Genomic DNA, 56,059 nt, shown 5'->3' with positions numbered 1-56,059 from the left:
CCCTCGACGGCGACGGCCGGGCCGCCAACGCGCTGGGCGCGCTGCACGCCCAGGAGGGCGAGACGCAGACCGCCGAGCGCTGGTACCGCGTCGCGCTCGAAGCGGGCGATGACAACGGTGCCTACAACCTCGGCCTGCTGTGCGCCGCCCGCGGCCGCACCGCCCAGGCCGAGCAGTGGTACCGCCGCGCCGCCTACGCCGGTCACCGCGAGGCCGCCAACGCGCTCGCCGTCCAGCTGCTCCAGCAGGGCGACGCGGCGGGCGCCGAGCCGTGGTTCTCCAAGGCCGCCGAGGCCGGCAGCGTGGACGCCGCGTTCAACCTCGGCATCCTGTGCGCGGGCCGCGACGAGCACGAGGCGGCGCTCGGCTGGTACCGGCGGGCCGCCGCCGAGGGCCACACCGAGGCCGCACTCCAGGTCGGCATCGCCCTGCAACGCGACGGCGACGCGCCGGCCGCCGAGCAGCACCTGCGCCGGGCGGCCGGCGGCGGCAGCGCGGAGGCCGCGTTCCGCCTCGGCACCGTCCTGGACCAGGACGGCGAGGAGTGCGAGGAGTGGTACGAGCGAGCCGCACGGCACGGCCACCGCAGGGCGCAGGTGCGGCTGGGCATGCGCTCCGCCCGCCGCGGCGACACCGTGGACGCCGCCCGCTGGTACCGGCTGGCCGCCGAGGCGGGCAGCCGGGACGGCGCGTTCAACCTCGGGCTGCTGCTGGCCCGCGAGGGCAGCGAGCCGGAGGCCGCGCTGTGGTGGCGGCGCGCCGCCGAACGCGGTCACGGCCGGGCCGCGCTGCGCCTGGCCCTGCTGGCCGCCCGGCGCGGCGCGCTGGACGACGCCAGGACGTGGTGCGCGCGGGCCGTCGAGTGCGGCCCCGCCGAGGTCGCCGAACGCGCGGCCCGGCTGGCGGACGCCCTGCGCCAGGAGCTGACCGCCTGACCGCCTGTCGGCCGGACGGTCTGACCTGGACAACGGATTTGCACTGCTCAGAACGCGTCGTCTACAGTGGAGCCACAACGACGCGGGGTGGAGCAGCTCGGTAGCTCGCTGGGCTCATAACCCAGAGGTCGCAGGTTCAAATCCTGTCCCCGCTACTGAACGGTGAGGCCCGGAACCGCAAGGTTCCGGGCCTCACCGCTTTTCGTTCCACGGGTATCGCCGCCGCTGTCAGCGCTGTCAGCGCTGTCAGTGGCCCGCCTGGCCGCCCTGGCCCGCGACCGCCTCCGCCAGCAGCGACTTCGTCGCCGCCGTGAAGTAGGGGCTGTAGGAGATCGCGTTCGTGTGCGGGTCGTCGTCGGAGGGCCCGCCGCCGTTGAAGCCGCCGACGATGCCCACCAGCTCACCGGTCCTGGCCCCCGGCTTCAGCAGCACCCACGGGCCGCCGGAGACGCCGGTGGTGTAGCCGTCGCAGTGCATCTCGCGGTAGTTCGGCTGCGCCGGGGAGCGGTAGACGTCCATGGCGCAGGTCAGCTGCGCGTCGCCCGGGTTGTCGTCGTCCGGGTAGCCGGTCGTGGTCACCGACGTCAGGTGGTACGGCAGGTTCGTCACCAGCGTGTTGGCGCCGACCGCGTCCTCTATGCGGGCCCCGTCGGACCGCGTCACGCGCAGGAACGCGTAGTCGTAGTCCTCGTCGTGGTTGTCGGTGTAATGCGGGTCCACCCAGATCCGGTCGACCTGCCAGGTGCCGTGCGGGTTGCTGCCGCCGGTCGTGCCCGGCGCCACCGACAGACCGGTGTTGTACGAGCCGTCGGCGAACACGCAGTGGGCCGCGGTGATCACGATGTCGCCGCCGGGGCTGTGCACCACGGTGCCGCTGCACGTCGGGGTGGAGTCACTGGCCAGCAGCCGCACCACCGACGGATACGCCTGCCCGGCGCCCAGGTACGTCCCCTTGCGGTTCCAGTCGTCCGGCGGCGTGGGGTCGGCCGTCGCCGGGGCGGCGCGGTGCTTGGGCTGCTGGGCCAGCGCCACCACGTGCGGGGCGTACTCCACGAGTCCGGCGGCGACGGCGAGGACAGCCGCCGCCGTCAGGAACGCGATCCGCGTCCGCCTGCGCCGGCCCACCCCGCACCTCCCTCAGCTCGCTGTGCTGTCGCTGTGGGGACAACGCCGTCCAGAATACGGCGCACCCCGCCGACTCGAACCAGTCTTCGGTAGAGGACCGGTATGGCCTGGGCAAAGGCGAGCAAACTCCCTTGGAAGGCGGCCCGAGCTGGGCGATTCTGGAACTCCGGGAGCGGCGTGGGAGCGGCGGAGGCGGAAGTGCTGCGCAGAGGGCAGGCGCGAACGGCGCTGCGCCGCCGGGCCTCCGGACCCGGCGCGGCGGACAGCGGCCGCTGGCGGGCGCTGCGCGGATCGGCGGCGACCGGCCGTCCTGCGTCCGTCGCCACCCTGCTGACCGCCCTGCGCGCGAGTGCGGCCACCGGCGGTGACGAGGACCGCGCCGCCGCGCTGGCCGAACTGCTGCACGCGCCCCCGGAACTGTGGCTCGATCTCGACCGCGCGGCCCGCGACCCGTCAACCCGCCCCGGCCCGGGCCCGGCCGGTCCCGCCGCCACCCTCGTCACGCCCCGCGCGGGTGCCCGCGGTCATCCGTCGCCGACCGCCCGCGACGGAGAACCGCTGCGGCTGCTCCTGGACTCCTTCGACCGCGACGGCCGCCGCCGGCAGGACGCCGTCGAACGCCTGGCCCGGGCGGGCGGCCCGATCGCCGCGGTGGCGCTGGCCCTGCGCGCCGACGACTGGGTGCCCGCGGTACGCGACCGCGCGGTGGCCGCGCTGCTGGCCCACGTGGCGCCCGACGAGGCGGCCGCCGCGGTACGGGTGCTGGCCCGGCTGGAGCGGCGCGGCCGGGCGGGCGAGGCGCTGGCCGCCTACCGGGCGGTGCTCGCGGAGCCCGAACGCCGCCGCACCGTGCGCCGCCTGGCCGCGGAACCCGACCCGTACGCCCGGCGGTTCGGCATGGCGCTCGCGCTCGAACTCGGCGAGTACGTCCGCGGCGACCTGGCCCGCGCCGCGCTGCACGACCACGACCAGGTCTGCCGCGAGCTGTGCGCGCAGGCACTGCTCGACCTCGACCCGGACCAGGCCGGACGGCTGATGTGGGCGCGGTCGGCGGGGGTGCGGGAGCTGGCGGTGGCCGCGCTGCCCGACGACGTGCCCGCCGCCCGGCTGGTGGCGCCGCTCGCCGACCGCTCCCGCACGGTGCGCGCCCAGGCCCGCTGGAAGCTCTACCGGCGCGGCGAGCCCCCGGTCGAGGTCTACCGCAGGCAGTTGCGCCGCTGCGGCCGCACCACGCACCCCCGGCTGGTCGCCGGACTCGCCGCGGGCCTGGGGGAGTGCGGGGACGCGGCCGACCTGCCCATGCTGGCCGTGCTCGCCGAGGACCCCTCGTGGGCGCCGGTGATCCGCCGCGCGGCGGTCCGCGCCCTCGGCAGGCTGGCCGCCGGGCCCCCGCCGCGCCCCCGGCGGCCGCGCGAGGCGCCCGACGCGCGCGGGCAGGGCCCGGGCCCCGACGTGGCCGGGGTGCTGCGGGCGGCGGCCGGTGATCCGGCGGCGGGCGTGGCACGTGAGGCACTGGACGCGCTGGCCGCCACCGGGACGGCCGACCCCGCGACGCTGCGGACGGCGCTGGAGCGGCCCGAGTCGCCGGTGTGGCGGGCGGCGCTGCGCGCGACGGAGGCACTGGACCGCCTCGACCGGCTGGAGCTGCTGCTGCGGGCGGCGTGCGACGCCCGGCCGCAGGTCGCGACAAGCGCCAGGGCACGCGTCCACACCTGGCTGCGCGAGCCGAACGGGGACGACGCGCCGCCGCAGGAGCGCGTACGGACGGCACACGTACGGACGCGAGAGGTGGAACGGCTGCTGCGGCGGGCGCCGCTCGCCCAGGCCGACCGCGACGCGGTCACGCGGGCGCTGCGCGGGCGGCGATGAGCTGCCGGGCGCGGGGGTGCCCGGGGCGTCAGGCTTTGACGGTCGTCAGGCCGTGACGCAGTCCGGGCACAGGCCGCGGTAGGTGACCTCGACGTCGGAGACCGTGAAGCCGAAGCGTTCGCTGGAGGGCAGGTCGGCCAGCGGGTCGCCCGCGGGATGCACGTCGCGGATGGCGCCGCAGCGCGAACAGACCAGGTGCTGGTGCGGGCGGTGCGCGTTCGGGTCGTAGCGCTTGGCCCGCCCGTCGGTCGCGACCTCGATGACCTCGCCGATGGTCACCAGCTCGCCCAGCGTGTTGTACACCGTCGCCCGGGAGATCTCGGGAAGGCGCGAGGCGGCTCGCGCGTGCACCTCGTCCGCGGTCAGGTGGACGTGGTCCCCGTCGAGCACCTCGGCGACCACCCGGCGCTGTGCGGTCAGCCGCCAGCCGCGTCCGCGAAGTCGTTCCAGCAGGTCACTCATGGACACCAGCCTAACAGTGCGATATCCGGACTCCGAATCCGTATGGGACGCGATTTGGTACGAGTCGCGATCCAGTCCGGAGATGGGTCTCATCTTGACTTGGACTCTGTCTATCGTAGGATCGGTTCTGGCGACAGCCGAGGGACAGGACGCACAGCAGGGAGACTTCACGTGACGGTTCACCAGGACGGTCCGCTGACCACCGAGGCGGGAGCCCCGGTCGCGGACAACCAGAACAGCCAGACGGCCGGTCCCGGCGGTCCGGTGCTGGTCCAGGACCAGTCACTGCTGGAGAAGCTGGCGCACTTCAACCGCGAGCGCATCCCCGAGCGCGTCGTGCACGCCCGGGGCGCGGGCGCGTACGGCACGTTCACCGTCACCCGTGACGTGAGCCGGTGGACGCGGGCGCGCTTCCTGTCCGAGGTCGGCAAGGAGACCGAGGTCTTCGCGCGCTTCTCGACGGTGGCCGGCAACCTCGGCTCGGCCGACGCGGTGCGCGACCCGCGCGGCTTCGCGCTGAAGTTCTACACCGAGGACGGCAACTACGACCTCGTCGGCAACAACACGCCGGTGTTCTTCGTCAAGGACGCCATCAAGTTCCCCGACTTCATCCACACCCAGAAGCGCGACCCGTACACCGGCTCCCAGGAGGCGGACAACGTCTGGGACTTCTGGGGGCTGAGCCCGGAATCCACCCACCAGGTCACCTGGCTCTTCGGCGACCGCGGCATCCCGGCGTCCTACCGCCACATGAACGGCTACGGCTCGCACACCTACCAGTGGAGCAACGAGGCGGGCGAGGCCTTCTGGGTCAAGTACCACTTCAAGACCGACCAGGGCGTCCGGAACCTCACCACCTCCGAGGCGGCCGAGACCTCCGGGCTCGACCCCGACAGCCACCAGCGCGACCTGCGCGAGGCCATCGAACGCGGCGCGTTCCCGAGCTGGACCGTGCAGGTGCAGATCATGCCCGTCGCGGACGCGCCCGGCTACCGCTTCAACCCGTTCGACCTGACGAAGGTCTGGCCGCACGAGGACTACCCGCCGATCGAGATCGGCCGGCTGGAGCTCAACCGCAACCCGCGCAACGTCTTCGCCGAGGTCGAGCAGTCGGTCTTCTCCCCGGCGCACTTCGTGCCCGGCATCGGCCCGTCGCCCGACAAGATGCTCCAGGGGCGGCTGTTCGCCTACGGCGACGCGCACCGCTACCGCGTCGGGATTAACGCCGACCACCTGCCGGTCAACCAGCCGCACGCGACGCGGGCCCGCACCCACGCGCGCGACGGCTTCCTGTACGACGGACGGCACGGCGGGGAGAAGAACTACGAGCCCAACAGCTTCGGCGGTCCGGCCGAGACCGGCCGCGCGCTGTGGGAGCCGGTCGCGGTCACCGGCGTCACGGGCGACACCGAGGCGCCCTCGCACGCCGAGGACGACGACTTCGGCCAGGCGGGCACCCTGTACCGGCTGATGTCGGAGGACGAGAAGGGGCGCCTGGTCGACAACCTCGCGCAGTTCATCGCCAAGGTCTCGCGCGAGGACATCGCGCGGCGCGCGATCGACAACTTCCGCGAGGCGGACGAGGACTACGGCAAGCGACTGGAGGCGGCGGTCCAGGCCCTCCGCGGCTGACGTCGTTTGCCGTATGAGGGGACCGGAGCCCGCGGCTCCGGTCCCCTCAGAGGTGTGCGCTTTCGGGTGGGGGACGGTGTTCGTGGGGGCTGCGCCCCCACGCCCCTGCCCGGGGGCTGCGCCCCCTGGACCCCTGCGACGCGGCGCGTGCGCGGGGGTGGCCGGGCCGGGGGCTGCGCCCCCTGGGCCCCTGCGACGCGGCGCGTGCATGGGAGTCGCCTGCCCAGGGGCTGCGCCCCCTGGGCCCCTGCTCGGGGATTGTGGCCCCTGGGGCCCCGCCCTCGTTACACCAACGCCGCCTGCTCCGGGGTCGCCGTGTGCCTGGCCTTGGTCCAGCAGCGGATGATGTCGCGGACCGAGACCATGCCCACCGGGGACTCGTCCTTGACCACGATCAGGTGGCGGAAGCCGCCTCGGACCATGGCGGTCGCCGCCTCCTCCAGGGTCCAGCCCGGGGCCGCGAAGACCACCGACGTCGTGGTGTGGGCGTGCGCCGGTTCGCGGTCGGGGTCTAGGCCCAGGCCGATCGCGTTGAGGATGTCGCGTTCGGTCAGTATGCCCAGGCCGCAGGTGTCGGGGTCGAGCACGACCGCCGCGCCGACCCGGCGGGCCGACATCAGGGCCGCCGCCTGACGCAGCGTGTGGGTGGGGCCGATGGTGAGGACTACCGTGGTCATCGCGTCGCGGACCAGCATGGGCTACCCCTGAGGAAGAGCCGTCACGGCTTCACATGTTCACAAGCCGCTCGGCTTTCATTTTCACATGGGCACAAGGGGTGCGGCAAGGGGCGCTCGGGAGCGCGATCGCCCCGGGTCCGCCACGACCTTCCTCAGCGCGCCGCGGGCCCCCTGCTCAGGCGGGCCAGCAGGTCCTCGTGGAGCAGGCCGTTCGACGCCGCCGCGTTCTCCCCGTACGGGCCGGGGACGCCGTCCAGCGACGTGAAGCGGCCGCCCGCCTCGCGGACCACGACCGACGGCGCGGCCATGTCCCAGACGCTCAGTTCCGGCTCGGCGCACAGGTCCACCGCGCCCTCGGCGACCATCATGTACGACCAGAAGTCGCCGTACGCCCGGGTGCGCCAGCAGGCCCGGGTCAGGCCGAGGAACGCGTCGAGGCGGCCGCGTTCCTCCCAGCCGGTCAGCGACGAGTACGAGAACGACGCGTCCGCCAGCCGGTCCACCCCGGACACCTTCAGCCGGGTCGCCGACGACAGGCTGCGGCCGGTGTACGCGCCGCCGCCCTTCGACGCCCACCAGCGGCGGCCCAGCGCGGGCGCCGAGACCAGCCCGACCACCCCGTCGTCGCCCTCCGGGCCGCCCTCGCCGCGTACCGACAGCGCGATCAGCGTCGCCCACACCGGCACGCCGCGCACGTAGTTCTTGGTGCCGTCGATCGGGTCGACGATCCAGCGGCGCGCGCCGCCGCCCTCGGTGCCGAACTCCTCGCCCAGCACCGCGTCCCGGGGCCGGGCACGCTGCAACTGGCTGCGGATCAGCTCCTCGGCGGCCTTGTCCGCCTCGCTGACCGGCGTCATGTCCGGTTTGGTCTCGACCTTCAGGTCCAGCGCCTTGAACCGCGCCATCGTCACGGAGTCGGCGGCGTCGGCCAGGATGTGGGCGAGGCGCAGGTCGTCGTAGAAGTCCGGCATGCGGTGAACAGTAGCGATCCGGCCCGCCCCGCGGCTACGCGCGCCGCCGCCGGGCGGGCCCCGGACGCCGCGGCTACTTCACCCAGCCGACCTTCGCGTAGTCGGTGAAGTTGACCAGACCGGACGCGCCGTAGTTGGCCAGGCCCTTGCGGACCGCGTCGACCTGCGGGCGCTGGAACAGCTCGACCGAGTTGCCGGCCTGCCAGATCAGCTTGTCCGCCTGGTTGTAGAGCGCTTCCGCCTTCGTCTTGTCCGTCGTACCCGCGGCCTGCTTCAGCAGCGCGTCGATCTGCGGGGAGCCGACCGAGCCGAAGTTCTGGAAGAGGTTCTTGCCCTGCGGCTGCTGGTAGGTGGACACCAGCGTCGAGGGGTACATCGAGTCGGTGTTGCGGAAGCTCACCAGGTCGAAGTTGCCGAGGTTGACGTACTTGTCGAAGAAGTCGTTGTCCGGCACCTTCTGGATGTCCACCTTGATGCCGACCTGGCCGAGCATCTGCTGGATCAACTGCGCGGTGTCCACCGTGGTCTGCGGTGAGCCCGCGCTCAGCAGGTAGCCCACCTCCAGCTTCTGGCCGCCCTTGGTCCGCGGCTTGCCCGCGCCGTTGTCCTTCCAGCCCGCCTCGTCCAGCAGCTTGCCCGCCGCCGTCGGGTCGAACTTGCCGTAGACGCCCGCGTTGTCCTGGTAGCCCTGCTGGTTGGGCATGAAGAAGTGGTTGCCCAACAGGTTGACCTTGTACGGCAGTCCGGAGCCGAAGGCGTCCGCGGTGGCCTGCCGGTTGATCGCCTCGCCGATCGCCTGGCGCACCCGCACGTCCTTGAGCGGCCCGTGCGCGCCGTTGATCGTGACGTGCACCTCGTCCCAGCGCGAACCGGTGTCGATCTGCGCGTCCTTGTCCTTCACCAGCCGCCGGTAGTCGTCCGGGTCCTCGGCCTGCGCCTCGTCGATCTCCCCGTTGAGGAACGCGTCGGTGATCGCGGTCTGCGCCATCGCCCGGTACACGAGGGAGTTGAGCTTGGGCTTGGTCCCCCACCACTTCGGGTCGGGGGTGAGCGTCAGCGTCTGGTCGGTCTTGTCGTACTGCGAGATGCGGAACGCGCCCGCGGTGATCGGGATCTTCTGCGTCCAGCCGTTGTTGAACTCCTGCGGTGTGGAGTACGCGGCGGCCGGGAAGAGCGGGGTGAACAGCCGCTGCCAGTCCGCGTAGGGGGAGCTGAAAGTGACCTTGACCTGCTGGGCGTTCGCGCCCTGCGCCACGCCGGAGATCTGGTCGTAGCCGGAGGTGTCGGCGGCCTGGTAGGCGGAGTTGCTGCCGTTGAGCGCCTTCCACTGGGCCTGGAAGTCGCGCCAGCTCAGCTGCGTGCCGTCGGACCAGCGGGCCTTGGGGTTCAGCTGGTACGTGACGACCTGCGGCGAGGTCGAGGTCACCTGGGCGGACACCAGGTAGTCGGGATCGAGTTGCGGCACGCCGTGCTCGTCGGTGCGGAACAGCACCGGCTCGACGTCCGCCGTGATCTCGGAGGCGTCGCCCTGCGCGCCGTCGGCGGTGTTGGAGTTGTACTGCTCGATCCACTGCTCGATGGCGATCCGCAGCGTGCCGCCCTGCTTGATGTCGCTGAGCGGACGGGAGTTGACGTCGGCCACGGCCACCTGCTGCTTGCCGTCCGACGAGCCGCCCGAGGACCCACCGCACCCCGACAGCACGAGGGAGGCGGTCGCGGTGGCCGCGAGGGCGAGGATGGTGGATCTGCGCATGACGGGTGCGTCCTTCGTCGGTTCGTGGGCCGGTGGGCATGGCTCGGCAGACCGTAGAACGCGCTCCGCCGCTGAGGCAGGTACCGCGGAACATTGTCATGGGCTCTTCACACTGTCGCAATAGGGAGCGATCATGCTGAACGGCGCGCCACGCGTGCCCGCAGCACGGACACCGCGCACCGCGCACCGGACGCGACACATCGGGGCCGAGGCCCCAACGCACAGGAAGGCGGCCACCGTTGGGGGTCTATCTGGCCAAGCGGCTCGGCTACTACGTCGTGTTGCTGGTGGTCGCCATCTGCCTGTCGTACCTGCTGGCGTCCGTCGCGCTCGACCCGCGCGCCTACTACGCGGGCCGCCAGCCGCCCATCTCGCCGGCCGCCGTCGACGCCCACCTCACCGCGATCGGTGTCAACGACCACACGCCGCTGATGGACCGCTTCGGCCACTGGGCCGTGCGCGCCCTGCACGGCGACCTCGGCAAGACCATCGACGGCACCTCCGTCAACGCCGAGTTCGGACGGCGGCTCGGGGTGAGCCTGAGGCTGCTGCTCGCGGGGACGATCATCGGCACCGTGCTCGGCGTGCTGGTCGGCGCCTGGACGGCGGTACGGCAGTACCGGCTGTCGGACCGCGTGGTGACGCTGGCCTCGTTCGCGCTGCTGTCCACGCCGGTCTTCCTGCTGGCGGTGCTGCTGAAGACCGGGGCGATCTGGTTCAACAACACCACCGGCACGCACGTCATCCAGTTCACCGGCGAGTCCACCCCGGGACTCGGCGGCGGGTTCTGGACGGTGCTGAAGGACCGCTCGGTGCACCTGCTGCTGCCGACCATCTCCGTGGCGCTGTTCGCCATCGCCTCCTACAGCCGCTACCAGCGCAGCACCATGCTCGACGTGCTCGGCTCCGACTACCTGCGCACCGCCCGCGCCAAGGGACTGCGCCGGCGCACCGCGCTGCTGCGGCACGGGCTGCGCACCGCGCTCATCCCGATGTCCACCTTCTTCTCCTACGGCTTCCTCGCCCTGTTCACCGGTGCCACCTTCACCGAGACCATCTTCGGCTGGCACGGCATGGGGGAGTGGTTCATCAGCTCCATCAACGACAACGACGTCAACTCCGTCGTCGCCGTCAACGTCTTCGCCGCCGTCGTGGTGCTGCTGTCCGGCTTCCTCGCCGACCTGCTGCACGCCGCGCTCGACCCGCGCGTCCGGCACGCCTGAGGAGTCCAGACACCCCCATGACCACGACCACCACCCCCGCCGTCCTCGTCGACGCCGAGGCCGTCGCCGAGCGGCCCGCCGCCTCGCGCGCCCGCGTCGTCGCCCGGCGCTTCGTCCGCAACAAGGGCGCGCTGACCGGAGCCGTCGTCCTGGTGGCGCTCTTCCTGATGGCGTTCGCCGGACCGTACGTCACCCACTGGTCGTACGACGCCATCGACTACACCGCGCTGCGCCAACCACCGTCCGCACGCCACTGGTTCGGCACCAACGGGATCGGACAGGACGTCTTCGCCCAGACCGTGCGCGGGCTCCAGAAGTCGCTGCTGATCGGGCTGCTGGTCGCGTTGTTCTCCACCGTGCTGGCCTCCCTGGTGGGCGCCTGCGCCGGGTACTTCGGCGGCTGGACCGACCGGCTGCTGATGTTCGCCGTCGACCTGCTGCTGGTCTTCCCCAGCTTCCTGATCATCGCCATCATCTCGCCCCGGCTGCGCAGCGGCGGATGGCTGGCGTTCGTCGGACTGCTCGCCGTCTTCGGCTGGATGATCACCGCCCGGGTGGTGCGATCGATGACCATCTCACTGCGCGAGCGGGAGTTCGTACGGGCCGCGCGCTACATGGGCGTCGGGCCGTTCCGCGTCATCCTGCGGCACGTCCTGCCCAACGTGGCGTCCTTCCTCATCATCGACGCGACCATCGCGGTGGGCGGCGCGGTGATGAGCGAGACCGCGCTGTCGTACTTCGGCTTCGGCGTGCAGCCGCCGGACGTCTCACTGGGCACCCTCATCGCGGACGGCACGCCCTCGGCCGTGACCTACCCGTGGATGTTCTTCTTCGCCGCCGGACTGCTGGTGCTGTTCGTGCTGGCGGTCAACCTCGTCGGCGACGGACTGCGCGACGCGATCGACCCCACGGCCGGTGGCGGCCGCGGGCGCAAGGGAGGGCGGCGATGACCGCGCTGGACCACCACCGGATCGCGGCGCGGGACGAGTCGGCCGCGCCCGTGCTGGACGTGAGCGGCCTGCGCGTCGCGTTCGACGGCGTCGAGGCGGTACGCGGCGTCGACCTGACGCTGCGCCGCGGCGAGGTGCTCGGCCTGGTCGGCGAGTCCGGCTCGGGCAAGTCCACGGTCGCGCTGGCGATCCTCGGCCTGCTCCCGCCCACCGCGACCGCGACCGGCTCCGTGCGGCTCGACGGCGAACAGCTCGTCGGCGCGGGCGACGCCACCCTGTCCCGCCTGCGGGGCAGCCGCATCGCCATGGTCTTCCAGGACCCGCTGTCCGCGTTCACCCCGGTCTACCGCATCGGCGACCAGATCGCGGAGGCGATCCGCGCGCACCGCGACGTCACCCGGGCCGCGGCCCGTGAACAGGCCGTGGAACTACTGGACTTGGTGGGCATCCCGGAGCCGAAGGCGCGCGCCGACGCGTTCCCCCACGAGTTCTCCGGCGGCATGCGGCAACGCGCGATGATCGCGATGGCGGTCGCCAACGACCCCGACGTCATCCTCGCCGACGAGCCGACCACCGCGCTGGACGTGACGATCCAGGCCCAGGTGCTGGACGTGCTGCGCACCGCGCAACGCGAGACGGGCGCGGCGATGCTCCTGGTCAGCCACGACCTGGGGGTCATCGCCGGGCAGGCCGACCGGGTCGCGGTGATGTACGCGGGGCGGGTGGTGGAGACCGCGCCGGTCCAGGCGCTGTTCGCCACCCCGAGGATGCCGTACACGCTGGCGCTGATCGGCGCCGTGCCCCGGCTCGACGGGCTGGAGGTGGTGACCGGGGAGGAGGCGGAAGCCCTCGCGGAGACGGCGACCGAGGCTGTCGCGGAGACGCGGGCTGTCGCTGAGACGGAGGCCGTCGTGGGAACGGAGGCCATCGTGGAGGCGGGGCCCTCTGACGACGGGCCCGCGTCCGAGGACGGTGACGCCCTCGTTCCCGTGGCGCGCACGACCCGCCGGGCGCTCGTGCCGATCCCCGGCGCTCCGCCCAGCCCGGGCGCGTTGCCCTCCGGGTGCGCCTTCGCGCCCCGGTGCCCGCTCGCCGAGGACGCCTGCCGTCAGGCCGAGCCCGCGCTCGCCCCGGCCGGGGACGGCGACCACCTCGCCGCCTGCCTGCGCTCCGACGCCCTCGTCGGCGCCGCGCCCGCCGATGTCTTCCCGGTGCCCGAACTGCCCGAGCCCGCCCGCGTCGAGCGTGCCGAACGCGATCAGGTGCTGCGCGTCGAGGGGCTGACCAAGACCTTCCCGCTGCTCAAGGGCGTCGCGTTCAAGCGCAGGGTCGGCAGCGTCTACGCGGTCGACGGCGTGGACCTCGACATCCGGCGCGGTGAGACCCTCGCGCTGGTCGGCGAGTCCGGCTCGGGGAAGTCCACCACGCTGTTCGAGATCCTCGGCATGACCGCCCCCGAGAGCGGCACCGTGGAACTGCTCGGCAGCCCCGTCGATCAATTGACGAAGCGTCAGGTCGCCGCGTTGCGTTCCCGGGTGCAGATCGTCTTCCAGGACCCGATGGCCAGCCTCGACCCGCGCATGACGGTCGGCGACATCGTCACCGAACCGCTGCGCGCGCAAGGCGCCTCCCGGGCCGAAGCCGCCCTCGCCGTACCGGAGTTGCTGCGCCAGGTCGGCCTCGATGCGGCACACGCCGAGCGCTTCCCGCACGAGTTCTCCGGCGGGCAGCGCCAGCGCGTCGGCATCGCGCGCGCCCTGTCCGTCAAGCCCGACCTGCTCGTGCTGGACGAACCGGTCTCCGCGCTGGACGTCTCGGTGCAGGCGGGCGTGCTCAACCTGCTGCACCGCCTCAAGGCCGAACTCGGCCTGTCCTACCTCTTCGTCTCCCACGACCTGTCCGTCGTGCGCAACATCGCCGACCGGGTCAGCGTCGTCTACCTCGGCCGCACCGTCGAGGCCGGCGACGTCGAGCGGGTCTTCGGCCACGCCCGGCACCCGTACACCCAGGCGCTGCTGTCCGCCGTGCCGCTGCCCGACCCGGTCGCGGAACGCCGCAGGGCCCGCGTCCTGCTGGCCGGTGACCCCCCGTCGCCGACCACGCGGCAGACCGGCTGCCGCTTCCGTTCCCGCTGCCCGGTGTACGCCGCCCTGCCCGAGGCCGACCGGGCCCGCTGCCAGGACGAGGTCCCGGCGGCGCTCCCGCAGGCCGCCGACCACGTGACGGCCTGCCACTTCCCCCGGGAACGCGAGGTCATCGCCGCCCCCGCCTGACGGCGTGGTGCCTCAGCGCAGCGTGAGCTTGAACCCGATGTGGGTCGCCTCGAACCCCAGCTTCTCGTAGAAGCGGTGGGCGTCGAGGCGGGTCACGTCGGACGTCAACTGCACCAGCGTGCAGCCGTGTTCGCGCGAGCGCGCCACGCACCACTCGATGAGCCGCGAGCCCAGTCCGGTGCCGCGCGCCGCCTCGCCGATCCGCACCGCCTCGATCTGCGCCCGGGTGGCGCCGCGCCGCGACAGGCCGGGGATGTAGGTCAGTTGCGCGGTGCCGATCACGTCGCCGTCGCGCTCGGCCACCAGCAGCGTCTGCGCCGGGTCCGCGTCCAGCGCGGTGAACGCGGTCAGGTACGGGGCGGGGTCGTCCGGGGTCTCGCGGCTCGCGCCGAGCGTGTCGTCGGCCAGCAGCGCCACGATGGCGGTGACGTCGTCGGCGGTCGCGCGCCGGATGGTGATCTCGTCCATGCGGCGCATCCCATCATCTTCGCGCCCGCCCGCGCCACGTCCGCCGCGACAGCCGTCAGTGCGCCGGGGACTCGCGTTCCGCGTCCGCGAAGGCGCCGATCGCCTCCAGGACCACCTCCGGCTGCTCGATGTGCGGGAAGTGCCCGGCCTCGGCCACCGGCCGGAACGTCGCCCGTGGGAACGCGGAGGCCAGCGTGCGCTGGTAGGCGAACGGTGCGATGCCGTCCTGCTCGCCCGCGAGCACCAGCACGGGCACGGTGCCCCGGTGCAGCCTGCCGCGCAGCTTCGGGTCGTGGCAGAACGGGTCGCCCGCGTAGACCGCCAGGGCGCGCTGGTTGGCGGCCATCACGGCCTTCTGGTCCTCGCCGAGCGTGGCCGGGTCGGGGCGGAACGCGGGGTCGTGGAAGGCGAGTTCACCGGTCCTGACCGGTCCGATCGCGGCCGGGTCGGCGAACTCCAGCGGGGGCTCGGGCGCGATGCCCGTCGCACCCAGCAGCACCAGGCGGCCGATCCGGCGGCCGGTGTCGCGCAGTGCCATCTCCGCCGCGATCCACCCGCCGACCGAGCTGCCGGCCACCAGCACGTCGCGCAGGCCGAGTTCGTCGAGCAGGTCGAGGTAGGCGACGGCGAGATCGGCGACGGAGTCGGCCCACTCCGGCCGGGGCGTGCCGTCGAACCCGGGGTGGGTGGGGACGACGACGCGGGCGTGCCGGGAGACCGCCGCGGCGAAGCCGCCCATCGAACGCGGCCCGGCGCCGCCGTGCAGCATCAGCACGCCGGTGGTGGCAGCGGGGTCGCCGAGGTCCTGGAGGGTGATGCTCAGGCCGTCGCGCAGGTCGATCACGCGGGTGGTGGAGGCGGGGGCCGAAGTCGTCATGGCGGGGCGTTCCTTGTCGTCGTGCGTACGGGAAGGGGATTGCCGCTCTCGCGTCATCCGGCCTCCCCGCCCGCGGAAGTGGTGGCGTAGCGGCTCATCACCTCGGTGACCGCCCGCGGGGTCATCGCGCCGCCGCCGGCGATCATGGCGCGCAGGTCGCGGAAGTACTGGACGTACAGGTCCGGTGTGAAGGTGTTGATCATCACCAGCGGCTGGTCGCCCGGGTTGGCGAAGGTGTGCGGGGCGCCGGGCGGGACCATGACCAGCGTTCCGGCGGGCGCCTCGTGCACGGTGTCGCCGACGGTGAAGACGGCGGCGCCGGAGACCACGTAGAAGCCCTCGTCGTGCTGGGCGTGGCGGTGCTGCGGCGGTCCCTCGGTGTGCGGGGGGACGGTGATCTCGGCGATGCCGAGGCGGTGCGCGGTGGTGGCGCCGTCCTCCAGGACCCTGATGCGGGCCGTTCCCAGGTCGATGACCTCGCCGCCGTCCCGGGTCACGAGAGAGACCTCCGTGTCGGGGGAGGCGAGGGGTGCGTCGGCGTCCATGCCCTGCTCCTGCCATTCGTGAGAGCTGACTCTCACGAATGTAGGCATCCGGACGCGTTCATGCAAGTGCTCTCTCATTACTGGGGTCGACTTGCTAGAGTGAGGGCATGCAGCAACGAAGCGACCAGGCGTCGCAGCCGGGTACGGGCGGCCGCGCCAACCAGAGACTGCGGACGCGCACCGCGATCCTGCGGGCCGCCTCCGAGCTGATGCGCGACGGGCGGGACGTCACGATGCCCGAGGTCGCCAGGGCCGCCCTGGTCTCCGAGGCCACGGCCTACCGCTACTTCCCCAACCTGGCCAGCCTGTTGCGGGAAGCGATGGCGGGGCAGTGGCCGACCCCGGCCGAGGCGCTGGCCCGCGTCGCCGACGTCACCGACCCGGTCGAACGCGTCGCCGCCGCGGCCGAGCACCTGGCCCGCACGGTGCTGGTCAACCAGGGCGCCGCCCGCGCCATGATCGCCGCCACCGTCACCCGGCCCGAGGACGTCCCGGCCCGCCCCGCCCTGCGCCTCGGCCTGATCGACCACGCGCTCGCGCCGGTCGCGGACACCCTCGACGCCGCCGCGCTGGAGCAGCTGAAGCGGAGCCTGTCGGTGGTCATCAGCGCCGAAGCCGTCTTCACCCTGACCGATCTGCTCCGGCTCGACGCGCAGGAGGCGGTGGCCGGCGTCGTGCGCGCCGCGACCGCCCTGACCCGCGAGGCCCTGCGGCCGACGTCGTAGCCCCCGGCGAATCAGCCTTCACGGCGCGCCCTCCCGCGTACGCCCTAGTGGGTGGCGCCCGACAGCGGCAGGCCGATGATGCCCGCGATGACCAGCGTGATCGAGACGATCTTCAGCACGTTGACGGTGTCGCCCAGGAAGATCATCCCGTAGATCGCCGTGCCACTCGCGCCGATGCCCGTCCACACCGCGTACGCCGGGCCCACGTCCAGCTTGCGCAGCGACAGCGTCAGCAGCCCGAAGCTGCCGAGCGCGAAGCACGCGAAGGCGATGGTCGGCCACAGCCGGGTGAAGCCGTGGGAGAGCTTGAGGCAGACCGCGAACCCGGTCTCCAGCAGTCCGGCCACCACGACCAGCAGCCATGCCATGAGCGCGCCTCCGATCCCCGTCCACCGGACCGGTAGATCATCACACAGACGCCACCCAGGTGAGCGGCAACCGCGCCGACCGGCGCCCCGAGCGCCCCGCGCACACCCCGCGCGCACGCCCGGCGCCCCGCCTCAGTCGCCCTCGCGGCGCTCCCGGGTCGCCAGCAGCCGCCGCAGCGAGTACAGCCGGGCGGGCTCGGCGTGCCCCGCCTCGACCCAGGCGTCCAGCGCGCAGTCCGGCTCGTCGTGGCTGCACGCCCTCGGGCACTCGGCGGTGCCCGGCTCCAGGTCGGGGAAGGCGTGGATGACGCGGGACGGATCGACGTGGTGCAGGCCGAACGAGCGCACGCCCGGGGTGTCGATGACCCAGCCCTCGCCGTCCGGCAGCGGCAGCGCGAGCGCCGACGTCGTGGTGTGCCGGCCGCGTCCGGTGACCGCGTTGACGTGCCCGGTGGCCCGCGCGTGCTCCGGGACCAGCGCGTTGACCAGGGTCGTCTTGCCCACGCCGCTGTGGCCGACGCAGGCGGTCACCCGGCCTGCCAGCCGCTCGCGGACCGCGGCCAGCGCGTCCCCGGTCAGCTCCTCACGACTGGTGACGACATACGGCACGCCCAGCGGCGCGTACGTCTCCAACAGCGGTTCCGCGGGCGCCAGATCGGCCTTCGTCAGCACCAGCAGCGGCTCCAGCCCGGCGTCGTAGGCGGCCACCAGGCAGCGGTCGATCAGGCGCGGGCGCGGCTCCGGATCGGCCAGCGCGGTCACGATCGCCAGCTGGTCGGCGTTGGCCACCACCACCCGCTCGTACGGATCGTCGTCGTCGGCGGTGCGGCGCAGCACCGAACTGCGCTCCTTGACCCGCACGATCCGCGCCAGCGTGTCCTTGTCGCCCGACAGGTCGCCGACGATGTCCACCCGGTCGCCGACCGCGATGCCCTTGCGGCCCAGCTCGCGGGCCTTCATCGCGGTGATGTGGCGGTCCTCGACCAGGCAGGTGATCCGGCCCCGGTCCACGGTGAGCACGAGGCCCTCGGCGGCGTCCTCGTGCTTGGGGCGGATACGGGTGCGCGGGCGGGTGCCCTTGCGGCCCGGGCGCACCCGCACGTCGTCCTCGTCGGCGTCCTTGCCGTAGCGCCGCATGGCGGGGGGTCAGGCTTCCCGGCCGGCGAGCGCGTCACCGCGCGCCGCGAGCATCCCGGTCCACAGCTCGGGGAAGTCCGGCAGCGTCTTGGCGGTGGTCGCCACGTTCTCCACCTCGACGCCGTCCACGATCAGGCCCAGCACCGCGGCGGCGGTCGCCAGCCGGTGGTCCTCGTAGGTGTGGAAGACGCCGCCGTGCAGCGGGCGGGGGCGGATGCGCAGGCCGTCGGCGGTCTCGGTGACGTCGCCGCCCAGCTCGCCCAGTTCCTTGGCCAGCGCCGCGAGCCGGTCGGTCTCGTGCAGCCGCAGGTGCGCGATGCCGCGCAGTTCGGACTCCGAGTCGGCCAGCGCCGCGACCGCCGCGATCACCGGGGTCAGCTCGCCCACCTCGTGCAGGTCGGCGTCGATGCCGTGGACGCGGCCGGTGCCGGTGAAGGTCAGTCCGCGTTCGTCCAACGCGTACGTGCCACCCATCCGGGTGAAGATCTCGCGCAGCGCGTCGCCCGGCTGCGTGGTGCGCTCCGGCCAGTCGGGAACGGTGACCCGGCCGCCGGTGACCAGCGCGGCGGCCAGGAACGGCGCCGCGTTGGACAGGTCCGGCTCCACGGTCAGGTCGCGGCCGAGCAGCGCGCTGGGCGCCACCCGCCACACGTTCGGCTCGCCGCCGCCCTCGGGGGAGTCCACCTTGGCCCCGGCCATCCGCAGCATGTCCACCGTCATCCGGATGTGCGGCAGCGACGGCAGGGTGGCGCCGGTGTGCCGCAGCTCCACGCCCTGGTTGAAGCGCGGCGAGGACAGCAGCAGCGCGCTGACGAACTGCGACGAGGAGGAGGCGTCCACCTCCACCCGGCCACCGGTGAGCGAACCGCCGCCGTGCACCGTCAGCGGCAGCGCGCCGCGGCCCTCGTCGTCGATCCGGGCGCCCAGCGCGCGCAGCGCGTCGATGACGCCGTGCAGCGGGCGTTCGTGGCTGCGCGGGTCGCCGTCGAAGCGCACCGGCCCGTCCGCCAGCGCCGCCACCGGGGGCAGGAAGCGCATCACGGTGCCCGCGTTGCCCACGTCGACCCGGGCGGGCCCGTACAGCCCGGCCGGGATGACCCGCCAGGCCTCGCCGCCGGTGCTCGCGGCCGCGCCGGAGGCACTGTTGGGCAGCGCCTCGATGCCGACGCCCATGGCGCGCAGCGCGTCCGCCATCAGCAGGGTGTCGCGGCTGCGCAGCGGGCGGCGCAGCCAGCCCGGCTCGGAGGCCAGGGCGGCGAGCACCAGGCCCCGGTTGGTGACCGACTTGGACCCGGGCACGGTGACGACCGCGTCGACAGCGCCGGATGCGGTCGGTGCGGGCCAAAGGTCGGTGTGCGCGGGGTTCTCGGTCATGGGAAGCAACTCTAGTGGCTTCGCGTGGCGGCGAATCGTGACCGGATCGGTCGAAATCCGCCGGAAACAACGACTTGGTATGAGCCTACGGTCACCCGTCCGCGTACGCGGCTCCGAACGCGCCCGCGTTCACGCCCCGGCGGCCATGCAGTGGTTGCGCCCCGGCGGTCACGCCGCGTGCACGCTCCGGCAGCGCGCCCCGCCCACCGGTTCACACCCCCAGCAGCCACCGGCCGCCGCCCAGCAGCGCGCACAGCGCGACCGCGTAGAACAGCACCAGCCACATCGCCGCCGGCACGTTGGTCAGCCGGGCGAGCTGGTCGGCATCGGAGTCCGGCGCCTGCCCGTAACGCCGCTTGCCCTGGAGCTCGACCACCGGCCGCACCCCGCCCAGCAGCAGGAACCACACCGCCAGATACCCGAACGCGGCCTGCGTCGTCGCCCCCGTCAGCCAGGAGACCAGGAAGAACGCGCCGCCCGCGACCACCACCGTCAGCACCCCGTAGGCGTTGCGGATCATCACCAGCATCGCGGCCAGCAGCGCCACCGCCCCCCACAGCAGCGCGGTGATGTGCCCCGCGGCCAGCAGCCAGGCGCCGAGCAGGCCTATCAGGGACGGCGCGGTGTAGCCCGCGGCGGCGGTCAGCACCATGCCGATGCCGTGCGGCTTGCCCCGCGAGACGGTCAGCCCCGAGGTGTCGGAGTGCAGCCGGATGCCCTCCAGGCTGCGCCCGCTCAGCAGCGCCACCAGCCCGTGGCCGCCCTCGTGCGCGATGGTGACCGCGTTGCGGGTGACGTGCCAGACGCCGCGCGGCAGCACGGCGGCGAGCGCGACCACACCGGTCACCCCGACCAGCCAGGCCGCCGGGTGCGGCTGCGTTCCCACGACCCGGTCCCACACGTCGCTGATGTTCTTGATGTCCATGGCTCCCCTGAGAAGAACGACGCCCTTGCAACGTGTGGAGCCGGGGCATGGTGCCGCCGCCCGCAACGCCGTGGCAGTGTTGCACCCATGTGCGGGCGATACGCGGCGAGCCGAGAACCGGGGGAACTGGCCGAGCGGTTCGGGGTGGAACACCTCGATCCCGCCGAGGAGTTGGCGCCGGACTGGAACGTCGCGCCGACCAAACGCGTGTACGCGGTCCTGGACCGCCCCGAGAAGGGCTCCGGGTCGCCGCGTCCGGTACGGCAGTTGAGGGTGCTGCGCTGGGGGCTCGTGCCGCCGTTCGCCACCTCGCCCGAGGGCGCCGCCCGCATGATCAACGCGCGGGCCGAGACCGTCCACGAGAAGCCGTCCTACCGGCGGGCGTTCGCCGCCCGCCGCTGCCTGCTGCCCGCCGACGGCTACTACGAGTGGATGACCGGCGCCGAGGAACGGCAGCTGGAGGAGCAGGGCAGGCGCAAACGCCCGCGCAAGCAGCCCTACTTCGTCACCCCGGCCGACGGCGGGGTCATGGCGTTCGCCGGGCTCTACGAGTTCTGGCGCGACCCCGCGCTCCCGCCGGACCACCCGGACGCCTGGCGGGTGACGTGCGCGGTGATCACCACCGAGGCGGACACCGAACCGCTCGCCGGCCAGACCCACGAGGGCGGCCCGGCGGCGCTCGCCGACATACACCCCCGCATGCCGCTGATCGTCACCCCCGACCGCTGGGACGCCTGGCTCGACCCCTCCCGCACCGGCGAGGAGGAGACGCGCGCCCTGCTCGTCCCGCCGCCCGCCGGGACCGTGCGCGCCTACCCTGTGACCACCGGGGTCAGTGACGTGCGCAACAACGGCCCCGAACTGCTCCAGCCGCTGCCCGCGCCCGAGGAGGCGACGCTGTTTTGACCGAGGGCGAGGACCGCGAGGACGCCGTCCCGGGCGAGCGCGAGCACGCTCCTTCGCCGACCGGGCGCGAGACGGTCGTCACACCGCCGGGCGAGGCCCGGATCACCTGGCACCGGGCGGCCGCACCGTACGCGGTGCTGGCAGCCGGGCACGGTGCCGGGGGCGGGATCGAGGCGCGCGACCTGGTGGCGCTGGCCGCCGCGCTGCCGCCGCTGGGGATCACCGTGGCCCTGGTCGAGCAGCCGTGGCGGGTCGCAGGCAAGAAGCTCGCGCCGGCGCCGAGGACGCTGGACGCGGCATGGACCGCGTTGTGGCCCGCGCTGGCCCGCGAGGGGCTCCCGGTGGCCGCCTCGGGCCGCAGCGCCGGGGCCAGGGTCGCCTGCCGCACCGCGAAGGACCTGGGCGCGGCGGCCGTGGTCGCGTTGTCCTTCCCGCTGCATCCGCCCGCCCGTCGCCCGCCACCACCCTCAACCGAGGCGCTGCGCGCCGCCTCCCCTGTTGGCAAGCCGGAGAAGTCCCGGGCCGACGAGCTGCTGGGTGCCGGGGTGCCGACGCTGGTGGTGCAGGGCGGACGTGACCCGTTCGGACGTCCCGAGGAGTTCCCGCCCGGGGTGGCCCCCGTCGAGGTGCCGTACGGCGACCACGGCTTCGCGGTGCCCAAGCGGGCCCCGCTCACCCAGGAGGCGGCCCTGACGCTGCTGACGGACACGGTCGGGGACTGGCTGGCGGCCACGCTCAAGGGGTAGCGGCTTACGCGTACGGGGGGCGCGCGCCGGCGCGGGAATGACTGGGCGGGCCGTCGTGTTGTGCGAGGCGACAGTACGCGGCGGCGGTGCGCCGGACCGCGTAGGTACCCGCTCGTTCGAGGAAGGCAGCGCATGGGTTCACTCGCGTGCCAGGCCCGCTCCCAGGCCCCCTACCTGTCGTGGCCGCAGTGGGGGACCACTTCGGGCACGTCCGGCAGCGCCGAGTCGTCCGGGATATTCTCCCAATCGGGCGTCGTCGCACGAGGCGGCCTCGCCACGGTGGTGGAGGAGGTGGGTCCGGTCACAGGGACCGACAACGGAACGACGGGCGGGCAGCCGCAGCCCCGCCCCGAATCCGAGAGCCCGCAGGAGCGCAGCGCGCGCTTCGAGCGGGACGCGCTGTCCTACCTCGACCAGATGTACTCGGCCGCCCTGCGCATGACGCGCAACCCGGCCGACGCCGAGGACCTGGTGCAGGAGATGTACGCCAAGGCGTACGCGTCCTTCCACCAGTTCCGTGAGGGCACCAACCTCAAGGCGTGGCTCTACCGCATCCTCACCAACACCTTCATCAACTCCTACCGCAAGAAGCAGCGTGAACCGCAGCGCAGCGGCACGGAGGAGATCGAGGACTGGCAGCTGGCGCGGGCCGAGTCGCACATGTCGACGGGACTGCGCTCCGCCGAGTCGCAGGCCCTGGACCACCTGCCGGACTCCGACGTGAAGACGGCGCTCCAGTCGATCCCCGAGGAGTTCCGCATCGCGGTCTACCTCGCCGACGTCGAGGGCTTTGCCTACAAGGAGATCGCCGACATCATGGGGACACCCATCGGCACGGTGATGTCCCGCCTGCACCGTGGACGGCGGCAGTTGCGCGGTCTGCTGGAGGACTACGCGCGTGAGCGCGGGCTCGTTCCCGCGGGGGCCGGGGCCCCGGGCGCGGGCGAGTCGCACGAAGCGAAAGGCTCGGACACATGAGCTGCGGCGATCCGCACGAGACGGACTGCTCCGAGGTCCTCGACCACCTCTACGAGTACCTCGACCACGAGATGTCCGAGGGTGAGACCACCAAGTTCGAGGAGCACTTCGGCGAGTGCAACCCGTGCCTGGAGAAGTACGGCCTGGAGCAGGCCGTGAAGAAGCTGGTCAAGCGCTGCTGCGGGCATGACGACGTGCCCGGCGACCTGCGCTCGAAGGTGCTGGGCCGGATCGAGATGATCCGCGCCGGGGAGATCCGGCCGGAGGCCGAGGCGTCCCGGGACCGGGACCGGGACGAGGCGTCCGGGGGCCCCGCGAAGCCCTCGGAGCCCGCGGCGAAGGCGGCGAAGGGCTCGGAGCCCGCGAAGGCCTCGAAGGCCGGGAGCGAACCGGCCTGAGGCGTCCGGTGAGCGCCCCACGCACGCACACCGTGAGCGCCGCACGCACACCCCACGCACACCGCCCCTCACGTGGGCAGCCTCCCTCACATGGGCACCGCTCATCACACCGGCGACGCCGGTCACACGATCACCCTTTCCGACGGGCGTGGCCCGCCATACGACGCCGCATACGCGTTCGGTGGCGTGCCACGCCCGTAGACGTACCTGAACGGGCGAGAAAACTCCCCGTAAGGGGCGAACCGGTCGGTAATGAGCGAGGTTCCGTGCCGTCGTGGTTGGATGCGCACCAGGGGAGGGGTTGACGCCCCCGCCGGCTGGCAAGGAGGAGTGGTGAGCACCGAAATCCAGGCGGAAATGGTGGCCAATGTATGGAAGGTTGTCGCTCATGAGGGCGATGCCCTGACGGAAGGCGACACCTTGGTGATTCTGGAGTCGATGAAGATGGAGATCCCGGTGCTCGCCGAGTCGACGGGCGTCGTCGCGGAACTCAAGGTGGCGGAGGGCGACGTGGTGCAGGAAGGCGACGTCCTGGCCGTCATCGGCTGAGCCCGCCGGGCCCGGGCCGGCCGAGACCACCAGGCTCGGGGCCCCGCGCACCAGGCGTGCAACAGACCCAGACCAGCAACCGGCAGCAGGCGGGAATCGTGAGGATCTTCGGCAGAGTGCGGCACCGGCCCTCCACCACGTGGCGGCAGGCCACCGACCGTGCCTTCACGCTGATCGACGACGGGCGTTACGAGGACGCCGGCGCGCTGCTCACCCGCGCCGCCGACCTGGAGCCCTGGCTGCCCGAGTCCTGGTACAACCTGGCCCTGCTGCACAAGTTCCGGCACGACTGGGAGCAGGCCCGCTCCGCCGGGCTGCGCGCCGTCGCCCTGCTGGACCGCGACTCCGGCGCCCCCGACTGGTGGAACATCGGCATCGCCGCCACCGCCCTGCAGGACTGGCCGCTGGCCCGCCGTGCCTGGCAGGCGTACGGGCTGCGGATGCCGGCCGGCGAGGCCGGGGCGCCCCCGGACGCCCCGGTGACCATGGCGCTGGGCAGCGCGGCGGTGCGGCTGTCGCCGGAGGGCGAGGCCGAGGTGGTCTGGGGCCGCAGGCTGGACCCGGCCCGCCTGGAGGTCCTGAGCATCCCGCTGCCGTCCTCGGGGCGCCGCTGGGGCGAGGTGGTGCTGCACGACGGCGTTCCGCACGGCGAGCGCGTCGCGCCGGACGGCGGCACCTTCCCGGTCTTCGACGAGATCGAGCTGTGGGCGCCCTCGCCGGTGCCGACCTGGCTGGTGCTGCTGGAGGCGGCCACCGAGGCCGACCGGGACGCGCTGGAGCGCCTCGCGGCCGACGCCGGGTACGCGGCGGAGGACTGGTCGTCGTCCGTGCGGCTGCTGTGCCGTACCTGTTCGGAGTCCCGGATGCCCACCGACGACGGCTCGGCCGCCACCCGCGACCCGCATGACCACGGTGAACCCGGTCACCCCGGCCACCTCTCCCACCTGTCGCACCGCAGCGAGGGCGCCCTGTGGGTGCCGGAGCGCGAGTGCGGGATCGCCGCCCCGGCCGGTCTGGTGCGCGGGCTGCTGGACGGCTGGGTCGCCGACAGCCCGGACAGCCGGGACTGGCGTGATCTCGAAGAGGTCTGCTAGCCCCTGGTCCGAGGCCGTACCCTTGGCAGGCGGATCCACGGATCGGCCTCGATCACCACGATGTTCAGGGAAGGCGTACGGCAGACCATGACCCAGCAGGAGCAGACCGCTCAGGTGTCGGAGTTCACCGACGACACGGTGGACGCCGAGCAGCGGGAGGCGGCGCACCGGGAGCGCGGCACGGTGCGCCCGATCACCGTCGTCGGCAACCCCGTGCTGCACAAGCCGTGCGCCACGGTCACCGAGTTCGACGACAAGCTCGCCGCCCTCGTCGACGACATGTTCGCCAGCCAGCGCGCCGCCAGCGGCGTCGGCCTGGCCGCCAACCAGATCGGTGTGGACGCCCGGGTCTTCGTCTACGACTGCCCCGACGAGGAGGAGGGCGTGCGGCACGTCGGCCACGTCGTCAACCCGGTGCTCGACGAACTCCCCGCCGACCAGCGGGTGCTGGACGTCGCCAACGAGGGCTGCCTGTCGGTGCCCGGCCCCTACATGGAACTGGCCCGCCCGGACTACGCGATCGTGCGCGGCCAGGACCTGCACGGCGAGCCGATCGCCGTCCACGGCCGCGGCTACTTCGCCCGCTGCCTCCAGCACGAGACCGACCACCTGAACGGTCACCTCTACCTCGACCGCCTCTCCAAGCGCGAACGCAAGGACGCGCTCCAGCAGATGGCCGAGAAGACCCCGCGCTACGAGACGGTCCCCAACGACTGACGCCGCGCCGCGCGAAAACGCCGAAGTGCCCCGGAAGGCTGTCCTTCCGGGGCACTTCGGCGTTCAGCCGGGCGTTCGGCGGCTCCTGGAACCGGCGTTCCTAGAAGTCGTCGTCGAAGGAGACCGAGCCCTCGACCGCCACCTGGTAGGCGGAGGCACGGCGCTCGAAGAAGTTGGTCAGCTCCTGGACGTTCTGCAGCTCCATGAACGAGAACGGGTTGGTCGAGCCGTAGCGCACCGGCAGGCCGAGCCGGGCCAGGCGCTGGTCGGCGACCGCCTCCAGGTACTCGCGCATCGAGTCGGTGTTCATGCCCGCCAGGCCGTCACCGCACAGGTCGCGGGCGAACTGCAGCTCGGCCTCGACGGCCTCCTCCAGCATCGCGGTGACCTGCCGGCCCATCTCCTCGTCGAACAGGTCCGGCTCCTCCTGGCGCACGGTGTCGACCACCTGGAAGGCGAAGTCCATGTGCATCGACTCGTCGCGGAACACCCAGTTGGTGCCGGTCGCCAGGCCGTGCAGCAGACCGCGCGAGCGGAACCAGTAGACGTAGGCGAACGCGCCGTAGAAGAACAGGCCCTCGATGCACGCCGCGAAGCAGATCAGGTTCAGCAGGAAGCGCCGCCGGTCCGCCCTGGTCTCCAGGCGGTCCAGCTTCTCCACCGAGTCCATCCACTTGAAGCAGAACTGCGCCTTCTCGCGGATCGACGGGATGTTCTCCACCGCCGCGAACGCCGCCGCCCGGTCGTCGTGGTCGGGCAGGTAGGTGTCGAGCAGCGTCAGGTAGAACTGGACGTGCACGGCCTCCTCGAACAGCTGCCGCGACAAGTACAGCCGCGCCTCGGGGGAGTTGATGTGCTTGTAGAGGGTGAGCACCAGGTTGTTCGACACGATCGAGTCACCGGTGGCGAAGAACGCGACCAGCCGGCCGATCAGGTGCTGCTCGCCGGGGGAGAGCTTGGCCAGGTCGGCGACGTCGGAGTGGAGGTCGACCTCCTCCACCGTCCAGGTGTTCTTGATCGCGTTGCGGTAGTGCTCGTAGAAGTCCGGGTAGCGCATCGGCCGCAGCGTCAGCTCGAAGCCCGGGTCCAGCAGGTTCTTCGTGGTCCTGGCCGCGTTCGCGTTCTCGCTCGCGTCCGGGGTCGTGGTCGGCGTGGTCGGCGTGGTCGGGGTGGACATTACTGGCAGGCCTCGCAGGACTCGGGGTTCTCAAGGGAGCAGGCCACGGCGTCGGCCTCGGTGGTCTGCTGGGCGGGGACGGCGGCGGTGGCCGTCGCACCGCTCGCGGCGCGGGCGATCCGGGTCGCCGGGCGCGACCGCAGGTAGTACGTGGTCTTCAGGCCCTTCTTCCAGGCGTAGGCGTACATCGAGCTGAGCTTGCCGATGGTGGGCGACGCCATGAAGAGGTTGAGCGACTGGCTCTGGTCGAGGTACGCGGTGCGCTCGGCGGCCATGTCGATCAGCCCGCGCTGCGGCAGCTCCCACGCCGTGCGGTACAGCTCGCGCACGTCCTTCGGGATCCAGTTCAGGTCCTGCACCGAGCCGTTGGACTCGCGCAGCGCCTCGCGGGTCTGCCCGTCCCACACGCCCAGCGTCTTCAGCTCCTCCACCAGGTACGCGTTGACCTGGAGGAACTCACCGCTGAGCGTCTCGCGCTTGAAGAGGTTGGAGACCTGCGGCTCGATGCACTCGTAGACGCCCGCGATCGAGGCGATGGTGGCGGTCGGGGCGATCGCCAGCAGCAGCGAGTTGCGCATGCCGGTCGCGGCGATCCGCTCGCGCAGCGCGTCCCAGCGCTCCGGCCAGGTGCGGGCCACGTCCGGGTAGTGGTCGGGGTGCAGCACGCCGCGCGCCGCCCGGGTCTCGCTCCAGGCCGGCAGCGGGCCGTGACGTTCCGCCAGGTCGGCGGAGGCCTCGTAGGCGGCGAGCATGATGCGCTCGGCGATGCGGGTGGACAGCGCCCGGGCCGCGTCCGAGTCGAACGGCAGCCGCAGCCGGAAGAAGACGTCCTGCAGGCCCATCACGCCCAGACCCACCGGCCGCCAGCGGGAGTTGGAGGTGGCGGCCTCGTCGGTCGGGTAGAAGTTGATGTCGACCACGCGGTCCAGGAAGGTCACGGCGGTGCGCACGGTGGCGTCCAGCCGCTCCCAGTCCATCTCGCCGTCCACGCCGAGGTGCGCGGCGAGGTTGACCGAGCCGAGGTTGCACACCGCGGTCTCGCCGTCGTCGGTGACCTCCAGGATCTCCGTGCACAGGTTGGACGAGTGCACGACCCGGCCCGGCTCGGCGGTCTGGTTGGCGGTGCGGTTGGAGGCGTCCTTGAAGGTCATCCAGCCGTTGCCGGTCTGCGCGAGGGTGCGCATCATGCGGGCGTACAACTGCCGCGCGGGAACGGTCCGCACCGCCAGGCCCTCCGCCTCCGCCACGCGGTACGCGGCGTCGAACTCGTCGCCCCACAGGTCGACCAGGTGCGGGACGTCGGCGGGGGAGAACAGCGACCACGGCCCGTCGGACTCCACGCGGCGCATGAACTCGTCGGGGATCCAGTGCGCGAGGTTGAGGTTGTGGGTGCGCCGGGCCTCCTCGCCGGTGTTGTCGCGCAGTTCCAGGAACTCCTCGATGTCCGCGTGCCAGGTCTCCAGGTAGACGCAGGCCGCGCCCTTGCGGCGGCCGCCCTGGTTGACGGCGGCGACGGAGGAGTCGAGGGTGCGCAGGAACGGCACGATGCCGTTGGAGTGCCCGTTGGTGCCGCGGATCAGCGAACCGCGCGAACGGATGCGGGAGTACGGCAGGCCGATGCCGCCCGCGTGCTTCGACAGCCGCGCCACCTGGTGGTAGCGCTGGTAGATCGAGTCGAGCTGGTCGAGGGGGGAGTCCAGCAGGTAGCAGGAGGACATCTGCGGGTGGCGGGTGCCGGAGTTGAACAGCGTCGGGGAGCTGGGCAGGTAGTCCAGGCGGCTCATCAGCGTGTACAGCGACAGCACGTCGTCCAGCGCCCGGCGCGAGTCGTCCTCGGCCAGGCCGCAGGCCACCCGCAGCATGAACTGCTGCGGCGTCTCGACGACCTGACGGGTCAACGGGTGACGCAGGAGGTAGCGGCTGTGCAGGGTGCGCAGGCCGAAGTAGCCGAAGCGGTCGTCGCCCTCGGGGTCGATCGCGGCGTCCAGGCGGGCGGCGTGCGCGGCGGTGAAGTCGGCGGTGCGGTCCGCGATCAGGCCCTCGCGGTGGCCGGTCGCGATGGAGTCGGAGAACGTGACCACGCCCTGCCCCGCGGCCTCCTCGGCGATCGCGCGGGCCAGCAGGCGGGCGGCGAGACGGCTGTACTGCGGGTCCTCGGCGATCAGGCCGGCCGCGGCCTCGGTGGCCAGCGACCGCAGTTCGGCGTCGTCGGACCCGGCGTGCCGGCCGCGCAGCGCGGCGGCGGCGACCCGTCCCGGGTCGGTGGCGGGCAGATCGGCGGTCAGCTCCGTCAGGGTGCGCAGCAGCGCGGTACCGGGCCCTTCGGGCACGTCGGGGGCGAGTGCTGAGGCGGGGTCTGCGGGCGCGATGGTCACGGCGATCTGTCTCCCTCGTAGGCGGTGGCGACGCGAGGGGGCAGGCCGCGCACGGGCATGCCGCGGCGCGTCCACCGGCCCAACCCGCGAGGCCCGGACATCTCGGCACCACTCCGGCCCGACCGGCCGGAGGATGCGCTGTCGGCAGGTCCTCGGACTCACGGACGTACGGCCAGGTACGCTCGCACACCGTTGCGGGGCAGTCCCGGATTCCCACCGGAGTTCCCCTGCGGCGACAGCACGTCGAGCATACATCTTGTGGCTTGGAGGTAGAGCACCCCTAGATGTTGTGTCGTGTCGCGAGTCGGTGGGCCTTGGGAGAGCGGGGAAGTCACGGTCGGGAAGCGGCCCGTGGACGCGGAACCGCCGTCCCCCGGGGGCGGGGAACGGCGGCGCGGCGCGCGGCTGGGGCGTGGTCTACGATTCCGCTGCCAGGGTCAGGTCGGGCTTGTGGAGGCGGGGGGTGTCGGCGTCGGCCGTGTAGTCGGCCCGCGTGGTCTCGTCCTTGCCCTCGGGGGCCTTCAGCGCCCTCAGGACCAGGGTGAGGACCACGGCCACGGCGACGTTCAGGGCGAAGGCGGTGACGCCGATGTAGCCCAGGCGGCCGATGCCGGGGACCAGTTTCGAACTGCCGCCGAAGTGCGCCTGCGTCGGGCTGGCGACCGTCCACGCCGCCCACGTGCCGTACACCATGCCGACCAGCCAGCCGGCGAGCAGCGCCCAGCGGTGGAACCAGCGGGTGAACAGGCCCGCGACGATCGCCGGGAAGGTCTGGAGGATCCAGATGCCGCCCAGCAGCTGGAGGTTGATGGCGACCGTCTTGTCCATGCTGAGCACGAAGACCAGCGCGCCGACCTTCACCACCAGCGACACCAGCTTCGAGATCCGCGTCTCCTGCTCCGGCGTGGCGTCCGGCTTGAGCAGGTCCTTGTAGACGTTGCGGGTGAACAGGTTCGCCGCCGCGATGGACATGATCGCCGCCGGGACCAGCGCGCCGATGCCGATCGCGGCGAAGGCGACGCCGGTGAACCAGGACGGGAAGACGTCGCGGAACAACTGTGGGATCGCCAGCTGGCTGTTGTAGCCCTTGACGCCCTTGCCGACGCCCTCGGCGATCGCCATGAACCCGAGCATCGCCAGCAGCCCCAGCATCAGCGAGTACAGCGGCAGGATGGCGGTGTTGCGGCGCACCACGTCACGGCTGCGGCTGGAGAGCGTCGCGGTGACCGAGTGCGGGTACATGAACAGCGCGAGACCGGAGCCCAGCGCCAGCGTCCCGTAGGCGAACTGGTTCTTGGCGCTGCTGATCAGCTCGCCGCGCGGCTTGTGGGTCGCCGGGTTGACGGTCGCGTACGCGTGTCCCGCCTGCGCGAAGACGTGCCCGAACCCGCCCAGCTTGATGGGGATGTAGATGATGGCGACCGCGATCACCAGGTAGATCAGCGTGTCCTTGACGAACGCGATCAGCGCGGGCGCCCGCAGCCCCGACGAGTAGGTGTACGCGGCGAGCACCGCGAACGCGATCAGCAGCGGCAGGTCGCGCACCAGCCAGTTGGCGTGCGCGCCGCCCCCGATGCCCATCACGTCCAGCACGGCCTGGATGCCCACCAGTTGCAGCGCGATGTACGGCATCGTGGCGAGGATGCCGGTGACCGCGACGGCCAGCGACAGCCCCTTGGAGCCGTACCGCCCGCGCACGAAGTCCGACGGCGTGACGTACCCGTGGCGGTGCGAGACCGACCACAGCCGGGGCAGGAAGCAGAAGATGAGTGGATAGACCAGCACGGTGTACGGCACGGCGAAGAAGCCGGAGGCACCGGCCGCGTAGACCGCCGCGGGAACGGCGACGAAGGTGTACGCGGTGTACAGGTCGCCGCCGAGCAGGAACCAGGTCACCCAGGTCCCGAAACTGCGGCCGCCCAGGCCCCATTCGTCCAGGTGCTGCGCGTTCGCGGCGCGCCGCCAGCGGGCGGCGAGGAAGCCGAGGACGGTCACCAGGAGGAAGAAGACCAGGAAGACGGCGAGGGTGACACCGTTCACGTGGTTGACATCGGTGTGCATCAGGCGCCGCCCCCTTGCCCGTTGAGGCCGTCCGCGCCGCCCGCGCCGTCGCCTTCGGCGTTCGTCGGCCCGACCGTGGACACCGGCCGCCTGCGGGCCCGCTCCTCGCGGCGGACGAGCACGTACGCGGCGGCGGTGAAGACGGCGGAGACGATCACCCAGGCCATCTGGTACCAGTAGAAGAACGGGATGCCGATGAACGCGGGCGTGGCCCGCGCGTACGAACTCACCCACAACGTGGCGACGACGGGGATCGCCAGGCAGACCCCGGCGACCACCCGGCTGGGGGTGATCACCCGGCGCCCGGCGGCGGACGGCGGATCGGACACGGACATGCGACGGCTCCCCGTGGTGTCGGCGGCGATGCGCAGGAAATCTAGGCCAGTGTCCGCTGCCGGGTCACCACCCGTCCGCGTATCGGTACGGAAAGTTGATCTGAATCCGCCGAACGGGCATGCGGGACAGGCGGGTTGACACCGCACCGGCAGGAAGCCACGGGAAGCCGCAAGGTGCGGCGAGGAGTCGGCCGCGAGGAGCCGCCGGACGTCGGGTAGACGGTCACGTTCCGTGAGGAACGACGCCCGCTCCGCCCTACGGAACGGGCCGCTGGAGTCGGGCGACGAACTTGTACCTGTCACCGCGGTACACCGACCGCACCCACTCCACCGGTTCGCCCGTCGTGTCGATCGAGTGGCGCGACAGCAGCAGCATCGGCAGCCCGGTGTCGGTGCCCAGCAGACCCGCCTCACGGGGTGTGGCCAGCGACGTCTCGATGGTCTCCTCGGCCTCCGCGAGGTGGACGCCGTAGACCTCGGCGAGCGCGGTGTACAGCGAGGTGTGCTTGGCGAGGTTGCGGCGCAGGGCCGGGAAGCGCTTGGCGGACAGGTGCGTGGTCTCGATGGCCATCGGCTCGCCGTTCGCCAGCCGCAGCCGCTCGATGCGCAGCACCCGGCCGCCCGCCTTGATGTCCAGCAGCCCGGCGAGCCGGTCGTCGGCGGTGACGTAGCCGATGTCCAGCAGCTGGGACGCCGGTTCCAGTCCCTGGGCGCGCATGTCCTCGGTGTACGAGGTCAGTTGGAGCGCCTGGGCGACCTTGGGCTTGGCCACGAAGGTGCCCTTGCCCTGCACCCGCTCCAGCCTGCCTTCGACCACCAGCTCCTGGAGGGCCTGGCGTACGGTGGTGCGCGAGGTGTCGAACTCGGCGGCCAGCGTGCGTTCGGGAGGCACCGGGGTGCCGGGCGGCATGGTCTGGGTGATCTCCAGCAGATGCCGCTTGAGCCGGTAGTACTTGGGCACGCGCGCGGTGCGGGTGCCGGTGGCGTTTGTGCCGCCCTCCGGCGCGTCCGTCGCCGCGGCCGCCGGCGCTCCGGCGCCCCCCTCGGTCTCCATGGACTGTGCTCCCGACTCCTTCTCGGCTGCCGTCACCGGCTCCTCCGTCCAATCGCGGCTCACATGGTGGCACGGCCGGTTCCGCCCCGGCGGGCGGCCCGCACCACCGCTGGCCAGGTGTCGGTCCGGTAACGGACTCCACAGCCGCTCTTATACACCCTTGACACCCCTAAAGGTCTAGGCCAAGCTCCCCGGTACTGGTCTAAACCATTAAAGACCAGGGGGGTTTCCCGGGCACTCTCGGAGGGTGACGTGATGGGCAAGCGCAGAGCGGCTATCGCCGTGTTGGGGGCCGCGGTGATGGCCGTGTCCGTGGCGGCATGCGGATCCGGCGGCGGGGGCAGCAGCGACAAGGCATCCGGCCCTGACGCGTTCAAGGGCAAGACGCTGACCGTGTGGGTGATGAGCGGTTCCAACCCGCCCGGGTGGACGAAGGACATCACGGCCGCCTTCGAGAAGCAGTACACCGGGGCCAAGGTCGACATCAAGGTCCAGCAGTGGGACGGCATCCAGCAGAAGCTGACGACCGCCCTGTCGGAGAGCAGCCCGCCGGACGTCTTCGAGGTCGGCAACACCCAGACCCCGTACTACGCCGCCACCGGCGGCCTGAAGGACCTGTCCGGCGACAAGTCCTCGCTCGGCGGCGACGCCTGGGCCCCGTCGATGAACGCCTCGGCGGTCTACCAGGGCAAGCAGTACGCCGCCCCCTGGTACTTCGCCACCCGCGTCGTGGTCTACAACAAGAAGATCTGGGCCAACGCCGGTATCACCAGCACCCCGAAGACCCAGGACGACCTGTTCAAGGACCTGGCCGCGATCAAGGCCAAGGGCACCCAGGACGCGTTCTACCTGCCCGGGCAGGACTGGTACGCCTTCGACGGCTTCCTGCTGGACGCGGGCGCCGACCTGGTCAAGGACAACGGCGGCGGCAAGTACACCGCGGACCTCGACAGCCCGCAGGCGGCCAACGCCATCAACCTGTACAAGAAGCTCAACTCCTACGGCACCGCGCCCAAGGACAAGGACGAGGCCACCCCGCAGCAGTCCGACGTCTTCGCCAAGGGTGACGTCGGCGCGTTCCTGGGCCTGGGCTGGGAGGCGGCGGGCGCCATCGCCAAGAACCCGGCGCTGAAGAACGAGGTCGGCTACTTCCCGATGCCGGGGACGAGCGCCACCACCCCCGCCAAGGTCTTCATCGGCGGCTCCAACCTCGCCATCTCGCAGAACAGCAAGAACCCGCAGATGGCCGAGGACTTCCTGAAGCTGGCGCTGTCCGACCAGTTCGAGGGCGAGCTGGCCAAGGAGGGCGGCGTCATCCCGAACAAGACCTCGCTCGACTCCAACCTCGCGGGCAACGACTACGGCACGGTCTCGGCGACGGCGGCCACCAACGGCGGCACCACTCCGCTGATCCCCACCTGGGGCAACGTGGAGAACGCGCCCAACCCGATCACCACCTTGTTCATGACCCCCGTGCTCCAGGGCCAGGACCCCGCGGCGGCGGCCAAGAAGGCCGACGCGGAGGTCGACAACAGGCTCAACCAGAAGCAGTAGGCCGCACGGCACGCTGCGGTGACCAGCGGTTCGCGGGATTCGGTGGGAGGAAGACAACGCAATGGCGGCGCAAACCACAGGCGCCCGGACGCGTCCCGGGCGAGGCAGGGCGCCCGACGCGCCACCGGCGGACCACGCGCGGCGCGGCGGGAGAGGTCTCGGTGCCCGCAGCGCGCCCTACCTGCTGATCCTGCCGGCGTGCGTGGCGACGATCGCGCTGCTCGGCTATCCGCTGGTGCGCAACGTCATCATCTCCTTCCAGGATCTCAACGCCTTCCAGCTGATCCAGCACACCACCCAGTGGACCGGCTTCAGCAACTACACCGACCAGCTGAGCAGTTCCACGTTCTGGCACACCGTGCTGCGCTCGGTGCTGTTCACGCTGGCCAACGTGGCGCTGATCATGGCCGCGGGCACCGCGGTGGGCCTGCTGCTCAACCGGCTCGGCAAGCGGATGCGGCTGGTGCTCCAGCTCGGCCTGGTGCTGGCCTGGGCGATGCCGGTGGTCGCGGGCACCACCGTCTACCAGTGGCTGTTCGACTCGCAGTACGGCGTCGTCAACTGGTTCCTGGCCAAGCTCGACTGGCACTCGATGGCCGGGTACAACTGGTTCGGCCACCAGTTCTCGACGTTCTCCGTCATCACCTTGATGATCGTCTGGCAGTCGGTGCCGTTCGTGGCGCTCAACCTCTACGCGGGACTGACCACGATCTCCGCCGAGTTGTTCGAGGCGGCCCGGATGGACGGCGCCGGCGCCTGGCGCACCTTCGGCTCGGTGACCTTCCCGATCCTCAAGCCCTTCTTCCTGGGCACCACGTTCCTCGAAGTCATCTGGGTCTTCAAGGCGTTCACCCAGGTCTACGCGCTCAACGCGGGCGGCCCCGAGGGGTCCACCGAGACGCTTCCGGTGTACGCGTTCATTGAGGGCGTCGGCAACCAGCACTACGGGATGGGCGCGGCGATCTCCACGCTCACCATCGTGATCCTGCTGGCGCTGATGTCGTACTACTTCCGCATCATGCTCAAGCAGGAGGACGACCTGTGAGGCGCTCGCTGTTCGGACGCGTCTGGCCCAACGCCACCGCCGTCGTCCTGTTCGTCTTCTTCGTCTTCCCCGTCTACTGGATGGTGACGACGGCCTTCAAGCCGGACCTCGACATCATCAGCAAGACCCCGGTGTTCATACCGGTCCACGGCACGTTCGCCCACTTCCGCGCGGCCGTCCACGCGGCGGGCTTCTGGACGCTGGTGCGCAACAGCTTCACCGTGACCGTCTCGGCCGTGCTGCTGTCGCTGGTGGTCGCGCTGCTCGCGGCGTTCGCGGTGGCCCGGATGCGCTTTCGCGGGCGCAAGGTGTTCATCCTGGTGATCATGATGGCGCAGATGGCGCCCTGGGAGGTCATGACGATCTCCGTGTACATGATCGTCCGCGACCAGAACCAGCTGGACAGCCTGCTGCCGCTGACCCTCTTCTACATGATGATGGTGCTGCCCTTCACCGTCTGGACGCTGCGCGGCTTCGTCGCCGCGGTGCCCAAGGAACTGGAGGAGTCGGCGCTCGTCGACGGCTGCACCCGCTTCCAGGCGTTCGTGCGGATCGTCTTCCCGCTGCTGGCGCCCGGGTTGATGGCGACCTCGCTGTTCGGCTTCATCACCGCGTGGAACGAGTTCCCGCTCGTGCTGATCCTCAACAAGAACAGCGCCCAGACGCTGCCGCTGTGGCTGACGCAGTTCCAGACCAACTTCGGCGACGACTGGGGCGCCACCATGGCCGCCTCCACCCTGTTCACCCTCCCGGTGATCATCGTCTTCCTCTTCCTCCAGCGCCGGGCCGTCGGCGGGCTCACCGCGGGGGCGGTGAAGGGATGACGGTGGCGGCCACCGACACGCTCACCCGGGACGCGCTCGCCGTCCTGCAACCCGGCTTCACCGGGACCACCGCGCCCGACTGGGTGCTGCGCAGGCTCGGCGAAGGGCTCGGCTCGGTCGCGCTGTTCGCCCGCAACGTCGCCACCCCCGAGCAGGTCGCCGCCCTCACCGCTCGGCTGCGCGCCGAGTCACCCGACGTGGTGGTCGCCGCCGACGAGGAGGGCGGCGACGTCACGCGACTGGAGGCCCGCACCGGCTCCTCCTTCCCCGGCAACCACGCGCTCGGCGCCGTCGACGACCCCGAACTGACCCGCGAGGTCGCCCGGGACCTCGGCCGCGTGCTGCGCTCCTGCGGCGTCACGCTCGACTGGGCGCCGTCCGCCGACGTCAACTCCGACCCCGGCAACCCGGTCATCGGCGTGCGCTCCTTCGGCGCCGATCCCGCCCTGGTCGCCCGGCACACCGCCGCCTACGTCGAGGGCCTCCAGTCCGCCGGGGTCGCCGCCTGCGTCAAGCACTTCCCCGGTCACGGCGACACCGCGGTCGACTCCCACCACGCCCTGCCGCGCGTCGACGCCGACCTCGCCACGCTCCACGCCCGCGAACTCGTGCCGTTCCGCGCCGCGCTGGCCGCCGGGACGCGGGCCGTGATGAGCGCCCACATCCTGCTGCCCGCGCTGGACGCCACGCTCCCGGCCACCCTCAGCCCCGCCGCGCTGACCGGACTGCTGCGGGCGCCGGAACGCGAGGGCGGCCTCGGCTACGACGGGCTGGTCGTCACCGACGGCGTCGAGATGCGCGCCATCTCCGCGACGTACGGCATCGCCCGCGGCACCGTGCTGGCGCTCGCCGCGGGCGCCGACGCGATCTGCGTGGGCGGCGGCCTGGCCGACGAGGAGACCGTGCTGCGGCTGCGCGACGCGCTGGTCGACGCGGTACGCGCCGGAGACCTCGCCGAGGAACGGCTCGCCGAGGCGGCGGGCCGGGTCCGCGCGCTCGGCGCCTGGGCCCGCGACCACGGCCCGGACGCGGCGGAGGGGGCCGCGTCCGGGCCGGTCGCGCCGGGCGACATCGGGCTGCGGGCGGCCCGCAGGGCGCTGCGCGTCACCGGCGAGCGCCCGTACACCCCGCCGACCGGACCGGTGTACGTCGCCGCGTTCACGCCGGTCGCCAACATCGCGGTCGGCGACGAGACCCCGTGGGGGATCGGCGCCGAACTGGCGCGGCTGCTGCCCGGCACCACTACCGGCACGTACCGCGAGGCCGAGGTGACCGAGCGTGGTCTGACCCCGTTGGTCGCACATGTGCTGGGCAGTGCGTCGGACCGTAGGATCGTCATCGTGGTTCGCGACGTCCACCGCCACGCGTGGATGGCCGACGCCCTGCACGCCCTGCTCGCCGCCCGGCCGGACGCGATCGTCGTCGAGATGGGCGTGCCGCAGGCCCCGCCGTGCGGCGCGCCGCACATCGCGACCCATGGCGCGGCCCGCGTCTGCGGGCGGGCAGCCGCGGAGGTCATCGCCGGCAACGACGCCGGGCGCTGAGCGACGCGGACGAGAACGACACAGCTGGAGGCTCCACGCATGACCGCCCTGAATCCGACCCAGCTCGACAACCAGCCGGGCCGGATCATGTCCGGCGAAATGGCCCAGCAGCCCGAGGTGCTGCGCCGCATCCTCGACGAGGGCGCGCCGCGCATCCGGGCCATCGCCGAGCAGGTCGCCGCGCGCAACCCGCGCTTCGTCCTGCTCACCGCGCGCGGCACCTCCGACAACGCGGCGCTGTACGCGAAGTACCTGATCGAGGTGTTGCTCGGCAAGCCGGCCGGTCTGACCTCCATGTCCACCACGACCGCCTACGGCGCCAAGCCCGACCTGCGTGACACCCTGGTCATCACCGTCAGCCAGTCCGGCGGCTCGCCCGACCTGGTGGCCTCCACCGAGGCGGCGCGCGAGGCCGGCGCGATCACGCTGGCGGTCACCAACAACGCCGACTCCCCGCTCGCCGACGTCTCCGAGTTCCACATCGACGTACTGGCCGGGCCGGAGAAGGCGCTGCCCGCGACCAAGACGTACACCGCGGAACTCCTCGCGCTCTACCTGTTCGTGGAGGGCCTGCGCGGTGGCGACGGCTCGGCGGCCCAGGTGCTGCCGGAGCTGGCCGAGCGCATCCTCGCCCGGCAGGCGGAGGTCAAGGAGCTGGCCTCGCGCTACCGCTTCGCCGAGCGGCTGGTGCTCACCTCGCGCGGCTACGGCTACCCGACCGCCAAGGAAGCCGCGCTGAAGCTGATGGAGACCAGCTACATCCCGGCGCTGTCCTTCTCCGGCGCCGACCTGCTGCACGGCCCGCTGGCCATGGTCGACAACGTATCGCCGGTGATCGCCATCGTCACCGAGGGCAAGGGCGGCCAGGCGCTCCAGCCGGTGCTCGACCGGCTGCGCGGTCGCGGTGCCGACCTCGTCGTCATCGGCAGCGAGAAGCAGGTCGCCCAGGCATCCGCGGGCTTCGTGCTGCCGACCTCCGGCGTCGCCGAGGAGGTCCAGCCGATCCTGGAGATCATCCCGCTCCAGATGCTGGCCTACGAGGTCACCATCGCCCGCGGCCAGGACCCGGACGCGCCGCGCGCGCTGGCGAAGGTCACCGAGACCCGCTGACCGGCGCCGCCCGGCCCGGTCGGCCGGACCGGCCCGACCGGGCCGGGGCCGCGCGTCACGTCCAGCGCGGCAGGTCCCGGCCCCACCGCCCCGGCGGCCGCGCCCAGTCGCGCGGCGCGCCGTCGTAGCCGACCGGGGGCAGGGCGTACCGCAGGACCCCACAGGGGGAAGGGGCCTCGGTGAGCCAGGCCCCCGGTTCGTACGCCTGCCCGCCGCGTTGTCCCGGCCGGATCCCGTGCACGAGCCAGCCCGCCGTCCCGGCCAGCGACAGCCGCACGTGGCGCCCGGCCCCGGTCTCCCGGCGCAGCGTCAACGCGCGCAGCACGGCCGCCGCCAGCAGGTATCCGGTGCCGTGGTCCAGCGCCTGCGCGGGCAGCGCCCCCGGGTGGCCGTCCGCGTCGGCCTCCACGGCGGCGATGCCGGTGGCCGCCTGCACCAGGCTGTCGAAACCGCGCCGCGCCGCCCACGGCCCCGCCCAGCCCCACGCGTCGACCCCGGCCACGACCAGCCCCGGATACCGGGCGAGCAGATCCGCCGGTTCGAGGCCGAACGCGTCGAGCGCGCCGGGGCGGTAGCCGTTGACCACGACGTCCGCCGAGGCCAGCAGCTCCTCGAAGACCGCGCGGTCGCCGGGGTCGGTCAGGTCCAGCAGGGCCGAGCGCTTGCCCTGGCCGGTGTCGGCGTGCGCGTCCTCGTCCTCCGGCAGCCGCGGCGAGTCGATCCGCAGCACGTCGGCGCCGAGCAGGGCGAGGGTGCGGGTGGCGACCGGCCCGGCGATGACCCGCGTCAGGTCCAGCACCCGCACCCCTTCGGCGGGCAGCGCGGCGGGCCCCAGCTCCCGCACGGCTCCGGCCCGGCCCACGAGCGGGGTCTCGACCAGCGGCAGGCCGTCGATGCGCGGAGCCCGGGCGGATGCCGTTTGCGGGACGGGCGGCTGAGGACTTCCGTGCGGCGCGGGCGCGACCTCGACGGCGAGGCCCCCGGCCGCGTAGACCGCCTCCTGGATCGCGTACGCGGGGCGGTCCGCCAGTTCCCGGGCGAGAGCGCCGGTCAGCGCCTCGTCGTCGCCGGTGTCGGGGATGTCCAGCGCGGACAGCAGGCGGGCGCGGTGGTGCGGGTAGTTGGCGTGGGTGCGCACCCAGCCGTCGGCGGCGCGCCAGAAGCCGGAGAGCGGGGCGAAGGTCCGCCCGGCCCGGCCGTCGATCCGCAGGTGCCGTTCGCTGGTGAACGCGGTGGCCACCGCCGCCTCCCGCACGGTGACGGCGGGCGGGCTCCCGCCGCCGCGCAGCGCGAGCAGTTCCGCGGCGGCCAGCGAGCAGGCGGCCACGGTCGCCCTGGCCAGCTCCCGCACCGGAAGCCGGGCCGGCAGGCAGCCGTCTGCCGACTCGTGGGCCACCGCACGGGCCGTGTCGGCGTCCCCGCCCAGCGCGGTCCAGGCCCGCACGGTCGCGGGGTCGTCCCGGAAGATCATCCGTCCGATCATCGGCCCAGTCTGCCGCAGGGGGATCGCCGCGTGAAAGAGGCTTCGGGGAGCCGGGACGCCGCGGGGGAAGGCTCGTTGGAGCGGGGGCCCGTCGGAAGGGCCGGAAAACGCCGCGGGCCGCGGCGCCGGCAAGGGACCCTCAGCCCTCGCGGCACCGCAGCCCTCAGCTGCCGTCGGCGCCGGTGTCGCGGGGTGTGCGGTCCCCGCGGCCGGGATGCCGACCGGGTGGGAGGCCGCGACGCAGTCAGGGCAGAGAGCGCCGGTGGCCTCGGTCCGCCTTCCTGTGCGGGGAAGGCGGAGGCTTGCCGATGTCAATTGTGGACTAGACCATTAGCGTCTGTCCATACGTCAGGCGGGACGTTCCGGCGACGCTCCGATGAACATCTGGCCACGGATGCCGCCGCCCGCAAGGGTACGCTCCCCCCGTGCCCTCCATGAACGACCTCGTACGCCAGCACACCGACCTCGGCCCCTCCGACCTCGAGTGGCTCCACCTGCTGGTCTCCGAGTGGCAACTGCTGTCCGACCTCTCCTTCGCCGACCTGGTGCTGTGGGTGCCGACCAGGGACGGCGCCCGGTACGTGTCGGTCGCGCAGATGCGGCCCAACACCGGGCCGACCTCCTACCAGGACGACATGGTCGGCCACCTCGTGCCGCGCGGACGGCGCCCGATGCTGGACGCCGCGCTGGACGAGGGCCGCATCGTGCGCGAGGGCGACCCGGAGTGGCGCGAGGAGGTCCCGGTCCGCGTCGAGTCGATCCCGGTGCGGCGCGAGGGCCGGGTGCTCGGGGTGATCGCCCGCAACACCAACCTGCTCACCGTGCGCACCCCGAGCCGGCTGGAGCTGACCTATCTGCAGAGCGCCTCGGACCTGGCGCAGATGATCGCCGCCGGATCGTTCCCGTTCCCGGCCGAACAGGTCGACATGGACGCCTCGCCGCGCGCGGGCGACGGGCTGATCCGGCTCGACGCCGACGGCATCGTGCAGTACGCGAGCCCCAACGCGCTGTCCGCGTACCACCGCCTGGGCCTCGCCACCGACCTGGTCGGGCTGCACCTCGGCCAGACCACCGCCGACCTCGCGCCGTCGCGCGGCCCGGTGGACGAGGCGCTGGTCAAGCTCGCCAGCGGATGGGCGCCCCGGGAGACCGAGGTGGAGGGCGGCGACGGCGTCATCCAGTTGCGAGCGATCCCGCTCAAGCCCAAGGGCACCCGCATCGGTTCGCTGGTGCTGCTGCGCGACGTGACGGAACTGCGGCGCCGCGAGCGCGAGTTGATCACCAAGGACGCGACGATCCGGGAGATCCACCACCGGGTCAAGAACAACCTCCAGACGGTGGCCGCGCTGTTGCGCCTCCAGGCCCGCCGCATGGACTCCGACAAGGCGCGCGGCGCGCTGGAGGAGGCGGTGCGCCGGGTCGGTTCCATCGCCATCGTGCACGAGACGCTGTCGCAGAACCTCGACGAACGCGTCCAGTTCGACGACATCGCGGACCGGGTGATCGCCATGGTCGCCGAACTGTCACCCGGACGGGTGGCCGCCGCGCGCCGGGGCCGGTTCGGCATCCTGACGGCCGAGACCGCGACCCCGCTGTCGATGGTGCTGACCGAACTCGTGCAGAACGCGCTGGAACACGGCTTCGGCCCCGGCCAGCGCGGCGAACTCGCGGTCACCGCGGAACGCGTGGGGGACCGGTTGCTGGTCACCGTCGAGGACGACGGGCGCGGACTGCCCGAGGGCTTCGACCCGCAGCGCGCGGGCAACCTCGGCCTCCAGATCGTGCGCACCCTGGTGGTCGGCGAGTTGGGCGGCACGTTCGACATGCGCGACGGCGACGAGACCGGGACCCGAGTCCTGCTGGACATCCCGGTGCCGCCGCCCGCGAAGCAGTAGCCGCCCCCTCGGGGGGCGCGCTCCGGACGGAGGGGCGGACGGGCGGACCGGCGGGCGGGCGGCGCGAGCGGGCGCGCGGGGAGGCGGGCCTGCGGCGCGGGCGGCGGAGGGCGTTCATCGCGCGTGCGGTCGGCGGATTGCGGCGAACGGGCTGTCCTGGCCGGGCACTTCGTGCGGTGTGCGGGCCCCGGAGCTGGGGCGGCGTCGTGCTTGGTGTGCGGGTCCTGAGCCAGGCGCGGCTCCTCGCGCGGGCTGCGGGCTGGTGCGGCTCTGCGCGGCGTGGGGGCTGCGGGCCGGTGTGACCTCCTGCCCCGGTGTGCGGGCCGTCGCTGTCCCGATGTGTGCGGGATGTCAAGGCCCGGTGTCCATACGGGTGTTCTCGGCCGGCCACGTGCGGCGCGCAGGCCCGCCCGGCCGCAGGGCACCGCGCCGCCCCTACACCCCTGGCCCGGCCGTGAGTTGGGCCCCGCGAGGGGCCCCGGACAGCATCGAGCCCCGGTCGATACGTGATCGACCGGGGCTGTTGCCTACTGCCTTGTGCTACGTCTGTCTGCTGCGCGTTCGGTGTGCTGCGCGCTGCGGATCGAGAGCGGGGACGCGTTCCGCGCGTGTGCTGCGCGGCGGCGCGTCACCCGAGCACGTCGGGGCGGTGGGCGTCAGGCGCTGACGTTGCGCGCCCGGTTGCGAGCGGCGCGGCGCTTCATCGCGCGGCGCTCGTCCTCGCTGAGGCCACCCCAGACGCCGGCGTCCTGACCGGACTCCAGCGCCCACTGCAGGCACTGCTCCATGACGGGGCAGCGACGGCAGACGGCCTTGGCTTCCTCGATCTGCAGCAGGGCAGGACCGGTGTTGCCGATCGGGAAGAAGAGCTCGGGGTCCTCTTCGCGGCAAATGGCGCGATGACGCCAGTCCATGTCTGCTCCAACTCCTGGTGTGTTGCTGGCACGTTGCTTGTGAATGTGAACGCTTTCACGAATCCCCCCGTGGCAACAGGTCGGCAGCCAGGTTCTCTGGCGCGGACCACATTGGGTGAGGAAGGAGATTCCGGCTCTCAAGGGGGCCCGAATTGAAGGGCCGTCCCGATCGCCAAGAAGAGCCTCGCAAACCTGGGCCGCCGATACAACCCCTTCCGGAAAGTTTTTTTTGATTCCTCGGTGTCGCCTCGGTCACAGCCGTACTTCCATGGGGTGCAAGCCAGGGTAAACGTTCGAGTGGAAGGAGTTTTGCCCCTGCCACTCACACAATCACACGCAGTGCACGGCGTACGCCTGTGAAGGTCGCGCTCGTACGCAGCCCCAGATGGTCGCCGTCCACCTGAAACGGCAGCGGCGCCTGGGATTGCAAGGTGAAGTCCGTCAGGTCGTGCAACGCGGTCACGTGCTTGCCGCGCGGTCCGCGTTCGGGTGTGGAGCGCAGCAACTGGGTCGCGTGCCGGGCCACCGCGGCGGGCGAGAGCCGGGAGAGGGCGAGCAGGTCGAGGGCCGTGTCGAAGGACGCCTCGGGGGAGGCGTAGACCGGCCTGTTGCCGAAGAACGTCCAGGGTGAGGTGTTGCAGACTATGGCGAGCACCAGGTCGCTCATCGGTTCGCCGCCCGGTTCGCTCAGCGTGATCGTGCCGTGCCGCCGGTTCTGTTCCCCCATGAACTGCCGCATCATCTGCCGGACGTACAGCGCGTGCGTCGAGCGCTTGCCGCGCACCCGCTGCTGTTCGACCCGGCCGACCACGCCCGCGTCGAAACCAAGCCCCGCGCAGAAGGTGAACCAGCGCGCCGGCACCCCCTCGTCCTCGGTGCCCGGCGTCCCGCTGACCAGACCGAGGCCCACGGTGCGCTCGCGGCTCTCGCGCAGCGCGTCCAGCAGTACGCCGGTCGCCTCCACCGCGTCGTTGGGCAGGCCCAGGGCTCTGGCGAAGACGTTGGTGCTGCCGCCGGGCACGACCGCGAGTCTGGGCAGGCCGTCCGCGGGACCGTCGTGCAGCAGTCCGTTGACCACCTCGTTGACGGTGCCGTCGCCGCCCAGCGCCACCACCAGCTCGACCTCGCCGCCGTCCGCCGCGCGCCGTGCCGCGTCCCGCGCGTGGCCGCGGTACTCGGTGTTGACGACCTCCAGCTTGAGGTCGCTCGCCAGGGCGTGGATCAGGACGTCACGGGTCCGCGCACCGGTGGTGGTGGCCTTCGGGTTGACCACGAGAAGCGCGCGCATGAGAGGAAGGGTACCTACGGCCCGGTAGCGGCCCGCGCGGGAGGCGCGGCCCCGCGCCCGGGACGGCGCGCGGCGGTTGACCGGACCGGGGCGCGGCGGTTGACCGGACCGGGGCGCGGCGGGTCGCCGGGCGGCGGGGCGACGGCGTTCGGGTGCGGGGTGCGGCGGGGTCCCTCGGCGGCGGGGCTACGCTGCTGGGGTGAGCGTCACCGAGAACCCCACCCCGTCCACTCCCGCCGCCCGTTCGGTCCGGCTGACCGCGGCGGCGGTACTGGCCGCCGTCGAGGGGCTGGCGATCGCCGCCGCGGGCCTGTACATGATCGGGCTCGTGCTCTTCGGCCACCCGGCCAGCGTCCAGGAGGCGCTGATGGGCGGCGCCACCGTGCTCGCGCTGGCCGCGCTGCCGCTGAGCGCCGCGTACGGACTGCTGCGCGCCCGGCGCTGGAGCCGCGGGCCCGCCCTGATCATCCAGTTGATGGCGCTGCCGTGCGCCTGGACCATGGCGCACTACGGCACCGCCCTGCTGGCCGGCGGCGTGGTGCTGGGCGCGGTGGCCCTCGCGGAACTGGCGCTGCTGGTGCACCCGGCGGCCACCGAGGCCCTGGGCATCCGCCGCACGGCGGCGTAGAGACCCGTCCGCCGCACGGCGGCGTAGGAACGATCCGCCGCGCGGCTGTCCGGCCTCGCGGCCGGTTACTCCTCGACCAGCAGCCGGTCGCGCAGCTGCGCCAGCGTGCGGGCCAGCAGGCGGGAGACGTGCATCTGCGAGATGCCGACCTCCTGCGCGATCTGCGACTGCGTCATGTTGCCGAAGAACCGCAGCAGCAGGATCTTCTTCTCCCTCGGCGGCAGTTGCTCCAGCAGCGGCTTGAGCGACTCGCGGTACTCCACGCCCTCCAGCGCGTCGTCCTCCGCGCCGAGGGTGTCGGCGACGGCCGGGGACTCGTCGTCGGTGTCGGGCACGTCCAGGGAGAGCGTGCTGTAGGCGTTGGCCGATTCCAGGCCCTCCAGCACCTCCTCCTCGGAGATCTTCAGGTGCTCCGCCAGCTCGTGCACCGTGGGCGCCCGGCCGTGCCGCTGGGACAGCTCGCCGGTGGCCGTGGTCAGCGCCAGCCGCAGCTCCTGGAGACGGCGCGGTACGCGCACCGCCCAGCCCTTGTCGCGGAAGTGCCGCTTGATCTCACCGACGACCGTGGGCGTGGCGTACGTGGAGAACTCCACGCCGCGCTCCGGGTCGAAACGGTTCACCGACTTGATCAGGCCGATCGTGGCGACCTGGGTCAGGTCGTCCAGCGGCTCGCCGCGGTTGCGGAACCGCCGGGCCAGGTGCTCGACCAGCGGCAGGTGCATCTGCACCAGCTGGTTGCGCAGCACGGCGCGCTCCGGGGAACCGTCCGGGAGCCTGCTCAGCTCCACGAAGAGGGCGCGGGCCCCCGCGCGGTCCTGCGGATCGGGCAGTTCCCGCAGGTCGTGCGCGTCGTGCGCCTCGTGCCCCGGGCGCTCCGGGTGCGAGGCGGGCGCGCCGTGCCCGGTGCCGGGGTCGTGCCGCTCGTCCTGGTCCATGGGCTCCGTCTGCTCCGCCGCGTCCGATCCTTCGTCGCGCGGCACGGGGTGGTGCCGCGCCTGGTTGCGCCGGGCCGGGGCGGGCTGCGGCGGCACGGCGGGCAAGCCGCCGCGCCGCCCGGGACCGGCGGTCCGGCCGACGCCCTCCGCCGCCGTGGCGGCGGGGCGCTCCGGGACCAGCTCCCGGGGAGTCTCAGTGCTCACGGTGCTCCCCCCTTCCGTACCCGGTGGTGCGGTGCGTGCCGTGCGTGGGATGCGTGCGGTGCGTGAGTCGGGTGCCGCGCGCGCCGGGGCGCGCGCCGTGAGTGCCGTACGTGTCGCGTGTGCCGCTACCGTCCCGCGCCGGACGCGCCGGGTATGCGGCTCGCACCGCGCACTCCGGGCACCTCCGGCCCTTGCGGAACCTCAGGATTTCGGGCATCTGGGGACCTCACGACTGTCCAGGGCCGGCGCCGCGCTTCTTGTGCAGGCTGATGCTGACCGTGTTGTCCTCGGCCACGGTGGAGTCGACCTCGCCGGCCAGCGCGGACAGCACCGTCCAGGCGAAGGTGTCGCGCTCCGGGGCGCGGCCGTCGGTGGTGGGTGCCGAGACGGTCACCCACAGGGCGTCTTCGACCAGGCGGAAGACGCATGACAGGACGCTGCCGGGGACGGCCTGCTGAAGCAGGATGGCGCATGCCTCGTCCACGGCGATGCGTAGGTCTTCGATCTCGTCGAGGGTGAAGTCCAAGCGGGCTGCGAGCCCGGCGGTCGCCGTCCGCAGGACCGAGAGGTAGGCACCCGCCGCGGGCAGCCGGACCTCCACGAAGTCCTTCGACCCGGGCTCGCCTGCGATCTGGGACACCCACACCTCCAAGGTGGCGCACAGTGGTTGAGCTGGATGACGGCCGGTTCACCGTGGGTGACGGCGGTCCCGGCCCCGGTGCACTATTGATGTGCACGCGACGCGCTCCGGGTGAACCGCGCCCGACCCGCGTCGTCCAGGGACGGTATCGCGATCCGAGCCCCGGTGTCGCCCGGACCGAGCACGGCTGCCCCCACGGAGGAGCCGGTATCGGCACCCCGTTGTTGTCACTAATTGTAAGCCTATGAGTACGCACAGTGGCTAGGGGTTCGGGGGTCTCAATTCGACAGCGATGACGCCCCGTTGACGCTTCAGCCCGCCTCGCTGGTTCCCGCGCCCGCGTCGGCGCCGCTCCCGTGGGCGCCGCCGCCCGCCTTCTCGGCGCCGCCGTCCGCCGGACGGGCCCGTTCCGCCAGGGTACGCAACGGCTCGCCGGTCAGCCGGTGCACCGTCCACTCGTCCATCGGAACCGCGCCGAGCGACTTGTAGAAGCCGATGGACGGCTCGTTCCAGTCCAGGACCGCCCACTCGAAGCGCTGGTAGCCGCGCTCCACGCAGATCCGGGCGAGCTCGGCCAGCAGCGCCCTGCCGTGGCCCGCGCCCCGCGCCTCGGGCCGCACGTACAGGTCTTCGAGATATATCCCGTGCGTCCCGGTCCAGGTGGAGAAGTTGCGGAACCACAGGGCGAAGCCCACCGGCTCGCCGACCGAGTCGTCCTGCGCGATCAGCGCGAAGACCGCGGCGTCGGCGCCGAACAGCGCCTCGCGCAGCTGCGCGGGCGTGGCCCGCGCGGCGTCGAGCGCCCGCTCGTACTCCGCGAGTTCGCGGATCATGGCGTGGATCGCCGGAACGTCGGCGGGCGTTGCGGGTCGAATCATGTCCCCAGGCTAACCGCGCGCACCGACAACGCCGAGGGCCGGAACGGAACGCGTGTGCGCGCGTACGGGAAGGCGCGTGCGCGCGCACGGGAACGCGGCTGTCGGCGCCCCCGGCGCCCCCGGTGGTCCGCGCGGCGGTGGTCCGCGCGGCGGTGGTCCGCGCGGCGGCGGCCCGGCGACCACAGCGGCCCTGGCGGCCCGGCGGTCCAGCGCCCCGGCCGTCCGCGCGGCCCCGGCGACCACAGCGGCCCCGGCTCCGGCGGCCCGCGCCGCGACCGCTCAGGTCAGCTGCTGGTCCTCGTAGCACCAGCGCCAGTCCTCGCCCGGCTCGAAGGTGCGCATCACCGGGTGGCCGGTCTCCTCGTAGTGCTGGGTGGCGTGCCGCAGCGGCGAGGAGTCGCAGCAGGCCACATGGCCGCACTCCAGGCACAGCCGCAGCTGTACGGGATGGGTGCCGGCCGCCACGCACTCCAGGCAGGTGTCCGACCCGGGCGGTGGTTCGGGGCGCGGCAGCGCGGAAACGTGCTCGCACGGCTTCATGATTTCCAGGTTAGGCAGTCCGGCGCCCGACTGTCGGCCGGGACGGCGACCGGACGCGGAAGAGCACGACGAGGCGACGAGGCGACGAGGGCGGTGCGGCCGTGGCGGGCATGGCGGGAGCGTCGGGCGGGGCCGGGCTGCTGGTCCTGGTGGCCGGGAGCGCCGCGGTGGCGGGCGTGGCCCGCAGGGTCGCGATGTCGGCGCCGCTGCTGCTGGTCGTCATCGGCCTCGCCGCCTCCTACGTGCCGGGGGTGCCCGCGTACACCCTGGACCCGCACCTGGTGCTGCCGTTCGTCCTGCCGCCGCTGCTGCACACCGCCGCGCTGGAGAGCTCCTACCTGGGGCTGCGCGCCAACCTGCGCCCGGTCGCGCTGCTGTCGGTGGGCCACGTGCTCTTCGCGACCGCGGTGATCGGCGTCGTGGCGCACGCCCTCGTGCCCGGTCTGCCGCTGGCCGCCGCGCTCGTGCTGGGCGCGGTGGTCGCGCCGCCGGACGCGGTCGCGGCCACGTCCATCGCCCGCAGGGTGGGTCTGCCGCCGCGGATGGTGACGATCCTGGAGGGCGAGTCGCTGTTCAACGACGCGACCGCCATCACCGCCTACCGGGTCGCCCTGGCCGCCGCGGTGGGGGAGGGCATCAGCTGGCCGCGCGGCATCGGCGACTTCCTGCTCGCCGCGATCGGCGGCGTCGGCGTGGGCCTGGTCCTGATGGTCCCGCTGCACTGGCTGCGCACCCGGCTGACCGAGCCGCTGCTGCAGAACACGCTGTCGCTGCTGATCCCGTTCGTCGCCTACGCCGCCGCCGAACGGGTGGACGCCTCCGGGGTGCTCGCCGTGGTGGTCGTCGCGCTGCACCTGGGCCACCGTTCGTACGAGGTGGACTTCGCCACCCGGCTCCAGGAGGCGGCGGTGTGGAAGATGGCCGCCTTCCTGCTGGAGTCGGCGGTCTTCGCGCTGATCGGGCTGCAACTGCGGCTCGTGGTGCGCGGTCTGGGCCCGCACGGTGTCCGGCAGGCGATCGGGTACGCGGCCGTGCTGCTCGTCGTGCTGATCGCGGCACGCTTCGTGTGGGTGTTTCCCGCGACGTATCTGCCGCGCAGGCTGATTCCGTCGATCGGGCGGCGGGATCCGGCGCCGCCGTGGTCGACGCCGCTGGTGATCTCGTGGGCCGGGATGCGCGGGGTGGTCTCGCTCGCGGTGGCCTTCTCGATCCCGTTGACCACGCACGACGGATCGCCGTTCCCCTCCCGCGACCTGCTGCTCTTCCTGGCCTTCGGGTGCGTGATCGGGACGCTGGTGGTGCAGGGCTTCACGCTGCCCGCGGTGGTGCGGGCGCTGCGGCTGCCGGGGCCCGACACGCAGCGGATCACGCTGATCGAGGCGCAGGCGCAGAGCGAGGCGTCCACGGCCGCCGAGGACCGCCTGGGGCGGCTGCTGGCCCGGCCGGAGAACGCGTTGCCCGCGCCGCTGGAGGAACGTCTGCGGCGCGTCCTGGAACGTCGCCGCAACGCGGTCTGGGAACGGCTGGGCCAGGTCAACGAGGTCACCGGCGAGTCGGCCGACGCGACGTACCGCAGACTGAGCCGCGAGATGATCGCCGCCGAACGCGACGTCTTCGTGGGCCTGCGGGACGCGCGCCGCATCGACGACGAGATGCTGCGAACGCTGCTGCGCAGGCTGGACCTGGAGGAGGCGGCGGTGGAACGGCTGGAGGACTGAGGGGGGGCGGTGCCGTCAGCCGGTGATCACGGCGGCGACGCGCGTACCCGGTGCGAACGCGCCCTCCTCGGCCAGCGTGCGCACCCCCAGCAGCATCTTCGCCACGTACGTGAGGTCGGGCGTGAGGCCGTGCTGCTGCCCGAACTCCTCGGCGAACGACCGCAGTCGGGGCGGGACGCGGGCGTAGCCGCCGCAGTGGAAGCGGGTGTCCAGGCTCCAGTCGCCGCGTGGGCCGCCGAACGCCTCGGTCTGGAGGCGCGCGATGTCGTCGGCGAGGAAGCCGCCGCCCTTGAGCACGGGGAAGCCGATGACGCGCTGGTCGGCCGGGTCGAGCCCCGCCGCCAGCCCGGCCAGGGTGCCGCCGGTGCCGCAGGCGACGGCGACCACGTCGGCGTGGCCGCGCAGCTCCCGCCCGAGGTCGACGCAGCCGAGGACGGCGAGGGCGTTGCTGCCGCCCTCGGGCACGAGATGGAAGTCGCCGAACCGTTTCTCCAGGCCGGCCAGGAAGGCGGGGTCGGTCTTGCGGCGGTAGTCGGCCCGGGTGACGAAGTGCAGGCGCATGCCGTCGTCGGCGGCCCGCGCGAGCGAGGCGTTGAGCGGCCGCGAGGCCAGCTCGTCCCCCCGCACGACCCCGATCGTGTCCAGCCCCAGCATCCGCCCGGCGGCCGCGGTCGCCCGAAGGTGATTGGAGTAGGCCCCGCCGAACGTCAGCAGAGCGCCGCCGCCGGACTCCAGGACAGCGGCAAGGTTGAGCCGCAGCTTGCGCCATTTGTTACCCGGCAGATCGGGATGAACGAGATCGTCCCGCTTGAGCAGCAGCCGAACCCCACGCCGGGTGAGCGCGTCGTCATGGACGCCCTGGAGGGGGGAGGGCGGTCTCTCCTCGAGGGCGGCGAGGAGGTCGGCGGTCGGTCTCACCCGTCCATTCTGACCGCCTCGCCGTGTGGACGTCCTGCGGGCCGCTGCGTAACGCGCAGCGCGGACAGCGACAGGGCGGCCAGGCCGAGGTGACCGTGTGCCGTCGCGACGGCGGAGACAGTGCTGTCGTGACGGCGGGGACAGCGTCGGCCGGGTGCCGGTCGGGGACGTCAAATGGGTGTCATAGGAAGGGAATTGGCGCTAGCGTGACGCCATGACGACCATCGGGGACGCGCCGAACGACGTGCTGCGGGCCGTACGGATCGGGCTGCGGATGAGCCAGGACGACCTCGCCAGGGCGCTGCGGCGGGCGGGTGTGGAGCTGGGGGAGCCGAACGAGGCGAGCAAGCGGCTCGTGCAGCGCTGGGAGGCCGGGACCAGCCGTTCTCCGCGACCGGTCTACGCCCGCGCGCTGGAACGCGTCACCGGCGTCCCGCTCGAAGCCCTGGGCTTCGTCCCGCAGGTGCCGATGGCCAGGGTGCGCGACGACGGATCGGGGGGCCACGACCTGTCCCCGGCGCCGGACGGCGTGGCCGCCGCCTCGCCCGCGCCGCGCGCGGTACCGCGTTCCGCCAGCGAGACGTACGGCGGTGTCTGGCTGTCGCGGTACGAGTTCTACTCGTCGGGCCGCGACGCCACGTTCGAAGGCAGGCACCACGTGGTGCTGGTCCAGCACGGCACCCGGCTGACGGCGCGGTCACTGCCGGAGGCGTCGTCCAACCCGGCGTCCCCGCTCGCCCTCGACCTGACGATCGACCGCAGCGTGGTCACCGGGACGTGGACGGAACGGACCGCGCGCGACGGCTACTACCAGGGCGCCACGTACCACGGCGCCGTCCAGTTGCTCGTCGAGCCCACCGGGCGCCGGATGGCGGGCAAGTGGGTCGGATTCGGCAAGGACTTCGACGTCAACACCGGCCCGTGGGAACTGCGCCTGCTCGACACGTCGGTGTCCAAGGCGACGCTGGACCGCTACAGCGTCCCGCCGGAGTGAGCCGTCGCCGTCCCTCCCGTGGGATCAGTCCGCGATCGACTGGTACGACGCCACCCAGAAGTCGCGGTGGACGTTGCTGAAGAACGGGAACTCCGCTCGCTGGGTCATCATGATGGACACCATCCGCTCGGCCGGGTCCGACGACCAGTTGGTGCCGAGGCCGCCGTCCCAGCCGTAGCGGCCGGGGGTGGCGGCGATGCCGTCGCGGCCGGTGACCACCGAGACGCCGAAGCCCCATCCCGCGTTCGCCCACGTGCCGGGGGCCATCTCCGAGATGCTCTTCTGGTGACCCGTCAGGTGATCGGTCGTCATCAACGTCACCGAAGGGCGCGAGATGACGCGTTCGCCTGCCAACTCGCCCTCGTTCAGCATCATCTGACCGAACGCCAGATAGTCGTCCACCGTCGAGACCAAGCCCGCCGCGCCGTCCGGGAACGCGGGCTCGGCCGCCCACTGGCTGTCCGTCACGCCGTCGTACACCTCCATCCGGCCGCCCTCGTGGTGGTTGGCCATGTACGAGGTCGCCAGCCGGTCCAGCCGGTCGGCGGGGACGTGGAAACCGGTGTCCCGCATGCCCAGCGGCTCGAAGATCCGCTCGCGCAGGAAGTCGCCCAGCGCCTGCCCGCTCGCCCGCGCGATCAGCACGCCCAGCACCTGCGAACCGGTGTTGTAGAGCCACCGTTCGCCCGGCTGTGCCATCAGCGGCAACTCGCCCAGCCGCCGCATCCACTCGTCCGGCTCCGGCGGCTCGGCCGGGTTCGGCACCCCGGTCGCCACCCCGCGCTCCTGCGCCGCCTTCACGACGGGGTGGTCATCCGCCCCCAGCAGCATCCCGAATCCCATCCGGAACGTCAGCAAGTCCCGCACCGTGATGGGCCGTTCGGCCGCCACGGTGTCGTCCAGCGGGGCGTCAGGACGGGTGAGCACCCGCCGGTCCGCCAGTTCCGGCAGCAGCCGGTCGACCGGCTCGTCGAGCCGCAGAACACACTCCTCCAGCAGGATCATCGTGGCCACCGCGATCACCGGCTTGGTCATCGAGGAGATCCGGAAGATCGTGTCCCGCCGCATCGGCCGCGCCCCGGGCCCGAACTCCATGTCCCCGATCACGTCCACATGCGTCTCGCCCCGCCTGCTGACGCACGTGATCAGCCCCGGCAGGTCGCCGCGTTCCACGTGCCGGGACATGATCGTGTGCATGCGCTCCAGGCGGGCGGGTGACAGGCCGCCGGGGCTCGTGACGCGGGTGCCGCCGCTCTCGGCGTTCCGGGTGGTCATGCGGTGACGGGTGCCCGCGTTCACCTCCCGGTATGCGCGGCGGCGCCTCCGCCGCCCGTCGTCCCGCCGCCCGCCGTCCCCGCCACTCCGCCGCGCGGGTCCGCGGCCCGTGACCGCAGCAGCTCGCGCTCGCGCGCGTTGCGGGTCAGGGTCGCCGCGTGGGCGAACTCCGCCCGCGCCTCCTCGTACCGGCCGAGCCGCGCCAGCAGGTCGCCGCGTACGGTCGGCAGCAGGTGGTAGCCCTGGAGCGACGGTTCCCCGGACAACTCGTCGACCGCCGCGAGCCCGGCCGCAGGGCCGTCCGCCATGCCGAGCGCCACCGCCCGGTTGAGCGCCACCACCGGCGACGGCGCGCGCAGCGCCAGCGCGTCGTAGAGCCGCACGATCGCCCGCCAGTCCGTCTCCCGCGCGGTGCGTGCCCGGGCGTGGCAGGCGGCGATCGCGGCCTGGAGCGTGTACGGGCCGGGGGCCGCCCCCGCCGCCTTGCCGGCCGCCTCGGCGTGCGCCAGGGCCGCGAAGCCGCGCCGGATGAGCAACGGGTCCCAGCGCCGCCGGTCCTGGTCGGCCAGCAGCACCGGCTCACCGGACGGCCCGGTGCGCGCCGCCGCGCGGGACGCCTGGATCTCCAGCAGCGCCGCGAGGCCGTGCGCCTCCGGCTCGTCCGGCATCAGCGCGGCCAGCAGCCTGGCCAGCCGCGACGCGTCCTCGCACAGCGCGGGCCGCATCCAGTCGTCGCCCGCGGTCGCCGCGTACCCCTCGTTGAAGATCAGGTAGATGACGCCGAGCACCGACGCCAGCCGCTCGGCGCGCTCAGGGCCCTGCGGCACCTCGAACGGCACGCCCGCCTTCGCCAGCGTCTTCTTCGCCCGCACGATCCGCTGCGCGACGGTCGCCTCCGGAACGAGGAACGCCCGCGCGATCTCGTCCGTGCGCAGGCCGCCGAGCAGCCGCAACGTCAGGGCGACGCGGGCCTCGGTGGACAGCACCGGGTGGCAGGCGGTGAAGACCAGGCGCAGGACGTCGTCCTCGATGGGGTCCTCGTCCAACCGGGCCAGGTCGTCGGCGCCCGGCGCACCGGCGGGCAGCTCGTGGGCGAGGGCCTCCAGCTTGCGGGCGTAGGTCCGCTCGCGGCGGAAGCGGTCCACGGCACGGCGCCTGGCGGTGGTCGTCAGCCAGGCGCCGGGACGGTCCGGCACGCCCGTACGCGGCCACTGTTCGAGGGCGGCGACCAGCGCGTCCTGGGCCAGTTCCTCCGCGAGGCCGACGTCGTGCGTGAGGCGGGCCAGACCGGCGATGAGGCGGGCGGCCTCGATGCGCCAGACGGCTTCGATCGCGGCGACGGTGGCGGAGGGCGCGTCGGTGGCTTCGGGCGGCGGCGCCGCGGGGCCGGTCGTGTCGTCGTCCGCGTCCATCGCCTCATCAGACCAGGCGGAACCGGCCGGGGCAACGCCGGAGGCGCCCCCGCGCGGCGGCGCGGCAGCCGTCACACGGGGAGGCGCGTCCGGCGGCGCGGCAGCCGTCACGGGGGAACGCGCGTCCGCCGCCGCCGTCAGCCGGCCGGGGGCTCCTCGACCTGCCGGACCTCACACGTGATGTCCCAGCCCTCGTCGTGCACCGCGGCGAACCGCTTGGCCCACTCGACGGCCTCCTCCTTGGACTTCGTCTGCATGATCGCGTAGCCGCCGATGAACTCCTTGGACTCGGCGAACGGCCCGTCCGTCACCGTGAGCTTCCCGTGCTCGGACCGCACCCTGACCGTCTCCTCCGGCCGGCCCAGGCCCGCGGTGTCCAGCATGACCCCGGCCTTGGTGATCTCGTCCAGCAGCTTGCCCATCTCCTCCATCATCCGCGGGCTGGGCCCGCCCTCCGGAGCGCCGTTCTCGTTGACCCTGATCAGCGACATGAAACGCATGACGTCCAGCTCCTCGTGGTGTCCTCGCGGCGGGTGGATCCCGCCTTCTGTGTACGCGTCGAACGCGAGGGGGCGGGATCGACACGGCGGGGAAAGTTCTTTCTTCTCCGGGGGAGTGGGGGCGTGAGCGGCGGCCCCGGGCATGGGTGAGGCCGGTCGGCGCACGCGGTCAGAACCGCGGCGGCAGAGTGGCCAGAGCCCACAACACCTCCACGTAGGTACGCGGCAGGTCCGGGGCGAGCGCCGCCCGGCGCAGCGTGTGACGACTGCCGGTGGGGATCCAGCACCGCGCCGTGTACGCGGCCATGCCGAGGGGAGCGCGCAGAGCCGCACGGGCGTGATGGGGCGTGCCCGGGGTCAGGTCGAGCCAGCGTGCCGGACGGGGCGCTGCGGCCAGGGCGGCGGGATCGACGACGGCCGCGACGGCCGGGTCGGCCCAGCAGGAGACCAGCGCCACGGCTGTCTCCCAGCCGGCGGTGCTCCTGGCCAGACCGCGCACCGCCCGCGCGAGCCGCTCGGGTGACGGGGTGTTGGGTAACAGCCAGGACCCGACACTCAGGCCGTACGCGCGCAGCAGGTCGGTGATCGCGTAGGCGGGGGGCGCGGTGCCGACGACGATGACGTCACGAGCGCGGGTACGTAATCGCTCGGCCCAGCAGGCCGGGTCCCCCGCCGAGGGCGCTTTTCCCTGCGCCGTCCCGTGCCGTTCGCTCAGACGTGAAACCCGCTCACTGTGCACGATTTCCCCCTGCTCGTATGCCACTTCGGGTTGGGGGGACTTCTTGGGACGGGCTCTCGCGACGTGGGACGAAGCTGTCGCGGCGCCCTGCGGACGGCTCCGCCAGTGGCCGGCGGGCGGAGCGGTCTCCCGGTGGGCCCGCGCGGTCGTGCGGCGCCGAGGACATGCCCGGCGACGCACGCCCCCCCGTGCCGCCCAGACCCACCCACCGCGCGCGGGCTGCCCCCCGATCAGTCCGCGCGTCGGGAGGAAGATCGTGCGCCGTGCCCGGAGCGACTGTCAAGAAATTGGGACCGCTCGCCCAACAGTCGCCTGTATTTCGCCCGTTACCTCCGCTTTGCC

The 56,059-nt window shown here is 72.8% G+C and carries 52 protein-coding genes, 1 tRNA gene and 1 riboswitch (1 of these 54 running past the window's edge); of the genes, 24 read left to right on the top strand and 29 right to left on the bottom strand.

Annotated elements, in window-relative coordinates:
• Together K7472_RS25935 and K7472_RS25930 are read left to right on the top strand one after the other, a co-directional pair.
• Nucleotides 1-935, top strand: partial view of a tetratricopeptide repeat protein gene (locus K7472_RS25935; RefSeq protein ID WP_252396259.1) — the 3' portion only. 721 nt of this gene lie to the left of the window's left edge; the window shows 935 of its 1,656 coding nt (coding positions 722-1,656); the start codon falls outside the window, past its left edge; it ends in the stop codon at nt 933-935.
• 81 nt (nt 936-1,016) lie between these two features.
• Nucleotides 1,017-1,090 (top strand) — tRNA-Met (locus K7472_RS25930).
• Nucleotides 1,091-1,181: 91 nt separating this feature from the next.
• Here K7472_RS25930 and K7472_RS25925 read toward each other — a convergent pair.
• Complete coding sequence (locus K7472_RS25925; protein WP_222980973.1) at nt 1,182-2,060, bottom strand: trypsin-like serine peptidase; 879 nt, start codon at nt 2,058-2,060, stop codon at nt 1,182-1,184.
• 177 nt (nt 2,061-2,237) lie between these two features.
• Between K7472_RS25925 and K7472_RS25920 the strand changes: the two genes are divergently transcribed.
• Entirely contained in the window at nt 2,238-3,929 is a 1,692-nt protein-coding gene (locus K7472_RS25920) for a hypothetical protein (RefSeq protein WP_222980972.1), read from the top strand.
• A gap of 45 nt (nt 3,930-3,974) precedes the next feature.
• Here the strand turns inward: K7472_RS25920 and K7472_RS25915 are convergent, their stop codons facing one another.
• Complete coding sequence (locus K7472_RS25915) at nt 3,975-4,391, bottom strand: Fur family transcriptional regulator (RefSeq protein WP_222980971.1); 417 nt, start codon at nt 4,389-4,391, stop codon at nt 3,975-3,977.
• A gap of 171 nt (nt 4,392-4,562) precedes the next feature.
• Here K7472_RS25915 and K7472_RS25910 point away from each other — a divergent pair, with 171 nt between their 5' ends.
• Nucleotides 4,563-6,023 carry a catalase gene (locus K7472_RS25910; RefSeq protein WP_308014090.1) on the top strand — a complete coding sequence of 487 codons (1,461 nt, stop codon included), beginning with the start codon at nt 4,563-4,565 and terminating at the stop codon, nt 6,021-6,023.
• Between the two features lie 284 nt (nt 6,024-6,307).
• On the opposite strand, the gene K7472_RS25905 is transcribed toward K7472_RS25910, so the two are convergent.
• From K7472_RS25905 to K7472_RS25895, 3 genes are all read right to left on the bottom strand, one after another.
• Nucleotides 6,308-6,718, bottom strand: coding sequence for a CBS domain-containing protein (locus K7472_RS25905; protein ID WP_222980969.1), 411 nt, complete (start codon nt 6,716-6,718; stop codon nt 6,308-6,310).
• A 134-nt stretch (nt 6,719-6,852) separates the two neighbouring features.
• Nucleotides 6,853-7,671, bottom strand: coding sequence for a histidinol-phosphatase (hisN, locus tag K7472_RS25900; protein ID WP_222980968.1), 819 nt, complete (start codon nt 7,669-7,671; stop codon nt 6,853-6,855).
• A gap of 73 nt (nt 7,672-7,744) precedes the next feature.
• Nucleotides 7,745-9,424: an ABC transporter family substrate-binding protein gene (locus tag K7472_RS25895; RefSeq protein WP_222980967.1), complete on the bottom strand. Its 1,680-nt coding sequence runs from the start codon at nt 9,422-9,424 to the stop codon at nt 7,745-7,747.
• Between the two features lie 239 nt (nt 9,425-9,663).
• Between K7472_RS25895 and K7472_RS25890 the strand changes: the two genes are divergently transcribed.
• From K7472_RS25890 to K7472_RS25880, 3 genes are read left to right on the top strand one after another with little or no spacing between them, the layout of a single operon-like run.
• A complete protein-coding gene (locus K7472_RS25890) occupies nt 9,664-10,647 on the top strand; it encodes an ABC transporter permease (protein WP_222980966.1) in 984 nt (327 codons plus the stop codon).
• A gap of 17 nt (nt 10,648-10,664) precedes the next feature.
• A complete protein-coding gene (locus K7472_RS25885; RefSeq protein ID WP_222980965.1) occupies nt 10,665-11,597 on the top strand; it encodes an ABC transporter permease in 933 nt (310 codons plus the stop codon).
• Nucleotides 11,594-13,870, top strand: coding sequence for a dipeptide ABC transporter ATP-binding protein (locus K7472_RS25880; RefSeq protein WP_222980964.1), 2,277 nt, complete (start codon nt 11,594-11,596; stop codon nt 13,868-13,870). Before K7472_RS25885 ends, K7472_RS25880 begins: the two co-directional genes overlap by 4 nt.
• A gap of 12 nt (nt 13,871-13,882) precedes the next feature.
• On the opposite strand, the gene K7472_RS25875 is transcribed toward K7472_RS25880, so the two are convergent.
• From K7472_RS25875 to K7472_RS25865, 3 genes are read right to left on the bottom strand one after another with little or no spacing between them, the layout of a single operon-like run.
• A complete protein-coding gene (locus tag K7472_RS25875; RefSeq protein WP_222980963.1) occupies nt 13,883-14,338 on the bottom strand; it encodes a GNAT family N-acetyltransferase in 456 nt (151 codons plus the stop codon).
• A gap of 55 nt (nt 14,339-14,393) precedes the next feature.
• Nucleotides 14,394-15,215, bottom strand: a complete 822-nt coding sequence (locus tag K7472_RS25870; RefSeq protein ID WP_222980962.1) for an alpha/beta fold hydrolase — start codon at nt 15,213-15,215, stop codon at nt 14,394-14,396.
• A 53-nt stretch (nt 15,216-15,268) separates the two neighbouring features.
• Entirely contained in the window at nt 15,269-15,760 is a 492-nt protein-coding gene (locus tag K7472_RS25865; protein WP_222980961.1) for a cupin domain-containing protein, read from the bottom strand.
• A 107-nt stretch (nt 15,761-15,867) separates the two neighbouring features.
• On the opposite strand from K7472_RS25865, the gene K7472_RS25860 reads away from it, so the two are divergent.
• Nucleotides 15,868-16,485: a TetR/AcrR family transcriptional regulator gene (locus K7472_RS25860; protein ID WP_222980960.1), complete on the top strand. Its 618-nt coding sequence runs from the start codon at nt 15,868-15,870 to the stop codon at nt 16,483-16,485.
• Nucleotides 16,486-16,529: 44 nt separating this feature from the next.
• Here K7472_RS25860 and K7472_RS25855 read toward each other — a convergent pair whose 3' ends face one another.
• From K7472_RS25855 to K7472_RS25840, 4 genes are all read right to left on the bottom strand, one after another.
• The gene (locus K7472_RS25855) at nt 16,530-16,853 is read right to left on the bottom strand and encodes a DMT family transporter (protein WP_222980959.1); all 324 of its coding nucleotides are present in this window, start codon (nt 16,851-16,853) and stop codon (nt 16,530-16,532) included.
• Between the two features lie 132 nt (nt 16,854-16,985).
• Nucleotides 16,986-17,990 carry a ribosome small subunit-dependent GTPase A gene (gene rsgA / locus K7472_RS25850; protein ID WP_222980958.1) on the bottom strand — a complete coding sequence of 335 codons (1,005 nt, stop codon included), beginning with the start codon at nt 17,988-17,990 and terminating at the stop codon, nt 16,986-16,988.
• A 9-nt stretch (nt 17,991-17,999) separates the two neighbouring features.
• Entirely contained in the window at nt 18,000-19,364 is a 1,365-nt protein-coding gene (gene aroA / locus K7472_RS25845) for a 3-phosphoshikimate 1-carboxyvinyltransferase (RefSeq protein ID WP_222980957.1), read from the bottom strand.
• Nucleotides 19,365-19,575: 211 nt separating this feature from the next.
• The gene (locus tag K7472_RS25840; protein WP_222980956.1) at nt 19,576-20,289 is read right to left on the bottom strand and encodes a M50 family metallopeptidase; all 714 of its coding nucleotides are present in this window, start codon (nt 20,287-20,289) and stop codon (nt 19,576-19,578) included.
• Between the two features lie 87 nt (nt 20,290-20,376).
• Between K7472_RS25840 and K7472_RS25835 the strand changes: the two genes are divergently transcribed.
• The 7 genes from K7472_RS25835 to def all read left to right on the top strand — a co-directional run bounded on the left by K7472_RS25835 (nt 20,377) and on the right by def (nt 25,677).
• A complete protein-coding gene (locus K7472_RS25835) occupies nt 20,377-21,195 on the top strand; it encodes an SOS response-associated peptidase (RefSeq protein ID WP_222980955.1) in 819 nt (272 codons plus the stop codon).
• 101 nt (nt 21,196-21,296) lie between these two features.
• Nucleotides 21,297-21,941: an alpha/beta hydrolase family protein gene (locus K7472_RS25830; RefSeq protein ID WP_222980994.1), complete on the top strand. Its 645-nt coding sequence runs from the start codon at nt 21,297-21,299 to the stop codon at nt 21,939-21,941.
• 291 nt (nt 21,942-22,232) lie between these two features.
• On the top strand, nt 22,233-22,919 hold the full coding sequence (locus tag K7472_RS25825) for a sigma-70 family RNA polymerase sigma factor (RefSeq protein WP_222980993.1): 687 nt from the start codon (nt 22,233-22,235) through the stop codon (nt 22,917-22,919).
• Entirely contained in the window at nt 22,916-23,317 is a 402-nt protein-coding gene (gene rsrA / locus K7472_RS25820) for a mycothiol system anti-sigma-R factor (RefSeq protein WP_222980954.1), read from the top strand. Before K7472_RS25825 ends, rsrA begins: the two co-directional genes overlap by 4 nt.
• Before the next feature lie 333 nt (nt 23,318-23,650).
• Nucleotides 23,651-23,866, top strand: a complete 216-nt coding sequence (locus K7472_RS25815; RefSeq protein WP_109451991.1) for a biotin/lipoyl-binding carrier protein — start codon at nt 23,651-23,653, stop codon at nt 23,864-23,866.
• Nucleotides 23,867-23,964: 98 nt separating this feature from the next.
• Nucleotides 23,965-24,960, top strand: a complete 996-nt coding sequence (locus K7472_RS25810; protein ID WP_222980992.1) for a tetratricopeptide repeat protein — start codon at nt 23,965-23,967, stop codon at nt 24,958-24,960.
• A gap of 87 nt (nt 24,961-25,047) precedes the next feature.
• Nucleotides 25,048-25,677: a peptide deformylase gene (gene def, locus K7472_RS25805; RefSeq protein ID WP_222980953.1), complete on the top strand. Its 630-nt coding sequence runs from the start codon at nt 25,048-25,050 to the stop codon at nt 25,675-25,677.
• A gap of 100 nt (nt 25,678-25,777) precedes the next feature.
• On the opposite strand, the gene K7472_RS25800 is transcribed toward def, so the two are convergent.
• The 5 genes from K7472_RS25800 to K7472_RS25780 form a co-directional block, all read right to left on the bottom strand.
• Nucleotides 25,778-26,854 (bottom strand): ribonucleotide-diphosphate reductase subunit beta, encoded by a 1,077-nt coding sequence (locus tag K7472_RS25800; RefSeq protein WP_372458066.1) that lies wholly within the window; start codon nt 26,852-26,854, stop codon nt 25,778-25,780.
• On the bottom strand, nt 26,854-29,229 hold the full coding sequence (locus K7472_RS25795) for a ribonucleoside-diphosphate reductase subunit alpha (RefSeq protein ID WP_222980952.1): 2,376 nt from the start codon (nt 29,227-29,229) through the stop codon (nt 26,854-26,856). The genes K7472_RS25800 and K7472_RS25795 overlap by 1 nt, the downstream gene beginning before the upstream one ends.
• A gap of 126 nt (nt 29,230-29,355) precedes the next feature.
• Nucleotides 29,356-29,481, bottom strand: a riboswitch (cobalamin riboswitch).
• Between the two features lie 165 nt (nt 29,482-29,646).
• Nucleotides 29,647-31,290: a monocarboxylate uptake permease MctP gene (gene mctP / locus K7472_RS25790; RefSeq protein ID WP_222980951.1), complete on the bottom strand. Its 1,644-nt coding sequence runs from the start codon at nt 31,288-31,290 to the stop codon at nt 29,647-29,649.
• Nucleotides 31,290-31,625, bottom strand: coding sequence for a DUF3311 domain-containing protein (locus K7472_RS25785; protein WP_222980950.1), 336 nt, complete (start codon nt 31,623-31,625; stop codon nt 31,290-31,292). Before K7472_RS25785 ends, mctP begins: the two co-directional genes overlap by 1 nt.
• A 256-nt stretch (nt 31,626-31,881) precedes the next feature.
• Nucleotides 31,882-32,679, bottom strand: coding sequence for a GntR family transcriptional regulator (locus K7472_RS25780; RefSeq protein WP_222980990.1), 798 nt, complete (start codon nt 32,677-32,679; stop codon nt 31,882-31,884).
• 255 nt (nt 32,680-32,934) lie between these two features.
• On the opposite strand from K7472_RS25780, the gene K7472_RS25775 reads away from it, so the two are divergent.
• The 5 genes from K7472_RS25775 (at nt 32,935) to K7472_RS25755 (ending at nt 38,756) form a co-directional block, all read left to right on the top strand.
• Nucleotides 32,935-34,233, top strand: a complete 1,299-nt coding sequence (locus K7472_RS25775; RefSeq protein ID WP_252396234.1) for an extracellular solute-binding protein — start codon at nt 32,935-32,937, stop codon at nt 34,231-34,233.
• Nucleotides 34,234-34,294: 61 nt separating this feature from the next.
• Entirely contained in the window at nt 34,295-35,278 is a 984-nt protein-coding gene (locus K7472_RS25770) for a carbohydrate ABC transporter permease (RefSeq protein ID WP_222980949.1), read from the top strand.
• Entirely contained in the window at nt 35,275-36,102 is an 828-nt protein-coding gene (locus K7472_RS25765; RefSeq protein WP_222980948.1) for a carbohydrate ABC transporter permease, read from the top strand. The genes K7472_RS25770 and K7472_RS25765 overlap by 4 nt, the downstream gene beginning before the upstream one ends.
• Nucleotides 36,099-37,646 carry a glycoside hydrolase family 3 protein gene (locus K7472_RS25760; RefSeq protein ID WP_222980947.1) on the top strand — a complete coding sequence of 516 codons (1,548 nt, stop codon included), beginning with the start codon at nt 36,099-36,101 and terminating at the stop codon, nt 37,644-37,646. Before K7472_RS25765 ends, K7472_RS25760 begins: the two co-directional genes overlap by 4 nt.
• Before the next feature lie 39 nt (nt 37,647-37,685).
• Nucleotides 37,686-38,756: an SIS domain-containing protein gene (locus tag K7472_RS25755; RefSeq protein ID WP_222980946.1), complete on the top strand. Its 1,071-nt coding sequence runs from the start codon at nt 37,686-37,688 to the stop codon at nt 38,754-38,756.
• Nucleotides 38,757-38,811: 55 nt separating this feature from the next.
• Here the strand turns inward: K7472_RS25755 and K7472_RS25750 are convergent, their stop codons facing one another.
• A complete protein-coding gene (locus tag K7472_RS25750; RefSeq protein ID WP_252396233.1) occupies nt 38,812-40,239 on the bottom strand; it encodes a CoA transferase in 1,428 nt (475 codons plus the stop codon).
• A gap of 434 nt (nt 40,240-40,673) precedes the next feature.
• Between K7472_RS25750 and K7472_RS25745 the strand changes: the two genes are divergently transcribed.
• Nucleotides 40,674-42,134: a sensor histidine kinase gene (locus K7472_RS25745; protein ID WP_222980987.1), complete on the top strand. Its 1,461-nt coding sequence runs from the start codon at nt 40,674-40,676 to the stop codon at nt 42,132-42,134.
• A gap of 656 nt (nt 42,135-42,790) precedes the next feature.
• On the opposite strand, the gene K7472_RS25740 is transcribed toward K7472_RS25745, so the two are convergent.
• Both K7472_RS25740 and K7472_RS25735 read right to left on the bottom strand, forming a co-directional pair.
• Nucleotides 42,791-43,048 (bottom strand): WhiB family transcriptional regulator, encoded by a 258-nt coding sequence (locus tag K7472_RS25740; protein WP_109452013.1) that lies wholly within the window; start codon nt 43,046-43,048, stop codon nt 42,791-42,793.
• A 322-nt stretch (nt 43,049-43,370) separates the two neighbouring features.
• Entirely contained in the window at nt 43,371-44,336 is a 966-nt protein-coding gene (locus K7472_RS25735) for a diacylglycerol/lipid kinase family protein (protein WP_222980945.1), read from the bottom strand.
• A 199-nt stretch (nt 44,337-44,535) separates the two neighbouring features.
• On the opposite strand from K7472_RS25735, the gene K7472_RS25730 reads away from it, so the two are divergent.
• On the top strand, nt 44,536-44,964 hold the full coding sequence (locus K7472_RS25730; protein ID WP_222980944.1) for a hypothetical protein: 429 nt from the start codon (nt 44,536-44,538) through the stop codon (nt 44,962-44,964).
• A 65-nt stretch (nt 44,965-45,029) separates the two neighbouring features.
• On the opposite strand, the gene K7472_RS25725 is transcribed toward K7472_RS25730, so the two are convergent.
• The 4 genes from K7472_RS25725 to K7472_RS25710 all read right to left on the bottom strand — a co-directional run bounded on the left by K7472_RS25725 (nt 45,030) and on the right by K7472_RS25710 (nt 48,161).
• Nucleotides 45,030-45,995, bottom strand: coding sequence for an RNA polymerase sigma factor SigF (locus K7472_RS25725; protein WP_222980986.1), 966 nt, complete (start codon nt 45,993-45,995; stop codon nt 45,030-45,032).
• A gap of 334 nt (nt 45,996-46,329) precedes the next feature.
• Nucleotides 46,330-46,743: an ATP-binding protein gene (locus K7472_RS25720; protein ID WP_222980943.1), complete on the bottom strand. Its 414-nt coding sequence runs from the start codon at nt 46,741-46,743 to the stop codon at nt 46,330-46,332.
• A 311-nt stretch (nt 46,744-47,054) separates the two neighbouring features.
• Nucleotides 47,055-47,621 (bottom strand): GNAT family N-acetyltransferase, encoded by a 567-nt coding sequence (locus K7472_RS25715; protein WP_222980942.1) that lies wholly within the window; start codon nt 47,619-47,621, stop codon nt 47,055-47,057.
• Between the two features lie 279 nt (nt 47,622-47,900).
• Complete coding sequence (locus tag K7472_RS25710; protein WP_222980941.1) at nt 47,901-48,161, bottom strand: UBP-type zinc finger domain-containing protein; 261 nt, start codon at nt 48,159-48,161, stop codon at nt 47,901-47,903.
• Nucleotides 48,162-48,271: 110 nt separating this feature from the next.
• Between K7472_RS25710 and K7472_RS25705 the strand changes: the two genes are divergently transcribed.
• Entirely contained in the window at nt 48,272-49,879 is a 1,608-nt protein-coding gene (locus K7472_RS25705; RefSeq protein ID WP_222980940.1) for a Na+/H+ antiporter, read from the top strand.
• A 15-nt stretch (nt 49,880-49,894) separates the two neighbouring features.
• Here K7472_RS25705 and K7472_RS25700 read toward each other — a convergent pair whose 3' ends face one another.
• Nucleotides 49,895-50,797, bottom strand: a complete 903-nt coding sequence (locus K7472_RS25700) for a 1-aminocyclopropane-1-carboxylate deaminase/D-cysteine desulfhydrase (protein WP_222980939.1) — start codon at nt 50,795-50,797, stop codon at nt 49,895-49,897.
• 214 nt (nt 50,798-51,011) lie between these two features.
• Between K7472_RS25700 and K7472_RS25695 the strand changes: the two genes are divergently transcribed.
• Complete coding sequence (locus K7472_RS25695) at nt 51,012-51,791, top strand: helix-turn-helix transcriptional regulator (protein ID WP_222980938.1); 780 nt, start codon at nt 51,012-51,014, stop codon at nt 51,789-51,791.
• A gap of 24 nt (nt 51,792-51,815) precedes the next feature.
• On the opposite strand, the gene K7472_RS25690 is transcribed toward K7472_RS25695, so the two are convergent.
• The 4 genes from K7472_RS25690 to K7472_RS25675 form a co-directional block, all read right to left on the bottom strand.
• Entirely contained in the window at nt 51,816-53,066 is a 1,251-nt protein-coding gene (locus K7472_RS25690; protein WP_222980937.1) for a serine hydrolase domain-containing protein, read from the bottom strand.
• A gap of 20 nt (nt 53,067-53,086) precedes the next feature.
• Nucleotides 53,087-54,478 carry an RNA polymerase sigma factor gene (locus K7472_RS25685; RefSeq protein ID WP_222980936.1) on the bottom strand — a complete coding sequence of 464 codons (1,392 nt, stop codon included), beginning with the start codon at nt 54,476-54,478 and terminating at the stop codon, nt 53,087-53,089.
• 137 nt (nt 54,479-54,615) lie between these two features.
• On the bottom strand, nt 54,616-54,978 hold the full coding sequence (locus K7472_RS25680) for a YciI family protein (RefSeq protein WP_222980935.1): 363 nt from the start codon (nt 54,976-54,978) through the stop codon (nt 54,616-54,618).
• Between the two features lie 169 nt (nt 54,979-55,147).
• The gene (locus K7472_RS25675) at nt 55,148-55,717 is read right to left on the bottom strand and encodes a hypothetical protein (protein ID WP_222980934.1); all 570 of its coding nucleotides are present in this window, start codon (nt 55,715-55,717) and stop codon (nt 55,148-55,150) included.
• Nucleotides 55,718-56,059 lie beyond the last annotated feature (342 nt).

Origin of the sequence: Streptantibioticus parmotrematis (assembly GCF_019890615.1) — a bacterium.
In the GTDB taxonomy this organism is placed as follows: domain Bacteria; phylum Actinomycetota; class Actinomycetes; order Streptomycetales; family Streptomycetaceae; genus Streptantibioticus_D; species Streptantibioticus_D parmotrematis.
This window is presented reverse-complemented; position numbering and strand designations above follow the sequence as displayed.

What these genes read in the sequence shown, in the direction of transcription:
- K7472_RS25915 (WP_222980971.1), bottom strand. Translation starts at nt 4,391, where the DNA reads ATGAGTGACCTGCTGGAACGACTTCGCGGACGCGGCTGGCGGCTGACC.
- K7472_RS25905 (WP_222980969.1), bottom strand. Translation starts at nt 6,718, where the DNA reads ATGCTGGTCCGCGACGCGATGACCACGGTAGTCCTCACCATCGGCCCC.
- hisN (WP_222980968.1), bottom strand. Translation starts at nt 7,671, where the DNA reads ATGCCGGACTTCTACGACGACCTGCGCCTCGCCCACATCCTGGCCGAC.
- K7472_RS25895 (WP_222980967.1), bottom strand. Translation starts at nt 9,424, where the DNA reads ATGCGCAGATCCACCATCCTCGCCCTCGCGGCCACCGCGACCGCCTCC.
- K7472_RS25885 (WP_222980965.1), top strand. Translation starts at nt 10,665, where the DNA reads ATGACCACGACCACCACCCCCGCCGTCCTCGTCGACGCCGAGGCCGTC.
- K7472_RS25880 (WP_222980964.1), top strand. Translation starts at nt 11,594, where the DNA reads ATGACCGCGCTGGACCACCACCGGATCGCGGCGCGGGACGAGTCGGCC.
- K7472_RS25875 (WP_222980963.1), bottom strand. Translation starts at nt 14,338, where the DNA reads ATGGACGAGATCACCATCCGGCGCGCGACCGCCGACGACGTCACCGCC.
- K7472_RS25870 (WP_222980962.1), bottom strand. Translation starts at nt 15,215, where the DNA reads ATGACGACTTCGGCCCCCGCCTCCACCACCCGCGTGATCGACCTGCGC.
- K7472_RS25865 (WP_222980961.1), bottom strand. Translation starts at nt 15,760, where the DNA reads ATGGACGCCGACGCACCCCTCGCCTCCCCCGACACGGAGGTCTCTCTC.
- K7472_RS25860 (WP_222980960.1), top strand. Translation starts at nt 15,868, where the DNA reads ATGCAGCAACGAAGCGACCAGGCGTCGCAGCCGGGTACGGGCGGCCGC.
- K7472_RS25855 (WP_222980959.1), bottom strand. Translation starts at nt 16,853, where the DNA reads ATGGCATGGCTGCTGGTCGTGGTGGCCGGACTGCTGGAGACCGGGTTC.
- rsgA (WP_222980958.1), bottom strand. Translation starts at nt 17,990, where the DNA reads ATGCGGCGCTACGGCAAGGACGCCGACGAGGACGACGTGCGGGTGCGC.
- aroA (WP_222980957.1), bottom strand. Translation starts at nt 19,364, where the DNA reads ATGACCGAGAACCCCGCGCACACCGACCTTTGGCCCGCACCGACCGCA.
- K7472_RS25840 (WP_222980956.1), bottom strand. Translation starts at nt 20,289, where the DNA reads ATGGACATCAAGAACATCAGCGACGTGTGGGACCGGGTCGTGGGAACG.
- K7472_RS25835 (WP_222980955.1), top strand. Translation starts at nt 20,377, where the DNA reads ATGTGCGGGCGATACGCGGCGAGCCGAGAACCGGGGGAACTGGCCGAG.
- rsrA (WP_222980954.1), top strand. Translation starts at nt 22,916, where the DNA reads ATGAGCTGCGGCGATCCGCACGAGACGGACTGCTCCGAGGTCCTCGAC.
- def (WP_222980953.1), top strand. Translation starts at nt 25,048, where the DNA reads ATGACCCAGCAGGAGCAGACCGCTCAGGTGTCGGAGTTCACCGACGAC.
- K7472_RS25800 (WP_372458066.1), bottom strand. Translation starts at nt 26,854, where the DNA reads ATGTCCACCCCGACCACGCCGACCACGCCGACCACGACCCCGGACGCG.
- mctP (WP_222980951.1), bottom strand. Translation starts at nt 31,290, where the DNA reads ATGCACACCGATGTCAACCACGTGAACGGTGTCACCCTCGCCGTCTTC.
- K7472_RS25785 (WP_222980950.1), bottom strand. Translation starts at nt 31,625, where the DNA reads ATGTCCGTGTCCGATCCGCCGTCCGCCGCCGGGCGCCGGGTGATCACC.
- K7472_RS25780 (WP_222980990.1), bottom strand. Translation starts at nt 32,679, where the DNA reads ATGGAGACCGAGGGGGGCGCCGGAGCGCCGGCGGCCGCGGCGACGGAC.
- K7472_RS25775 (WP_252396234.1), top strand. Translation starts at nt 32,935, where the DNA reads ATGGGCAAGCGCAGAGCGGCTATCGCCGTGTTGGGGGCCGCGGTGATG.
- K7472_RS25770 (WP_222980949.1), top strand. Translation starts at nt 34,295, where the DNA reads ATGGCGGCGCAAACCACAGGCGCCCGGACGCGTCCCGGGCGAGGCAGG.
- K7472_RS25760 (WP_222980947.1), top strand. Translation starts at nt 36,099, where the DNA reads ATGACGGTGGCGGCCACCGACACGCTCACCCGGGACGCGCTCGCCGTC.
- K7472_RS25755 (WP_222980946.1), top strand. Translation starts at nt 37,686, where the DNA reads ATGACCGCCCTGAATCCGACCCAGCTCGACAACCAGCCGGGCCGGATC.
- K7472_RS25750 (WP_252396233.1), bottom strand. Translation starts at nt 40,239, where the DNA reads ATGATCGGACGGATGATCTTCCGGGACGACCCCGCGACCGTGCGGGCC.
- K7472_RS25745 (WP_222980987.1), top strand. Translation starts at nt 40,674, where the DNA reads ATGAACGACCTCGTACGCCAGCACACCGACCTCGGCCCCTCCGACCTC.
- K7472_RS25740 (WP_109452013.1), bottom strand. Translation starts at nt 43,048, where the DNA reads ATGGACTGGCGTCATCGCGCCATTTGCCGCGAAGAGGACCCCGAGCTC.
- K7472_RS25735 (WP_222980945.1), bottom strand. Translation starts at nt 44,336, where the DNA reads ATGCGCGCGCTTCTCGTGGTCAACCCGAAGGCCACCACCACCGGTGCG.
- K7472_RS25715 (WP_222980942.1), bottom strand. Translation starts at nt 47,621, where the DNA reads ATGATTCGACCCGCAACGCCCGCCGACGTTCCGGCGATCCACGCCATG.
- K7472_RS25710 (WP_222980941.1), bottom strand. Translation starts at nt 48,161, where the DNA reads ATGAAGCCGTGCGAGCACGTTTCCGCGCTGCCGCGCCCCGAACCACCG.
- K7472_RS25705 (WP_222980940.1), top strand. Translation starts at nt 48,272, where the DNA reads ATGGCGGGAGCGTCGGGCGGGGCCGGGCTGCTGGTCCTGGTGGCCGGG.
- K7472_RS25695 (WP_222980938.1), top strand. Translation starts at nt 51,012, where the DNA reads ATGACGACCATCGGGGACGCGCCGAACGACGTGCTGCGGGCCGTACGG.
- K7472_RS25690 (WP_222980937.1), bottom strand. Translation starts at nt 53,066, where the DNA reads ATGACCACCCGGAACGCCGAGAGCGGCGGCACCCGCGTCACGAGCCCC.
- K7472_RS25685 (WP_222980936.1), bottom strand. Translation starts at nt 54,478, where the DNA reads ATGGACGCGGACGACGACACGACCGGCCCCGCGGCGCCGCCGCCCGAA.
- K7472_RS25680 (WP_222980935.1), bottom strand. Translation starts at nt 54,978, where the DNA reads ATGCGTTTCATGTCGCTGATCAGGGTCAACGAGAACGGCGCTCCGGAG.